The following is a 55,620-nucleotide window of genomic DNA, read 5'->3' as shown; positions in this document are numbered from 1 at the left end:
GGCAGCTGCAGGTAGGGATGGAAGCCGAAGCACAGCGGCACCGCCGCGTCGCCGGTGGCGGCGACGGTGGACCGCACCGCCAGCGTCCGGTTCGCCAGTCGCGCGGTCACCGTCAACAGATGCGGATACGGGAAGCTGGCCAGCAGTTGCGGATCGGCGCCGAAATCCACCTGCGCGGTCAGCTCGTCGGCGGTTTCGTCCGTTACCCGCCAGCCCGGATAGGCGGCCAGGACGCCGTGGATGGGCAACCCGTTGGGGTCGGCGCGCACCCCGTTCTCGCCCGGCGTCAGGTCCACCGTCGCGCCCTGGGCCGTATAGGTGGTCTCGCCCAACCGATTTGCCCACGGATACAGGATCGGGATCCCCATCGTCTTGCCGTCGGTGATGTAGGCGTCCAGGCCCCGGCGCTGGCCGAGCAGCTCCACGCCGGCGTCGCGCAGCGACGTGCCGATCATCCCCGCGCCGGGGACGAATTGGGCGACCAGCGGCGACGAAGCGTCGCGCAGGGTGACGACGTGCATGGCTACCTCCAGAGCGGATCGTGCTGAATGCGTTCGGGCGGAGCGCCTTTGGCGATCAGGGCGGACTTGGTGGCGGTGACCATCGCCGGCCCGCCGCAGATCAGGATTTGCCGGTCGCCCCAGCCGCCGTACTTGGTCACCACGTCGGGCAGCCGGCCGGTCTGGTGCACGTGCAGTCCCCGCGGCGGGGTGACGTCGGGATAGTCGGCGGCCCACGCCGGGTCGGCGCTGTACTCCGAGACCGGCGAGACCGACAGCCACGGATTGTGCGACGCGACCTGCCACAGCGTGGGCAGGTCGTAGAGTTCGCAGCGGTAGCGTGCGCCGAAGAACAGATGTATCCGCGGATTGACCGCGTACCGGGACAGGTCCATGATGAGCGCCCGCAGGGGCGCCAGACCCGTGCTGCCGGCGACCATCAGCACGTCGCCGCCCTCTCGATCGACGCCCAGGCCGCCGTGCGGGCTGGACAGCCGCCACCGGTCGCCGGGCCGGGTTTCGTTGACGATCGCCGTGCTGACCAGGCCGCCGGGCACCAGGCGCACGTGGAACTCGATGCCGCCGCCGGGATCGGCCGGAATGGCGGGGCTCAGATACCGCCAGCGGCGCGGGCATTGCGGCACATGGGCGTTGACGTATTGCCCGGGGTGGTAGTGCATCGGCTGATCGAGCTGAAGCCGAACGACCGCCAGATCCCGCGACACCCGCAGGTGCTCGATGACGGTGCCGTCCCACCAGGCGGGCCCCTCCTCGGCGTCCGCGGCGCCGCTCATCACCCCGGTGATCAGGTTCAACGACTGCCTGGCCGCGTCGTCGACGGCGCCGGTCCAGGCCGCACCCAGATGCGAGCGCAGCGTCGCCAACAACGCGCGACCCAGGGTTTCGTAATGGTGGGGCAGCACACCGTATTTGCGATGGTCCCGCCCGAGCTGGGCCAAAAACGTCACCGGCTCCTGCGCGCGCCGCGCGACCAGTTCGCCGTACACCCAGTGCAGGGCATGGCCGAAAGCTGCGCGCTGGGCGCTCATTTCGGGTGGGAAAAGATCGCGCACCGAGGCGTCGAGGGCGAACCAATGCGTGTAGAAGCGGTGCACGAGGTCACCGGAATCACCCTGGGAGCCTGAGCGGCCCGCGCCGTCGGGTTCGAAGGCGTCGCGCAGCACGCGCAGCGCTTGGACGTCCTCGAGGCTCACGGAGCCCGATTCTAGGCTCGACCTCCGTGTATTCAGCCTTGCCGGACGACGCTGGCGGACCCGGCGTTGACGATCTTGGGCGAACCCCAGTGGTAGACAACGACGTTGCCGGTTCCGGATGAGCTGACCGCGTCCGTGCTGTCAACCGCGACACGGTTGCCGCTGCCGGAGACCGTGACGCTGGTGCAGTGCCCGGTGAGGGTGATCGTGTTGTCTTTTCCGCTCACCGACAGATAGCCCGCGTGGCAGGGCAGCGTCTTCGTGGTGCGGGCGCCGCTGACCTGCAGCGTGCCGGACTCGGGAACCGCGGTCGACGCGCTGCCGCCGGCGAGGTCGGTGTGCAGGCCAACGGAGATAAGGCCCGCGAGCGCCAACCCGGCCGCGAGGGCGGCCGGCCACAAGCCCCTGCCCCGGCGCGGGGCTCCGGCGGGTTCGAGCTCGGCCTGGTCGGGGTGCTGCATCGTCTGCGTCATCGCTAGGGGGTACCCCGTAGGGCGTGTCCCTCAAAACTCGATAGAGTTGAGCGGAACAGACTCAAGATTGACGACGTTGAACAAGCAGACAAGCATTTTTGCCAGCTCCCTTTCGACCCGAATGGAGGCGTCGTGGACTCTTTCAACCCGACCACCAAGACCCAGGCCGCGCTGACGTCGGCGCTGCAGGCGGCCTCGGCCGCCGGGAACCCCGAGATCCGGCCCGCCCACCTGCTGATGGCGTTGCTGACCCAGGCGGACGGCATCGCCGCGCCGCTGCTTCAGGCCGTGGGCGTCGAGCCGGCCGCCATCCGCGCCGAAGCCGAGCGCCTGCTCGAGCGGCTGCCGCAGGCCAGCGGCGCCAGCTCGCAGCCGCAGCTCTCGCGCGAGTCGCTGGCCGCCATCACCACCGCCCAGCAACTGGCCACCGAGATGGACGACGAATACGTCTCCACCGAACACCTGATGGTCGGCCTGGCCACCGGCGACTCCGAGGTCGCCAAGCTGCTCACGGGGCACGGCGCGTCGCCGCAGGCCCTGCGGGAGGCGTTCGTCAAGGTCCGCGGCAGCGCCCGGGTCACCAGCGCCGACCCCGAGGCCACCTACCAGGCGCTGGAGAAGTACTCCACCGACCTGACCGCGCGCGCCCGCGAGGGCAAGCTCGACCCGGTCATCGGCCGCGACAACGAGATTCGCCGCGTCGTGCAGGTGCTGAGCCGGCGCACCAAGAACAACCCCGTGCTGATCGGCGAGCCCGGCGTCGGCAAGACCGCGATCGTGGAGGGCCTGGCCCAGCGCATCGTCGCCGGCGACGTGCCGGAGAGCCTGCGCGACAAGACCGTCATCAGCCTGGACCTCGGCTCGATGGTCGCGGGCGCGAAGTACCGCGGCGAGTTCGAGGAGCGCCTGAAGGCCGTCCTCGACGACATCAAGAACTCCGCCGGGCAGATCATCACCTTCATCGACGAGCTGCACACCATCGTCGGCGCCGGCGCGACCGGCGAGGGGGCGATGGACGCCGGCAACATGATCAAGCCGATGCTGGCCCGCGGCGAGCTGCGCCTGGTCGGCGCCACCACGCTCGACGAGTACCGCAAGTACATCGAGAAGGACGCCGCGCTGGAACGCCGCTTCCAGCAGGTGCTCGTCGGCGAGCCGTCGGTGGAGGACACCGTCGGCATCCTGCGCGGCCTGAAGGACCGCTACGAGGTGCACCACGGTGTGCGCATCACCGACTCGGCCTTGGTGGCCGCGGCGACGCTGTCCGACCGCTACATCACCGCGCGCTTCCTGCCGGACAAGGCCATCGACCTGGTCGACGAGGCCGCCAGCCGGCTGAAGATGGAGATCGACTCGCGGCCCGTCGAGATCGACGAGGTCGAGCGCCTGGTGCGCCGCCTCGAGATCGAGGAGATGGCGCTGGCCAAGGAGGAGGACGAGGCGTCCAAGGAGCGGCTGGAGAAGCTGCGCTCCGAGCTGGCCGACCAGAAGGAGAAGCTGGCCGAGCTCACCACCCGCTGGCAGAACGAGAAGAACGCGATCGACGTCGTGCGCGAGCTCAAGGAACAGCTCGAAGCGCTGCGCGGGGAGTCCGAGCGCGCCGAGCGCGACGGCGACCTGGCCAAGGCCGCCGAGCTGCGCTACGGCCGCATCCCCGAGGTCGAGAAGAAACTCGACGCCGCAGTGCCATTGGCCGCCGACAGCGGCCCAGCTCGGGAGAACGTGATGCTCAAGGAGGAGGTCGGCCCCGACGACATCGCCGACGTGGTGTCGGCGTGGACCGGCATCCCGGCCGGACGGATGCTCGAGGGCGAGACCGCGAAGCTGCTGCGCATGGAAGACGAGCTGGGCAAGCGCGTCATCGGGCAGCGCAAGGCGGTGACGGCCGTGTCCGACGCGGTGCGCCGCGCCCGCGCCGGTGTCGCCGACCCCAACCGGCCGACGGGATCGTTCATGTTCCTCGGCCCCACCGGCGTCGGTAAGACCGAGCTGGCCAAGGCGCTGGCCGACTTCCTGTTCGACGACGAGCGGGCGATGGTCCGCATCGACATGAGCGAGTACGGCGAGAAGCACTCGGTGGCCCGCCTGGTCGGCGCCCCTCCCGGCTACATCGGCTACGACCAGGGCGGTCAGCTGACCGAGGCGGTGCGGCGGCGTCCGTACACGGTGATCCTGTTCGACGAGATCGAGAAGGCGCACCCGGACGTGTTCGACGTGCTGCTGCAGGTGCTCGACGAGGGCCGCCTCACCGACGGGCAGGGCCGCACGCTCGACTTCCGCAACACCATCCTGATCCTGACGTCCAACCTGGGATCGGGCGGCACCGAGGAGCAGGTGATGGCCGCGGTGCGCTCGGCGTTCAAGCCGGAGTTCATCAACCGGCTCGACGACGTCATCATCTTCCACGGCCTGGAGCCCGGTGAGCTGGTGGCCATCGTCGACATCCAGTTGGCGCAGCTGCAGAAGCGGCTGGCGCAGCGCCGCCTCACCCTCGAGGTGTCGCTGCCGGCCAAGCAGTGGCTGGCGCATCGGGGATTCGACCCGGTCTACGGCGCGCGGCCGCTGCGCCGGCTGGTGCAGCAGGCCATCGGTGACCAGCTGGCCAAGCTGTTGTTGGCCGGCGACGTGCACGACGGCGACACCGTTCCGGTCAACGTCAGCCCGGACGGCGACTCCCTGATCCTGGGCTAAGCCGCCCCGCGAGCAGACGCAGAATCGCACCGGCGACGCGCCGTGCGTGCGATTCTGCGTCTGCTCGGCGCAAAGGCGCCTCGGCGCAAGGCGCACCAGGGGGCGCAGCAAACCTTGATTGGGTTGTGACCTGGTCGCCTTCTGTGTTCCGGGCCAATAGCAGATACCCTGTTTTGGATGGTCCCCCTCTGGTTCACGCTCTCCGCGCTGTGCTTTGTCGGCGCGGGGGTGCTGCTGTACGTCGACATCGATCGTCGGCGCGGGCGCAGCAGACGCCGTAAGTCGTGGGCGCGGTCGCACGGATTCGACTACGAGCGTGAATCGACCGACATCCTCAAGCGGTGGAAGCGCGGCGTGATGTCGACGGTGGGTGACGTGGCCGCCCAGAACGTGGTGCTGGGCCAGATCCGCGGCGAGGCGGTCTACATCTTCGACCTCGAGGAGGTCGCCACGGTGATCGCGCTGCACCGCAAGGTGGGCACCAACGTCGTGGTGGACCTGCGGCTCAAGGGGCTCAAAGAGCCACGGGAGAGCGACATTTGGCTGCTGGGCGCGATCGGGCCGCGGATGGTGTACTCCACCAACCTGGACGCCGCCCGCCGCGCGTGTGACCGCCGCATGGTCACCTTCGCCCACACCGCACCGGACTCCGCCGAGATCATGTGGAACGAGCAGAACTGGACGCTGGTCGCCATGCCGATCACCAGCACCCGCACCCAGTGGGACGAGGGCCTGCGCACCGTGCGGCAGTTCAACGACCTTCTCCGCGTGCTGCCGCCGCTGCCGGAGGAGACAACGCAGGAGGCCGGCACCCCGGCGGGACCGCGCAACGCGTCGCCGAGCCGCCCGTTGGCCCCGGCGGGCCGCGCCGAGTTGCCGCCCCGGCGCGCGCAGCAGGATGTGGCCGGCCTGCTCGGCCCCGACGTCGCGTCCGGCCGCCGCCAGGCCGAGCCGGTGCGCCGCGACCAGCCACGGCCGGAGGCGCGCCCCGATACCCTGCGCCGCCCCCCGCCGACCGCGCGCAACGGCCACCAGGCCAGCAACTATCAGCGCTGACGCCTCGCCTCGGGTAGCCCGGGGGCCGGTGGCGCCGCCGTCATTAAGATGTCGCTCATGCCTCGCCCCGTCGCCCTGATCTCCGGGCCGACCTCCGGGATCGGCGCCGGATACGCGCGACGCTTCGCCCGCGACGGCTACGACCTGGTGCTGGTCGCCCGCGACGCCGAACGGTTGACGAGACTCGCCGATGAGTTGAAAGACACCGTCGGCAATGTCGAGGTCCTTCCCGCCGACCTGGGCGACGCGGCTGACCGGCAACGGGTGTGCGATCGCCTCGCCGCCGGGGTCCGCGTGCTGGTGAACAACGCCGGCTTCGCCACCTCCGGCGACTTCTGGTCCACCGACCCCGCGCTGCTGCAGTCCCAGCTCGACGTCAACGTCACCGCGGTCATGCACCTCACCCGCGCGGCGCTGCCCGCCATGCTCGACGCCGGCGCCGGCACGGTCATCAACATCGCCAGCATCGCCGGCCTGGTGCCGGGGCGGGGCTCGACGTATTCGGCGTCCAAGGCGTGGGTGATCTCATTCAGCGAGGGCTTGTCCGTCGGCCTGCAGGGCACCGGGGTTTCGGTGCACGCCGTGTGTCCGGGCTACGTGCGCACCGAATTTCACGCCCGCGCCGGGATCGACATGTCCAAGTCGCCGTCGTTCATGTGGCTCGAGGTCGACGACGTGGTCAGCCAGAGCCTCGCCGATATCGCCCGCGGCAAGGTGATCAGCATTCCGGGCCTGCAGTACAAGGCGATCATCGCCGCCGAGCGGATGATCCCGCGGACCCTGATGCGGGCGGTCACCAAACGAGTCGGTGGTGGCCGTGGCCGAACCTGAGCGCGAGGAACTGGCCGAACTGGTGCGCCGCCTGGCGGTGGTGCACGGCCGGGTCACGCTGTCGTCCGGCAAGGAGGCCGACTACTACGTCGACCTGCGCCGGGCCACCCTGCACCACCGCGCGTCGGCATTGATCGGCAAGCTGATGCGGGACCTGACCAGCGACTGGGACTACGCGGTGGTCGGCGGCCTGACCCTGGGCGCCGACCCGGTGGCCACGGCCATCATGCACGCGCCGGGCCGCCCGATCGACGCGTTCGTCGTGCGCAAGTCCGCGAAAACCCATGGGCTGCAACGACTTATCGAAGGGTCCGAGGTCTCGGGCAGGCGGGTGCTGGTGGTCGAGGACACCAGCACCACCGGCAATTCGGCGCTCACCGCGGTGCGCGCCGTGCAGGAGGCCGGCGGCGACGTGCTGGGGGTGGCCACCGTCGTGGACCGCGCCACCGGCGCCGCCGAGGCCATCGAGGCGGAGGGGTTGCCGTACCGCAGCGTGCTGGGCCTGGCCGAGCTGGGGCTGAGCTAGTTGCCGGCTCGTATGCAACGACCGTCTCGCACGCCACAGCGGTCCCCGGCGTGGCCGATGCGTTCTGGTGAGACCCCGAGCCGCTGACCCATGCGCACCGTCCTTGCGATAGCCGCGTGCCTGACCCTCTGCCTCACCGGCTGCTCATCGAGCAACTCCGCCGTGCGGCCGTACGGCGCTCAGGGCGCGCGGCTCGGCGAATCGCTGGCGCTGCTGGGCTGGAACATGTCCGTGTCGAACCTGCGCTGGGACGGCGACTACGTGCTGGTGGACGTCGACGCGAGTCCGGCCTCGGCCAAGGACCCGCACGCCAAGCCCGAGGACATCCGCTTCGGCCTGTACGGCGCGCTGGCCCATCCCATGGAGGCCGACGGGCTGGGCAGCTGCGACAACGCGAAGACCGGTGTGCGTGACATTCCCGCGCCGCTGTCGGCGCCGCGCGACCGGCTCACCGGCACGGTTTGTCTGGGGCCGCTGAAGGATCGAAGTCAGGTCCGCGGCGTCTACAGCTACTCGCCGCGCGACCGGATCCCGAACAGCTCGTCGGCCTACCCGGTCGCCTTCCCGGTCGGCCTCCTGCCGACCAACCCCAACGACAGCGGCGGCCTGGCGGTCAAGACCGCCAGCCTGACGGCGTGGCGGGCCGACGGCAAGCCGGTGACCAAGGCGCAGCTGGGTGATCCGGGGGCGTTCACCGGCAACGGCTACATGCTGCTCGGGTTGGAAGCCACCGCCCTCGCGGCCCGCTATCGCGACGAGTCCGCCAAGCGCGGCGGCCCGATGATGCTGCTGGCCTCGCCGACGCTGCCCGCCCCGGGACTCAATCCCGCCTGCGCGACGTACGGGTCGTCGGTGCTGATCCTGCCCGACGCGTCCCTGGACGCGGTGCACGTCGACGCGTCGCTGTGCACCCAGGGCGAGATCAACGACGCGCTGCTCTACGCGACGCTGGCCATCGACGGCACGCACGCCGGGGTGTGGACGCAGCGATGAGCGGACCCGGGCCCACCGAATGGTCCGCGACCCCGCCCGCCGGCGTCGGGCCGTGGTCGGGCGAACCACCCGACGATCCGCGGTATGACCCAATCCTGTTGCGCGAGGGTGACACCCGCAATGTCGTCGACGCTTACCGGTACTGGACGCGGGAAGCGATCATCGCCGACATCGACGCGCGCCGGCATCCCCTGCACGTGGCGATCGAGAACTTCGGTCACGACGCCAACATCGGTTCGGTGGTGCGCACCGCCAACGCCTTCGCCGTGCATACCGTGCACATCGTGGGGCGACGACGGTGGAATCGCCGCGGCGCCATGGTCACCGACCGCTATCAGCGGTTGTGCCACCACGACAGCACCGCCGAGTTGCTCGCCTTCGCGGGCGACGCCGGTTTGACCGTGGTCGCCGTCGACAACGTCCCGGGCGCGGCGCGGCTCGAGGAGACCGCGCTGCCCCGCGAGTGCCTGCTGGTGTTCGGTCAAGAGGGGCCCGGCATCACCGACGACACCCGAACCGGCGCGACGCTGACGGTGTCGATCGCGCAGTTCGGCTCGACGCGCAGCATCAACGCGGGCGTCGCCGCCGGGATCGCGATGCACGCCTGGGTCGAGCAGCACGCCGACCTGTCCCGCGCCTGGTGACGGCCCGGCGCGGCGCGTTGAGTGTGAACTGGCGGCTTTGAGTGAGCGCTGACGGGGGCCGAGCCCGGCGTGTCGCCGCCGCCTGTGCACACCGAAAGCCCTGCGTTCACACTCGACGCCCTGACCGCACGCTCACACGCATGGGGCAGGATCGGCAGGTATGGATCAGCTATGGGCCAACCGGGCGGCCAGCTCCGAAGCCGCTGTCACACAACGACACCTGAGGCGGCTGTGGGGACTGCCCGCGACCCAGCTGGGCGTGGTGGCCTGGCCCGCACAGCGCAAGGACCGGTTGTTCGGGACCTGGCACTACTGGTGGCAGGCGCACCTGCTGGACTGCCTCGTCGACGCCGAGGCGCGTGACCCGCAGCCGCACCGGCACGCCGAGATCAACCGGCAGGTCCGCTCGCATCGGCTACGCAACAACTTCTCGTGGATCAACAACTACTACGACGACATGGCCTGGCTGGCGCTCGCGCTCGAACGCGCCGCCCGCATCGCCGGCGTCGAGCGCCGAAAAGCCTTGCCCAAGCTCGCCAACCAATTCCTCAGGGCGTGGGCGCCCGAGGACGGCGGCGGCATCCCCTGGCGCAAGCAGGACAAGTTCTTCAACGCCCCGGCCAACGGCCCCGCGGGCATCTTCCTCGCCCGGTACTCCGATCACCTGAAACGTGCCGAGCAGATCGCGAATTGGATCGAGGCGACGCTGATCGACCCGGAGACGCACCTGGTGTTCGACGGCATCAAGGCCGGTTCGCTGGTGCGCGCGCAGTACACCTACTGCCAGGGTGTGGTGCTGGGGCTGGAGACCGAGCTGGCCGCCCGCACCGGGGCGGAGGTCCGGGCGCGGCACGCCGCCCGCGTGCATCGGCTGGTGGCGGCCGTGCACGAGCACATGGCGCCCGCGGGCGTGCTGGCCGGCGCCGGCGGCGGCGACGGCGGCCTGTTCGCCGGCGTGACCGCCCGATACCTGGCGCTGGTGGCGACCGCGCTGCCCGGGGATTCGCCGGAGGACGTGGTGGCCCGCGACACCGCCCGCCGGATCGTGCTGGCCAGCGCGAAGTCGGCGTGGGACTACCGCCAGACGGTGGACGGGCTGCCGGTGTTCGGTCCGTTCTGGGACCGCGACGCCCAGGTACCCACCGCGGGTGGCAAACAGGCGGAGTTCGTCGAGGGCGCGGTGATGGCCTCCGAGGTTGCCGAACGGGACCTGTCGGTGCAGCTGTCCGGGTGGATGCTCATGGAGGCCGCCTGTAACGTCACCGCCGAATCGTCGCACGAGGACAGGAGCGCCCTGTGAAGAAAGTCCACCCCGACGCGGAGTCGGCGCTGCACGGCCTGCTGAAGGACGGCATCACCATCGCCGCCGGCGGCTTCGGCCTGTGCGGCATTCCGGAGAAGCTGATCCGGGCCCTGGTGGACAGCGGCATCAAGGACCTCACCATCGTCGGAAACAACGCCGGCGTAGACGATTTCGGCATGGGCCTGCTACTCAAGGGCAGGCAGGTGAAGAAGGTGATCGCCTCCTACGTCGGCGAGAACAAGGAGTTCGAGCGCCAGGTGCTCGCCGGCGAGCTGGACCTCGCGCTCACGCCGCAGGGCACGTTGGCGGAGAAGCTGCGCGCCGGCGGCGCGGGGATTCCCGGGTTCTATACGCGCACGGGCTACGGCACCAATCTCGCCGAGGGCAAGGACACCCGGGTCTTCGACGGCACGGAATACGTTCTGGAGGAAGGCATCCGGGCGGACGTGGCGCTCGTCAAGGCGTGGAAGGGCGACACGGCCGGCAACCTCATCTACCGCAAGACCGCGCGCAACTTCAACCCGATGATCGCCACCTGCGCCGCGGTGACGGTGGCCGAGGTCGAGGAGCTGGTCGAGGTCGGCGAGCTCGATCCGGACCTGGTCCACACCCCCGGCATCTACGTGGACCGCATCATCGTGGGAACCGGCTACGAGAAGCGCATCGAGTTCCGCACCACGAGCGGCGGCGCCGCCCTGAAGAACGACAGCCCCATTCGCGAGCTCATGGCCCAGCGCGCCGCCCGCGAATTGCGCGACGGCTACTACGTAAACCTGGGCATCGGCATCCCGACGTTGGTGGCCAACTTCATTCCCGACAACATCAACGTCACGCTGCAGTCGGAAAACGGCCTGCTCGGCATCGGGGCCTACCCGAGTGAGGACAGCGTGGACCCCGATCTCATCAACGCCGGTAAGCAGACCATCACGAGCCTGCCCGGGTCCAGCTTCTTCAGCAGCGCCGACTCGTTTGCGATGATCCGCGGCGGCCACATCGACCTGTCCATCCTCGGCGGGCTCGAGGTGGCCGAGAACGGCGACCTGGCCAACTGGATGGTGCCGGGCAAGATGGTCAAGGGACCCGGCGGCGCAATGGATCTCGTGTCGGGCGTCAAGCGGGTGATCGTCGTCATGGATCACACCGCGAAAGACGGCAGCCCGAAAATCCTCAAGCAATGCACGCTGCCCCTGACCGGCAAGGGCGTGGTCGACATGATCATCACCAACCTGTGCGTCTTCGACGTCGAGCCGGGGCAGGGCCTGGTGCTCACCGAACTGCACCCCGGGGTGACGGTCGAGGAAGTCCGCGCCAAGACCGGCTGCGATTTCGCCGTCGCGGTCTGACCCGCGCGGGGCCGCCTACTCGGAGGCCGGTTGCCGCTCGGGTTCGGGGGCGGCCGTCTCCGTCGCACGGCGCCGGCCCCGATAGCCGCGCCAGGCCGCGATGAACGCCGGGATCATCGACACGAACAGGATCGCCAGGATGATCTTTTCCAGGTTGTGGTGCACGAACGGCACGTTGCCCAGGAAGTAGCCCGCGAGGGTCGCGCCGCCGCCCCAGGCGATGCCGCCGACGATGTCGAACCCCAAGAACAGCGGATAGCGCATGTAGGACACCCCGGCGATCACGGGGACGAACGTCCGCACGAACGGCGCGAACCGGGCCAGGATGATCGCCCAGGGCCCGTACTTCTCGAAGAACGCGTGTGACTCGGTCACGTAGTGCTTCTTGAAGAACCGGGAATCTTCTTTCTTGAACAGCGCGGGCCCGATCCGCCGCCCGATGAAATACCCGGTCTGGTCGCCCAGCACCGCGACCGTGGCGACGCAGGGCGCCAGCACCCAGATGCTGACCGGTGGATGCGGATGCGCGGCCAGCAGGCCACCGGTGAACAGCAGCGACTCGCCGGGCAACAGCGGAAACAGCAGCCCGGTCTCGATGAAGACGATGACCAGAATCCCGGGCAGCACCGCCGACCCGAAGACGCCGTCGGCGCCCAACCAGTACAACGGGTCGAGGATGGCGGGCAGGGCCGTCACGGCGGTGCTCATGATCCATCAACATACCGGCCCGGGGTGAGCCGCCCGCCGACCTGGACGATACTGAGTGGACCAGGCAGAAGGGAGTTGCCATGCCCATCGCCACGCCCGAGGTCTACGCCGAGATGCTGCGCCGCGCCAAGGAGCACTCGTACGCCTTCCCCGCGATCAACTGCACCTCATCGGAGACGGTGAACGCGACCCTCAAGGGCTTCGCCGACGCGGGCAGCGACGGAATCATCCAATTCTCCACCGGCGGTGCCGAATTCGCGTCCGGCCTGGGGGTCAAGGACATGGTTGCCGGTGCGGTGGCCCTGGCCGAGTTCACCCGGTCCATCGCGGCCAGGTACCCGATCAACGTCGCGCTCCACACCGACCATTGCCCCAAGGACAAGCTGGACACCTACGTCCGCCCGCTGCTGGCGATCTCGGCGGAGCGGGTGAGCGGAGGCGGCGAGCCGTTGTTCGGATCACACATGTGGGACGGTTCGGCGGTGCCGATCGACGAGAACCTGGCGATCGCACAGCAACTGCTCACGGAGGCGTCGGCCGCCAAGATCATCCTCGAGATCGAGATCGGCGTGGTGGGCGGGGAAGAGGACGGCGTCGCCAACGAGATCAACGACAAGCTCTACACCACGCCGGAGGACTTCGAGAAGACCATCGACGCGCTGGGCCACGGCGAGCACGGCACGTATCTGCTGGCCGCCACGTTCGGCAACGTCCACGGCGTCTACAAGCCCGGCAACGTCAAGCTGCGCCCCGACATCCTGGCCCAGGGCCAGAAGGTGGCGGCCGCCAAGCTCGGCCTGTCGGCGGACGCCAAGCCGTTCGACTTCGTCTTCCACGGCGGCTCGGGTTCGGAGAAGTCGGAGATCGAGGAGGCGCTGCGCTACGGCGTGGTCAAGATGAACGTCGACACCGACACGCAGTACGCATTCACCCGCCCGATCGCCGGCCACATGTTCAACAACTACGACGGCGTGCTCAAGGTCGACGGCGACGTCGGCGCCAAGAAGGCCTACGACCCCCGCAGCTACCTCAAGAAGGCCGAGGCGTCGATGTCCGAGCGGGTGGTGCAGGCGTGCACCGACCTGCACTGCGCCGGAAAGTCGATCACCTAACCCCGTCGAGCGTCGACTTCTGGGGCTGGAAACCGCCGCCCCATTTCGCACAACAACTCCACGTTCGGCGGGCAGGGGCGGGCTAGCCGCTGGCGGACTGGCAGATCTTCCACTGGTCGTCGCGGTACTGCAGATCCAGGCTGCGGGTGGAGCGCACCTGCGGGTCGTAGGCCATGAACGTGGTGACGTTGGCCTCGGCGTGCTGGCCGTTGACGACGACCTGGTCGATGCTGGCGATCACCGGATACTGCTTGGCCGCCGAGACGCGCCGGTACGTTTCGTCCCACGCGCGTTCGTCGTAATCCGCGTAGCCGTCGCGGGTGGTGCCGCAGGTGATGGTGCGCAGCGTGGTCAGATCGCCCCGCTGAATCGCGACGTCGAAGTTGCCGATGGTGTGCCGGACCTGGTCTTCCTGCGAAACGCCGTTGTGCTTGCCGCGGGTGAGCAACACCGTGCCCAGGATCGCGATCGCCGCCAGCGCCAGCACGATCACGACGATCGCCAGTATCCAGCCCCAGTTGAATTGCCTGGACGTGCGTAGCTTGGCGCCGAGCCGGGGTGGGATGGATTGCGGGACAGCGGCTTTGGGTGGGCCGCCGAACTGCGCGGTGCCGTCCGGTCCCGGCGCCGTGGCGAAGACCTCGGTGGCGGGTTCCGGGGTGGTGGAGATGATCGTGGTTTCTTTGGCGTCGAAGCCCGGCGCGGTGAAGCGACGTTCGCGCTGGGGTGCGTCGGGCACTTCCTGGGGACCGCTGTGCGGATCGGGTTTGTTGATCACCACGGTCTCGGTCTCGGCGTCGTTGGGGACCAGGGGCACGCTCTCGGTGGCGTCGTCGGTCTCAAAGCCGGTTTCGGTGCCGGTTTCACGGCCGGATTCGGCCCCCCACTCGTCGTTCGGTTCGCTGCGGGACTCGCGTGGGTCGAACCCGGGCCGTTTCGGCGCGCCGCCGCGGTCGGGCTCGGATGGGTTGGGCATGAGTACTACTGTCCTCCCGCTGTCGAGTGGGGTAGTTGCAGAGCTTAGCGACCGAGGCCCGGGCCCGGGGCGATGGCCGAGGTGCGTCCTGCGGGCAAAACGGGCGAGCTGCAGAATAGAGCCATGACGCCGATGAAGGATCTTCTGGGGCCCGACCCGATCCTGCTGCCCGAAGACCCCGACACCGAGGCGGAACTGCTGGCCGGTGAGAAGCCGGGCATCGTCGCCGCCGCGCATCCGACGGCCTCGGTGGCCTGGGCGGCGCTTGCCGAGCAGGCCCTGGCCGACGACCAGGCCATCACCGCGTACGCGTACGCGCGCACCGGCTATCACCGCGGCCTGGACCAGCTGCGCAGAAACGGCTGGAAGGGCTTCGGCCCCGTCCCGTATTCGCACGAGCCGAACCGCGGCTTCCTGCGATGTGTGGCCGCGCTGGCGCGCGCCGCCGACACGATCGGCGAAACCGACGAGTACGCGCGGTGCCTGGACCTGCTCGACGATTGCGACCCCGAGGCGCGCAAGGCGCTTGGGCTGTAACGCTTTAAAAGCTTTCCGAGCAATCGGTGTCGTCGGGGCAGTCGATCTGGACCGTGGCGTGCTCCAGCCCGCGGGCCGATAACACCGCCCGCGCGTCATGCAGAACCTGGGCGGGGTCCCCGGTGCTGGTCAGGTGGGCCGTGCACATGTCTTTGCCGGGCGACAGCGTCCACACGTGCAGGTCGTGCACCCCGGTCACACCGTCCACGGCGCCGAGCGCGCGGCGCAGCTCCTCGACGTCGATGTGGGTCGGCGACGATTCGGAAAGGATCCGCAGCGCGTCGCGCGCGAGCGCGATCGCCCGGGGCAGCACCCACAGCGCGACCAGCACGGCGACCACGACGTCGGCGTAGGGCCAGTGCGTCGTCACGGTGACCACGCCGGCGATCAGCACGCCCAGGCTGCCCACGGTGTCGGCGATGACCTCCATGTAGGCGCCTCTGACCGCCAGGCTCCCCGAGGAGTGGGATCGCAGCAGCAGCGCGACGGCGAAGTTGGCGGCCAGCCCGGCCAGCGCGACGACGATCATCGGCGCGCCGGGGATGGCGGGCGCCTCGCTGAGCCGCTGGACGGCCTCGTAGAGGATGAACGTCGCCACCCCGATCAGCAGCCCCGCGTTGGCGACGGCGGTGAATACCTCGGCGCGATGCCAGCCGTACGTGCGCGCCGGTGACGAGCTGCCGCGCCGGGCCAGCGTGACGGCGGCCAGCCCCATGAAGACGGCGACGACGTCGGTCAGCATGTGGCCGGCGTCGGCCAGCAGCGCGATCGAGTTGATCAGCAACGAGGTGGCCAGCTCCACGACGAAGAAGGCGGCCAGAATGGCGGCGGCCATGACCATGCGCGGGATCAGCCGAGAGTCGTCCGTCCCGGTCGGGGTGTGGTTGTGGCCGGCGCCCATGCCCCGGAATATATGCGTGACGACGCATATATGGCAAGGGTCAGAACCAGCGGCTCCAGAAGCGGGTCAGGCCGTTGCCCCAGCTCACCAACACCTCCGGCACACCGGACAGGTCGAACAACGACAACACGACCCCGAAGAACCAGTGGTTGAGCACCGGCGCCAGGAGCAGAAACAGCAGGATGACGAAGCCCCACTGCTTGGCCGGCGCCAGCGCGTGCTGTGTCTGGGGGCTCAGATGCGGTTCCAGGGCGTCGTAGCCGTCCAGCCCCGGGATGGGCAGCAGGTTCAGCACGACCGCGGTGAGCTGAAGGAAGCCCAGGAACGCCACTGCGGCCCACAGCACCACGTGCGTCGGGTCGAAGAACAACCGGGTCAGCGCCAGCAGCAGCGCCGCCAGCACGAGGTTGACCGCGGGGCCGGCCAGGCTGACCATCGTGCGACGGGCCGGCGTCATGAACCACGTCCGCACGTAGACCGCCGCCCCGGGCAGGCCGATGCCGCCCAGCGCGACGATCACCAACGGCAGCACGAGCGACAGCGCCGGATGCGTGTAGCGGCGCGGGTCCAGCGTCAGGTACCCGCGCACGGCCGCATCGTGGTCGCCGAATCGCCACGCGGTCAGCGCGTGCCCGAATTCGTGTAGGCACAGCGACACCAGCCAGCCGGCGATCACGAAGATGAACACCCCGACATAGGCCAGCGGCCGCGCGGTGTACCCGGCCTGCCAGGCCAGCGCGCCGCCGACCGCCGTCAACCCGAGCAGCGCCAAAAAGATCGGGCTGGGCCGTACCGATTCGCGTTGCGGGGCGGGGAAGCTCACCCGACGAAACTATCGGACCAGCAGCCAGCCCTCGATGTTGCGGTAGAACGCCGAGCGGCGGCCGGGGCGGGGCGCGGGGACCCCGTCGCGCGCCACGACGACGCCCGTGCTGCCGAGTTGGGCCGCGCGGCCGGTGACCCACCGGCGCCAGCCGCCCTTGAGCGTGGCCCGCAGGCCGGGCATGGCGAGCGTCGGCTCGACGTACACGGCGGCGGCGTCGCCGTCGAACAACGTGGTGTCGTCGACGACCGCCTCGCCGTGGATGACCGGCTCACCATCCGGCGGCAGCCAGGCCGCGCGCCCGACGATCACCGAGCCGGTCTCGTCGCGGATCAGGGTCACCCGCTGCGCGGAACCGCGGACGGCCCGGCGCGCCGCCCGACGCCCGGTGGGCAGGCGATAGATCCGCGTGGCCCGGGTGCGCCGGCGCGCCACGTAGGCCACCTCGACGTCGAGCCGCTCCGCGCGCAGCAGCCGGGTCAGCACGGCGGCCAGGTCGGCATCGGCGCCCACCACGATCAGCCGCCGGGAGGCGCCTATCGCGGCGTCGATATCGGGCTCGCCGGCGACCCGGTGGACGCGCACGCTCCGCAACGGGCCGTGGGTTCGGCCTTGGGCGAACAGCAGAACCGTGGCGGCCCGATCGTCTTGCGTCACAAGCTATCCAATCAAGATCGCCCAATCTTTTTGACTTCCAACGGCTCTGGTCCGATCAATGGGCCATAACGACACAGTCACAACATGGTGTCGGACTGCGAAAGTTGTTGCCGCGCCGCCAGGAAACAACCGGATACTTTACTCCTGCCAAACAGCCGTTGTTGCGCGGAATCCCGCCAACGAGTGGTTGAGAGAACGGAGAACGACCATTCGCCGACTCACCGCCATCTTCTCAGCCTCGCGCCCCGCGCCGTTCGCGTGTGGCGCCGGCCCTACCCGCCTCCGTTGCTGACGACGTACCTCTGCCGCGTTGGCGCCGTGCTGCTTTCGGCCATCCTGCTGTGCCTCGGATCGGCGAGGGCCTCGGCCGACGAATCGATCGTGATCGACTTGGTGCGCCACGGGCAGTCGGTGGCCAACGCGGAGAAACTGATCGACACGGCGGTGCCCGGGGCTTCGCTCACCGCGCTCGGCCAACAACAGGCGCAAAACGTCGCCAACGTGCTTGTGACGAAGGGCCCGGTGGCCGCGATCTTCGCGTCGCAGTTGGTCAGGACGCAGCAGACCGCGGCGCCCTTGGCCGCCGCGTTGGGAACCAACGTGCAGGTGCTGCCCGGGCTCAATGAGATCGACGCCGGCGTTTTCAACGGCATGCCGCAGATCAGCCTCGCCGGGCTGGCATACCTGCTGGCCCCCGTCGCGTGGCTGCTCGGGCTGCGCATCGTCCCGATGCTGGCTCCCGGCTCCGCCGACCCGAACGGGTACGAGTTCCACAAGCGTTTCAACGGCGCGCTGCAAACGGTCTACGGCAACGCCGCGACCAACGTCGGCCGCTTCAACGACATGCTCGGAACGATGTACGACAGCGCGCTGGCCAACCCGGTCCGCGCGTCCGACGGCAGGATCAGAGAGGTCGCGTTCTCCAGCGAATTCGACATCGGTATCGGGACGATGACGAGCGTCAGAAACCCCGAACAGTTGCTCCTGCTTTTCGACCCGCTGCCCAACACCGGCATCGTCGAGATCCAGGGCAATCCCCACGATGGCTGGACGCTGGTCAGCTGGAACGGCAAACCGGCGTGGTCCGGTTGGGCGGCCAAACGGCCCAACCGCGACACGAACGGCCTCTGCCTGATGCTGGACGCGCCGACCCGCAACGGCGTGTGCGCGGCGAAGCCGGCGTCGACGGCAAGCCCCTGACCACCGCACACCGGCGCGTCGCGCGACACGAGCCGGGATCAACGGGCCTTGCGGCAAGGCCGTCGTTACCCGACGTTTAGGATCGCCACGTGAGCGCGGCAAGCAAAGACGCGTGGAGCAACGCGCACGGTCCCGACGCGGCTAACCGAGGCGCCGTCCCCCGACGGCACTACCAGCCCGCCGGCGATGCCGAAAACCGTTGCAGCGGTGCAAGATCTGGCGTCTTGCCAGCAGAACCACAGTAAGCAGGCGGGAGCAAACTCATGCCGGCAATCGTCCTCATCGGCGCCCAGTGGGGTGACGAGGGCAAAGGTAAGGCCACCGACCTGCTCGGCGGGCGGGTTCAGTGGGTGGTGCGCTACCAGGGGGGCAACAACGCCGGGCACACCGTCGTCCTGCCGAGCGGGGAGAACTTCGCCCTGCACCTGATCCCGTCGGGGGTGCTCACGCCCGGCGTCACCAACGTCATCGGCAACGGCGTGGTGATCGACCCCGCGGTGCTGCTCGACGAGCTCAAAGGCCTCGAAGACCGCGGTGTCGACACCTCCAGGCTGCTGATCTCTGCCGACGCGCACCTGCTGTTGCCCTACCACGTGGCCATCGACAAGGTCACCGAGCGCTACATGGGCAACAAGAAGATCGGCACCACCGGCCGCGGCATCGGGCCCTGCTACCAGGACAAGATCGCCCGGATCGGAATCCGCGTCGCCGACGTGCTCGACCGGGAGGTGTTGACGCACAAGGTCGAGGCCGCGCTGGAACTGAAGAACCAGATCTTGGTCAAGATCTACAACCGCAAGGCGCTCGACCCGCACCAGGTGGTCGAGGCCCTGCTGGAGCAGGCGCAGGGTTTCGCCCACCGCATCGCCGATACCCGGCTGCTGCTCAACACCGCGCTGGAGTCCGGCGAAACCGTGTTGCTGGAGGGCTCGCAAGGCACCCTGCTCGACGTCGACCACGGCACGTATCCCTATGTGACGTCGTCGAATCCGACGGCGGGCGGGGCGGCGGTCGGTTCGGGGATCGGGCCCACCCGGATCACCACGGTGCTGGGAATCCTCAAGGCCTACACGACCCGCGTGGGCTCCGGCCCATTCCCCACCGAGCTGTTCGACGAGAACGGCGAATACCTGTCCAAGACCGGGGGCGAATTCGGCGTCACCACCGGCCGGCGCCGGCGATGCGGCTGGTTCGACGCCGTCATCGCCCGCTACGCCACCCGGGTCAACGGCATCACCGACTACTTTTTGACCAAGCTCGACGTGCTGTCCAGCCTCGAGACCGTTCCGGTGTGTGTCGGCTACCGGATCGACGGGGCCCGCATTCACGAGATGCCGATGACCCAAAGCGATCTCGGCCGCGCGGAGCCGATCTACGAGGAGCTGCCCGGCTGGTGGGAGGACATCTCGCACGCCCGGGAGTTCGACGACCTGCCGGCCAAGGCGCGCGACTACGTGCTTCGCCTCGAAGAGCTTGCGGGAGCTCATGTTTCGTGCATCGGGGTGGGCCCCGGCCGCGAACAGACGATTGTGCGCCGCGACGTCCTGGCGGCCCGCCCGTGACGGATGCGGAAGCCAACCCGATTGACCTCGATCCCGAATACGAACACCACGGCGGCTTCCCGGAGTACGGCCCGGCCAGCCCCGGCCCCGGCTTCGCCCGGTTCGTCGCCTCGATGCGCCGGCTGCAGGACCTCGCCGTGTCGGCCGACCCGGGTGACGATGTCTGGGATGACGCCGCGGATCGAGTCGCGGCGCTGACCGAGCTGCTGGGGCCGTTTGAGGCCGAGGTCGAGGGCCAGGCGCCCGCGGGCCGCACCCCCGACCTGCCCGGCATGGGCAGCCTGCTGCTGCCGCCGTGGGTCCTGACGCGGTACGACCCCGAGGGTGTCGAAATGACCGGTCACTTCAGCCGGTTCCACGTCGGCGGCAACCACGCGGTGCACGGCGGGGTGCTGCCGCTGCTGTTCGACCACATGTTCGGCATGATCTCCCATGCCGCCAACCGGCCCATCAGCCGCACGGCGTTCCTGCACGTCGACTACCGCAAGGTCACCCCGATCGACGTCCCGTTGCTGGTGCGTGGCCGGGTCACCGGCACCGAGGGCCGCAAGGCGTTCGTCTCCGCCGAATTGGTCGACGGCGACCAGACCGTGTTGGCCGAGGGCAACGGTCTGATGGTGCGGCTGCTTCCCGGCCAGCCCTGAATCAGCCCTAGTCAAGCGCGAGCACGGCCTCGCACCCTTCGCCCCGACCTATCCTTGAGCCGTGACTGACGGCGAGACGGACGGACGAGACGACGAAACGACGGCGCTCGTCGTGCCCCCGCAAGCCCCCGCCGACGCACGCCCGACGGTGCTGCTGCTGGGATCGGACGAGATCAGCCGGGAGCTGGCGATCGCCCTGGGACGCCTCGGGGCCCGCGTGATCGCCGCCGACCGGCACCCCCACGCCCCCGCGCACGGGGTCGCCGACCAGGCGCTGGTGTTCGACATGTCCGACGCCGACGAGCTGGCGCAGACGATCGGGCGGCTGCACCCCGACCTCGTCGTCACCACCACCGACGCGGTCGCCACCAGGGCCCTCGACGGGCTCGACGGCAACCGCAGCCGGCTGGTGCCCAGCGCCCGCGCCGTGCGGCTCACCGCCGACCGCGAAGGGCTGCGCCGGCTGGCCGCCGACGAGCTGGGGCTGCCCACCGCGCCGTTCTGGTTCGTCGGGTCGCTGGCCGAACTCGAGGCGGTCGGCGCGCACGCGGGGTATCCGTTGCTGGTCAAGCCGGCGGCCGGGCCGACCGGGCAGCGACAGTCGGTGGCGGCACGTCGCGAGGACATCGCTCCCGCCTGGCATCGCGCGGTGGGCGACCAGCCCGCCGCCCGGGTGCTGGCCGAAACCGTGGTCGAGGTCGAGTTCTACGTGACCCTCCTGGCGGTGCGCAGCGAAGGCCCGTCGGGGCCGGCGATCGAATTCTGCTCACCCATCGGGCATCGCGGATCCGCCGGACAGGTCCTGGAATCCTGGCAGCCCCAGAAGATGAGCGCGGCCGCGACGGACGCCGCGAGGTCGATCGCCGCGCGGATCGTCAAGGCGCTGGGCGGGCGCGGCGTGTTCGGGGTCGAATTGATGGTCAACGGCGACGAGGTGTACTTCGCCGACGTCACGTCGCACCCGGCCGACAGCGCCTGGGTGACCCTGCGCAGCCAGCGCCTTTCGGCGTTCGAGCTGCAGGCCCGCACCATCCTGGGACTGCCGGTGGACACCATGATGGTGTCGCCGGCCGCCGCCCGCGTCGCGGCCCCGGCCGATTCCCGTGACCCCGCCGCGTTGGTCGGCGCGCTGAGCGTGCCGGAGAGCGACCTGCGCGTCTCCGGGCGCGGGTTCCGGGCCTTGGCGACGGCGCCGGAGGTGACGGCCGCACGCGAGCGCGCCGGTCAGGCCGCGGAAAGGCTGGCCGCCCCGGGCTCAGGCGGCTGAGCCCCGAGATGCGCGCGGCGGCGGTCTCGATACGATCGCAGGTCAGGTATCGCCGCGGGCAGGGGGCAATCTCGCCGGGGTGGCTGACGATGCGTACGAAGGACGAGGGAATACGAGCATGAGCACAGAGCGCGGACACTCCTACGCGGGCGACATCTCGCCGCTGGAGGCATGGAAACTGCTCAGCGACAATCCGGACGCCGTGCTGGTCGACGTGCGCACCGACGCCGAATGGCGATTCGTCGGGGTGCCCGATCTGTCCAGCCTCGGCCGCGAGGTGCTGTTCCTCGAATGGAATTCGTCCGACGGCAGGCCCAACGCGAATTTCGCCGACCAGCTGCGCGAGCAGGTGCTCGCCGCCGCCGACGCGGACCGCCCGGTGCTGTTCCTGTGCCGCTCGGGAAACCGATCCATCGGCGCCGCCGAGGTGGCGACCGAGCTGGGCATCACCCCGGCCTACAACATCCTGGACGGCTTCGAAGGCCAGCTCGACGCCAACGGACACCGCGGCGAGTCGGGGTGGCGGGCGATCGGATTGCCTTGGAAGCAAGGTTGATCCAGGCATGACGCCCGCCGACCACGGCTCGGTCCGCACACCCACACCGCTGCCCGAAGACGTCAGCCAGGCGACCATCGGCGTACGTGGTGGGCTGCTGCGTTCGGGGTTCGACGAGACCGCCGAGGCGCTGTACCTGACGTCGGGCTACGTCTACGAGTCCGCGGCGGTCGCCGAGCAGTCGTTCACCGGTGAGGTCGACCGCTTCGTCTACTCGCGGTACGGCAACCCGACCGTGACGATGTTCGAGGAGCGGCTGCGCCTGCTCGAGGGGGCACCGGCGGCGTTCGCCACCGCCAGCGGCATGGCGGCGGTGTTCACGTCGCTGGGGGCGCTGCTGGGCGCGGGGGACCGGTTGGTCGCGTCGCGCAGCCTGTTCGGGTCGTGTTTCGTGGTGTGCAACGAGATCCTGCCGCGCTGGGGTGTCGAAACCGTCTTCGTCGACGGCGACGACCTGGCCCAGTGGGAGCAGGCGTTGTCGGTACCCACCACGGCGGTGTTCTTCGAGACACCGTCGAATCCGATGCAGTCGCTGGTGGACATCGCCGCGGTGACCGAGCTCGCCCACGCCGCGGGCGCAAAGGTGGTGTTGGACAACGTTTTCGCCACACCGCTGCTGCAGCAGGGCGTCCCGCTCGGTGTCGACGTGGTGGTGTACTCGGGCACCAAGCACATCGACGGCCAGGGCCGGGTGCTGGGCGGGGCCATCCTCGGCGACAAGGAGTACATCGACGGCCCGGTGCAGAAACTGATGCGGCACACCGGCCCGGCGATGAGCGCGTTCAACGCCTGGGTGTTGCTGAAAGGCCTTGAGACGATGGCTATCCGGGTCGAGCACAGCAATTCCTCGGCGTACCGGATCGCCGAATTCCTCGAGACCCATCCGGCGGTGAGTTGGGTCCGTTACCCCTATCTGTCCTCACACCCGCAATACGACCTGGCCAAGCGCCAGATGTCGGGCGGCGGGACGGTGATCACCTTCGCGCTCGACTGCCCGGAAAGTGCGGCCAAACGGCGGGCCTTCGAGGTGCTGGACAAGTTGACGCTGATCGACATCTCCAACAATCTCGGCGACGCCAAATCCCTTGTCACACACCCCGCGACCACCACTCACCGCGCGATGGGCCCGGAGGGCCGCGCGGCGATCGGGCTCGGTGACGGCGTGGTGCGCATCTCCGTCGGGCTGGAAGGCACCGAGGACCTGATCGCCGACATCGATCGGGCCTTGAGCTAACCGGCCGCCTTCTGCTCGGCCGTCTCGGCGCGTTCGGCCGCCGCGAGCGTTCCTTCCGCGGCCTGCTGCTCCACCCAGTTCACCAGCGGGCGGGCGTAGATCATCTGGCTGGTGATGGCCATCTGGCCGCGGGTGCGGCCCAGGAACGAGATCCCCCAGGCGAACATGGCGGCGAGTCGGTTCCGGTGGCCGATGAGGTAGTACAGGTGCAGCACCAGCCAGGCCAGCCAGGCGAAGAATCCGGCAAATTCGACCTTGCCGACCTGCGCGACCGCGCTGTAGCGGGAGATGAGCGCCATGCTGCCCTTGTTCACGTACCGGAACGGCGTGCGCTCGGCCGGATTGTCGTCGCCCTTGACCGCGTGCTTGATGACGGTGGCGGCGTACTTCGCTCCCTGGATCGCGCCCTGCGCCATCCCGGGGACGCCGGGCACCGACATCAGGTCACCGACGACGAACACGTACGGGTGGCCCTTGACGGTGAGGTCGGGCTCGACGATCACCCTTCCGGCGCGGTCGGTTTCGGTTCCGTCGGACTGTTCGGCGAGCATCGCGCCCAGCGAGCTGGCCTGCACGCCGGCCGCCCACACCTTGCACGCGCACTCGATGCGGCGCTCGCCGCCGTCCTTCTCCTTGACCGTGATGCCCATGTAGTCGACCGCGGTCACCATCGCGTTGAGCTGGACCTCGACATCCATCTTCTCCAGCCGCCGTTGCGCCTTGAGGCCCAGCTTGGTACCCATCGGCGGCAACACCGCGGGCGCCGCGTCGAGCAGGATGACGCGGCATTCGCTGGGGGTGATCGTCCGGAACGCGCCGGCCAGGGTCCGCTCGGCCAGCTGAACGATCTCGCCCGCCAGCTCGACACCGGTGGGCCCGGCCCCGACCACCACGAAGGTCAGCCGGCGTTGGCGTTCGGCCGGGTCGATGGCGACCTCGGCGGCCTCGAATGCGCCGAGAATGCGGCCGCGCAGTTCCAGGGCGTCGTCGATGCTCTTCATCCCGGGCGCGAACGCGGCGTACTCGTCGTGGCCGAAGTAGGACTGCTGTGCGCCGGCGGCCACGATCAGGCTGTCGTAGGGCGTCACCGTCTCCATGCCCATCAGGTGGGATGTGACCGTCTTGGCGGTGAGGTCGATGGCCGAGACTTCCCCCCACAGCACCCGGACGTTTTTCTGGCGGCGCAGGATCAGCCTGGTGGTCGGCGCGATGTCGCCCTCGGACAGGATGCCCGTGGCCACCTGGTACAGCAGCGGCTGGAAGAGGTGCGTGGTCGTTTTCGAGATCACGGTGACCTCGACTTCACTTCCCCTGGGGGCGCGTTTGAGCGCCTTGGCCGCCGTCAGTCCGCCGAAACCGCTTCCGATGATGACCACACGATGGCGCGACATGCCTCCACCGTACGACGCCGCGCCCAGGAAAGGCGAGGCCGATCTGCAGACCGATGCGCAACGCATCAGGGCCACCAGGGCAGCAGAAGGAGCGGAGGAGTCGAAAACGCCTGTGACCAAGTCAGTCTCAGCGCCGTACGCTCCGCGAAGCCCGAAAGGGCGTGTGTGGTAAAGGATCCCGGCCGGGGCCGCGGCGCGCATCAGGGCATGCTGCGGCCCCGGCCGATCACCGTGCGCTCCTCGCTACGCGAGGCGTGATGTGAGTGGAGGGCCCCGAATTGAGCTCGGGGCCCGTTCGGTCTGCCGCTATCCGGTGCAGGTCAAACCGGGTCCACAATCGATAACGATCGGAACCGTGCACGCCGAGGTCATTGGCGCTGCGAAAGCCAGCACCACGGCGACGACGATTTTGCTAGTACGACGTGACATGAGAAACCCCTACGTCTGGGAGACGACATTCTGAGGCCCGATGTCCGCGAGCTTACGGCGTCAATCGCTCGCAGATAAGCGATTTCGCGAATATTTCCGACCAATTCGTCAAACGGATGACCGATGAACCCCGCTGTGATGCGACCGCTTGGCCGAGAACAAAATTCAGCAAAATCCGGTGGCCCGGTGAATGGGAATTATCCTGCGCGGGGCCCATGTCGCGGCTATATTGGATCGCTATTTACCCGCCGCTCGCCGACGCGGCTGCGCAAATTGGATATGAATTCAAATACGTCCCGAGCTCGCGCCGCCCGACGCGCGGCGAAACCATCGGGATGGCAATTTGTTTCAGCGACGGGTAAGAGGGCATCGCGGCCGTTAGAACGGCCACCCGCTGGCGTCGCTCTTGTACTTGGCGTTGAGGTCGCTGCAGAAGTCGGCGGCGGTGCCGGCGAGCAGGATGTAATAGGTCTCGCCGCGGCGGCTCTCGTAGGACGTCGGCGTGGTCCAGCCGTTGTTGCACATGGCCGTTTCGCCGCCGGCCGCTGTCCGTCGCCAGTTGGTCTTCACGCAGCCGACCAGGGTGTCGAGGCTCGGCGTCGCGCTCTTGGCCGCGACCAGCATCGCTCCTCCCCACTGCCCGTCGTTGCGTCGGTAGGCGCGCGCCCCGAACCCCGCCCCCGATCCGGAATTGTCGGTCTGGCATGCCAACGCCCGGCGCAGCAGCGAGAAGGGCGCCGCGAGTCGCTGGTTGGCGGCGCCCGCGGCGGACGTGATGAACTGCGCCGCGTCCGAGCCGTCGACCTCCTGCACGACGTTAGGATTGCCAAAGCTAAAGAGCTGCTGCGCGATTCCCTGCGCCGCGGCGGAGCCCCCGCCGATGATCGGCCCACTGCCGCTGGACGTCATCGGGGGCAGCCCCGCGGCCGGGTCGGCGCCCGCCGCCGGCAGACCGGCAACGGCCCCCAGGGCCAACAGCGCGACCATGCCGCGGACTCGGCGTGCGGTGATCCCCATGCCCCTCATTTCAGCACGTGCGCGTAGTCGGCGCGGCGGTCGTCGGCGATCAATCCGCCCAGCACGTGGCGGATCTGCAACGCGATGTATTCGTCGACGGTGTAGATCGGCCCGAAGTGCCAATGCTTCAGCGCCCAGCCGTGCGCGAGCAGCATGATGTCGAACACGGTGAGGTCGACATCGACCCCGCGGAAGACGCCCTCGGCGATGCCGGCCTCGATCACCGCGCGCAGCGGTGCGGCCGTGGCGATTTCGAGGTCCTTGATCTGGGTGCGCCCGGGCGCTCCGAGGGTTCGGCTCTCCCGGTAGGTCAGCACCACGCCGTCGAGGTTCTCGTCGACGATCTGGATGTAGCGGCGGATCCCCGCGGTCAACTGGTCCACGACGTCATCGCCGGCGGCGTCGATGACCGGCGAAAGCTGATCGCGGAACACGTCGAGGATGCGCACGATCGTGGCGAGCAGCAGGTCCTCCTTGCCGCCGAAGTACTTGTAGAGCAGGCCGACGCTGACCTCGGCCTCGGCGGCCAGATCCTGCATGGACATCTGGTGAAACCCGGTCCTGCCCATGACCTTGACCGCGGCATCGAGCACCTGGCGGCGCCGCGAGCTGACGCGGGCGGCGCGCACCGCCTCCTCGGCGGGAAGGGCGCTGTAGTCGGCGATGTCGGTGGCCATCGGCTGCCCCTAGAGGCCCAGGTCCTTGGCGATGATCGTCTTCATGATCTCGTTGGTGCCGCCGTAGATGGTTTGGATGCGGGCGTCGACGAACGCGCGCGCCACGCTGTATTCGCGCATGTAGCCGTACCCCCCGTGCAGCTGCAGGCAGCGGTCGGCGGTGCGCACCTGGAGGTCGGTCGTCCACCATTTCAGCCGGGCGGCGCGGGCCGCCGTCAGCTCACCCTCGAGGTGCTGGGCAAGGCAGTCGTCGAGATACGTTCGGGCGATGTCGATTTCGGTTGCCAGCTCGGCGAGCACGAATTGGCTGTGCTGGAAGCTCGCGATCGGTGATCCGAAGGCCTTGCGGTCACGGACGTAGTCGAGGGTTCCGGCCAGGATCGCTTCCGCGGCGGCCACCGCCCCCACGCCGAGCGCGAGCCGCTCCTGGGGCAGGTTCTTCATCAACTGATAGAAGCCGCGGCCCTCTGATTCGAGCAGGTTTTCTTTCGGCACCCGCATATCGGTGAAGGTGAGCTCGCTGGTGTCCTGGGCGTGCAGGCCGATCTTCTCCAGGTTGCGGCCGCGGGAGAAGCCCGGGGTGTCGGCGTCGACCACCAGAAGTGACAGTCCCTGATGGCGATCCGGCGAGGTGCGCGCGGCGATGACGAACAGGTCCCCGACCTGACCGTTGGAGATGAACGTCTTGGCGCCGTTGACGACGTAGTCGTCGCCGTCTCGCACCGCGGTCGTGCGGATCCCGGCCAGGTCGCTGCCGGTTCCGGGCTCGGTCATCCCGATGCCGAGCACCGTCTCGCCGGTGACCACCCCGGGCAGCCAGCGCTGTTGCTGCTCGGGGGTCGTCAAATCGGTGAGATAGGGCAGCACCACGTCGTTTTGCAGCGTGAAGGCGATGGCCTCGGCGGCCGCCCCGGCGCGCTGCAACTCGTCGATCACGATCGCGTTGTAGCGGAAGTCGTCCACGCCGGGGCCGCCGAGATGCTCGGGCACCGAAAAGCCCAGCAGCCCAAGCTTGCCCGCCTCGGTGAACAGCGAGCGGTCCCACTGGCCGTCGCGTTCCCAGCTCTCGTGGTTGGGCGCGACCGCCTGCTGCACGAAATCGCGTACCAGTTCCCGGAACTGGTGATGCTCGTGCGTGTAGGTCAGGCGGCTCATCAGCGGAAGGCGTCGCTGCCGGTGAACGCCTGGCCGAGGACGAGCTGGTGCATCTCCGGTGTGCCCTCATAGGTCAGCACCGATTCCAGGTTGACCATGTGCCGGATCACGGGGTATTCCAGCGATATCCCGTTGCCGCCCAGGATCGTTCGGGCGGTCCGGCAGATCTCGATCGCCTCCCGGGTGTTGTTGAGCTTGCCGAAGCTGACCTGTTCGGGACGCAGGCCCACGCTGTCCTTGAGGCGGCCGAGGTGCAGCGACAGCAGTTGGCCCTTGTGCAGCTCGACGGCCATATCGACGAGTTTCGCCTGGGTCAACTGGAATCCGGCGATCGGGCGGCCGAACTGGGTGCGCTGCGTGGCGTAGTCGAGGGCGGCCTGCCAGGCCGAGCGCGCCGCCCCCATGGAGCCCCAGATGATTCCGTAGCGGGCCTCGGACAGACACGACAGTGGCCCGCGCAGCCCCTTGGCCTCGGGCAGCATCGCCTCGGCGGGCAACCGCACGTCGTCGAGCACCAGCTCGCTGGTGATCGAGGCCCGCAGCGACAGCTTGTGGTGAATGGTGTTGGCGGTGAAGCCCGCGGTGCGGGTGGGCACGATGAATCCGCGTATGCCGTCGTCGGTGTTGGCCCACACGACCGCGACGTCGGCGACCGAGCCGTTGGTGATCCACAGCTTGCGACCGTTGAGCACCCAATCCGAACCATCCCGTCGCGCACGGGTTTTCATCGCGGCGGGGTCGGATCCGACGTCGGGCTCGGTCAGCCCGAAGCAGCCGAGCAGCTCGCCGGTGGCCATGCCCGGCAGCCATTCCTGCTTCTGCTCCTCGGACCCGAAATTCCAGATCGCGAACATCGCCAGCGACCCCTGCACCGAGACCATCGACCGAAGGCCGGAGTCGGCGGCCTCGAGCTCCACGCAGGCCAGCCCGTAATGCACGGCGGAGGCCCCACCGCAGCCGTACCCGTGCAGGTGCATGCCCAGCAGGCCCAGCTGACCGAACCCCTTGGCGAGTTCGCGGACGGGCAGGTCGCCGATCTCGAACCACTCCGCGACGTGGGGCAGGACGTGCTCGGCGCAGAAGTCCCGGACGGTGTCGCGCACTGCGCGCTCGTCGTCGGACAGGGAGGCGTCCAGGCCCAGGGGGTCGTAGCGGTCGAAGGCGGGTGGCGTCTTGGTGCTCATAGACGTCAGCCTGCCACTAGCCGGCCATCGTCAAACCGCCGCTGACGCTGATCACCTGTCCGGTGATGAACGACGCCGCGTCCGACGCGAAGAACAGCACCGGCGCGGCGACCTCGTCGGGCCGGGCCAGCCGCCGAAACGGGATCGCCTTGACCAGCGCCTCCTTCAGTTTCTCGGGCTGCGCGTGAAACAGCGGCGTGTCGGTCGGTCCCGGGCACACGCAGTTGACCGTGATCTGGTGACGCGCCATCTCGCGGGCCAGCGACTTGGTCAGCGCGATCACCCCGCCCTTGGCGCCGGCGTAGATGCTCTCGCCCGCGCTGCCCACTCGGCCGGCGTCGCTGGCCAGGTTGACCACGCGCCCGCCGCCGTGCGTCTCGATCATCCCCGGCAGGAACGCCGAGCACACATGCACGGGTCCGAGGTAGTTGATCGCGACCACCTTCTGCGCGAATTCCGCTGTGGCGTTGAGGAATTGGTCGGTGCGGTCCCATCCGGCGGCGTTGACGACGACGTTGGGCACGCCGAGGTCGGCGTGGATGCGATCGCGCAGCGCGTTGACTTGCGCCGGGTCGGCCACGTCCACCGGCAGCGCGGTGATCTTCTCGGGGTGTTCGTCGGCGGTGGCCGAGGCCGCCGCCTGGTCGAGGTCGGCGGCGACGACGCGGTCGCCCCGGGCGGCGAGACCCAGCGCGATCGCCCTGCCGATGCCGGAGCCGGCGCCGGTCACCACCGCGAGGCCTGGTGAATGAGTATTCATTGCTGACGAATCTAGGTTCACCGCGGCCGTCGGGTCAAGGATCTTCGGCCCTGCCCGGTAGTCTCGCTGCATGCTTAGGCTCCGATGGCTGGGCTGGCTCGCCGTCGACGTCGTCGGCGTGCTGGTGTTCTGCGCCCTGGGGCGCCGCAGCCACGACGAAGGGCTCAACGTCACCGGCGTCGCCGCGACGGCGTGGCCGTTTCTCACCGGCACCGCCATCGGGTGGCTGGCCGCGCGCGGCTGGCGGCGGCCCACCGCCGTGGCGCCGACCGGGGTCGTGGTCTGGTTGTCGACCGTGGTCGTCGGCATGGTGCTGCGCAAGGCGACGTCTGCGGGCGTGGCCGCCAGTTTCGTCGTGGTGGCGACGACGGTCACCGCGCTGTTGTTGCTGGGCTGGCGAGTGGCCGTCGGGCTGACCCTGCGGCGCCGCTCCGACGTCTGAGCGCGCGATGGCACCGACGGCCGACGTGGAGGTGACCGCGACGTTCGGCGCCGCCGCGCGGGCCGTGGCCACCGACAAGGGCCTGCTGAATGATCCGTTCGCCGAGCCGTTGCTGTGCGCCGTCGGGATCGAGTACCTCACCCGGGCGGTCAAGGACCACACCTTCGCGGCCGACGACGGCGACGACCCGGCGATGACGGCGCTGATGGATGCGCTGGCGGCGCACACCCGTTTCGTGGACGAATTCCTTGCCGACGCGGGCAGGGCGGGCATCCGCCAGGTGGTGATCCTGGCGTCGGGACTGGACACCCGGCCCTATCGGCTGTGGTGGCCCCGGGGGACGACGGTCTACGAGATCGATCGGCCGCAGGTGCTCGACTTCAAGTCCGACGTGCTGCGCGGGCTGGACGCCACCCTGGCCACCAACCGGTGCGCGGTCGGCATCGACCTGCGCCACGATTGGCCGGCGGCCTTGCGGCGGGTGGGTTTTGACGCCGCCCAGCCCACGGTGTGGGTCGCCGAGCAGTTGCTCGTCGGGTACCTGCCACCCCACGAGCAGAGCCGGTTGCTGCACGGGGTCACCGCGGCGAGCGCCCCGGGCAGCCGGTTGGCCGCCGATCACATGCCCACCTGGAATCCGTTGCAGCTGGGGGCCGAGCGCGCCTTCGTGGACGGCTGGCGGCGGCGCGGCCTCGACGTCGACCTGGCCAGCCTGACTTATCCGGGCGAATACCACTATGTCCCTGAGTATCTGGCGACCCACGGCTGGGAGACACGCGGGCGCGACATCGCCGACTTGCTGCGCACCATGGGGCTGGGCAGGCGGCGGCGTACCGGGCGCGGCGACGCGGAGTTCATCCCGGAATACGTCACCGCGACACGCGTTTGAGCTTTCGATGATGCCGGAATCCATTGCCCCAGACGGCCGGCTGCGATTCGTCTCGGCCACCCACGATGATCCGCTGGCCCAACCGCTGCTGGCCGAGTTGGCCGTCGAGTACGCGGAGCGCTACGGCGGCACCCCGAGCACGCATCTGTCCTGGCTGCCCGTGCCCGAGGCCGAGCTGGCGCCACCGGACGGCGGGTTGCTGATCGGGGTCCTGCGCGGCGTGCCCGTGACCGGCGGCGCGTTTCGCCGCTACGACGCCCACACCGCCGAACTCAAGCGGATCTGGACCGACGCCGCCCACCGGCGCCGCGGCTATGCGCGCGCGTTGCTCGCCGCGCTGGAGGCCGAGACGCTGGCCCGCGGGTACCGGCGGCTCTACTTGATCACCGGCAACCGGCAGCCCGAGGCCGAGGCGCTCTACGACGCGACGGGCTATACCCGGGTGGCCCCCGACCCGCTGCCGTCCTGGGGGCCGTTCATCCCGATCGCCTTCGAGAAGTGGCTGACGTGACCACCCCGTCGCCGACGCTCAGACCGGAGCTATCGAGTTAGCCACCGTCACAACGGATCTCAGGGCATAGGGGGCTTTCAATTTTGATAGCGCATGCGCTAGCGCGTTTGGGGTTCACACATCGGATCCCGTGACGGGACCAGTGGGGTTGGTGTGGCGATGATCTGGCCCGAGGTCATCAACCGCCGGCCAGCGAGATGGCCCGAGCCGTCGCCTCGCGAATCGGCCCGCGCCACACGTCGCCGTGCCCCGGCAGCAACACCTCGGTGTCGAGCAGGGCCAACGCATCCAGGCTGCGCAGCGAATTCTGCTGGCTGTGGCTGAACACCTCCGGCAACAGCTGCGGCCCGTCGTGCTTGAGCAGGGGGTGGCCGGTGATCAGCGCGTCGCCGCTGACCAGCACCCCGTCGACCACATACGAGCAATGCCCGCTGGTGTGCCCCGGGGTGAAAACGGCCATCGGGTGGCCCGGCAGCCCGGCGGCCACGTCGGCGGTCAGCGGCCGGGTCGACGGGATGCCGTCGCGGATCAGGCCGCCGCTGCGCACCACGTGCAGCCCCCACGCGGCCCAGCGGGGCCGCCAAATGCGCAGGGCCACATCGAAAACCGAGGCCTGCTCCAGGTATTCGCGCTTGGCGTGACCCACCTCTTCGGCGTGGCAATACACGTCGGTGCCGTAGTCGTTGGCGAACCAGATCGCCGACCCCAGGTGGTCGATGTGGGCGTGGGTGAGCAGGATGGCACGCACGTCGCCGGCGTCGTGGCCCAGCTCCCGCAGCGACGCCAGCACGTCGTGGCGGTCCCCGGGATAGCCGGCGTCGATCAGCATCACGCCGGTGCCGTCGGCGACGATCGTCCAGTTGACGGCCTCGCCCCGCGCGAGGTGCACCGTGTCGGTGACTTGAACAAGAGTTGGCGCCGGTCCCATGCCCGCGAGTGTAGAAGCGTCGTTGCCCCGAGCGATCGCGAGCGCGGCGTAGCCGGGCGCGGCGGGTCGCGACCGTCAGGCCCGAGCGATCGCGAGCGCGGCGTAGCCGGGCGCGGCGGGTCGCGACCATCTGCACAGGAGTAGAAAGAACGAGTGGCTGAACTGAAACTCGGATACAAAGCGTCCGCCGAACAATTTGCCCCGCGCGAGCTCGTCGAGCTTGCCGTCGCCGCCGAAGGTCACGGCATGGACAGCGCAACGGTCAGTGACCATTTCCAGCCGTGGCGGCACGAGGGCGGGCACGCGCCGTTCTCGCTGGCCTGGATGACCGCGGTCGGCGAACGCACCAAGCGGATCACGCTGGGCACTTCCGTGCTCACCCCGACCTTCCGCTACAACCCGGCCGTCATCGCGCAGGCCTTCGCCACCATGGCCTGCCTGTACCCGGACCGCATCTTTCTCGGGGTCGGCACCGGCGAGGCGCTGAACGAGATCGCCACCGGATACGAGGGTGACTGGCCGGAGTTCAAGGAGCGGTTCGCCCGGCTGCGCGAGTCGGTGCGGTTGATGCGCGAGCTGTGGTGCGGCGACCGCGTCGACTTCGACGGCGAGTACTACCGGCTCAAGGGCGCCTCGATCTACGACGTGCCCGAGGGCGGGGTCCCCATCTACGTCGCGGCCGGGGGCCCGGCGGTCGCCAAATACGCCGGACGGGCCGGCGACGGCTTCATCTGCACCTCCGGCAAGGGCGAGGAGCTGTACAAGGACAAGCTGATCCCTGCGGTCAAGGAGGGTGCGGCGATCAACGACCGCAACGTCGACGACATCGACAGGATGATCGAGATCAAGATCTCGTATGATCCCGATCCCGAACTGGCGCTGGAGAACACCCGATTCTGGGCGCCGCTGTCGCTGACCGCAGAGCAGAAGCACAGCATCGACGACCCGATCGAAATGGAGAAGGCCGCCGACGCGCTGCCGATCGAGCAGGTCGCCAAGCGCTGGATCGTGGCCTCGGATCCCGACGAGGCGGTCGAAAAGGTCGGCCAGTACGTGAAGTGGGGCCTCAACCACCTGGTGTTCCACGCCCCCGGTCACGACCAGCGCCGGTTCCTGGACCTCTTCGAGAAGGACCTGGCGCCGCGGCTGCGGCGGCTGGCCTGAGGGGCGGGCGAGTGGTCTCGGGCGCCGCAACGGCAATCTACATCGCCGCGCCCGAGCCGGAGACCGGAAAGTCGACGATCGCGCTGGGGCTGCTGCACCGGCTGACCGCGACGGTCGCGAAAGTCGGTGTGTTCCGGCCCATTACACGCTCCGACAGCGGCGATCGCCAGCCCGGCGAAGCCGGGCGCAGCGGGTCGCCGCAGGCCGTGGAAGATCGGGATTACATCCTGGAACTGCTGCTGTCGCGCACCACGGCGGGCCTGTCCTACGAGCAGTGCGTCGGCGTCACGTACCAGCAGCTGCACGCGGACGGTGACGCGGCGATCGCCGCCATCGTCGACGCCTACCACGCCGTCGCCGAGCAGTGCGACGTGGTGGTGATCGTCGGCAGCGATTATTCCGAACTGGGACAGGCGATCCGGCCCGCGGAGCTGTCCACCAACGCGCGCATCGCGGTCAACCTCGGCGCGCCGCTGCTGCTGACGGTCAGCGGCAAGGGTCGGAGCGCCGGTGAGGTGGCCGACGTCGTCAAGGTCTGCCTGGCCGAGCTCGACGCCCAGCACGCGCACACCGCGGCGGTGGTGGCCAACCGCTGCGAACCGGCCGAGTTGGACGCCATCCGAAAGAGATTGGACGAGGCGCTGCGCCCGTCGTCCCTGCGCAGCTATGTGCTGCCCGACGAACCGCTGCTGTCGGCGCCGACGGTGGCCGAACTTCAGAGCGCGGTGAGCGGGACGCCGGTCAGCGGCGAAGAGTCGCTGCGGGAGCGCGAGGTCACCGAGGTGATGGTCGCCGGGATGACCGCCGACCACGTCCTGGAACGGCTGCGCGACGGCATGGCGGTCATCACCCCCGGCGACCGCTCCGACGTGGTGCTCGCCGTCGCCAGCGCGCATGCCGCGGAGGGCTTTCCGTCCCTGTCGTGCATCGTCCTCAACGGCGGTTTCGAGTTGCACCCGTCCATCGCGGCCCTGGTCGCCGGGCTGCGACTGCGGCTGCCCATCGTCGCCACGAGGCTGGGCACCTACGACACCGCCAGCGCGGCGGCCTCCGCCCGGGGCAGGGTCACGGCGACGTCGCAGCGCAAGATCGACACCGCGCTCGAGTTGATGGACGGCCACGTCGACATCACCGATCTGCTGGCGCAGCTTGCCATTCCGATCCCCACGGTGACCACCCCGCAGATGTTCATCCATCAGCTGACGCTGCAGGCGCGTTCGGATCGCAAGCACATCGTGCTGCCCGAAGGCGACGACGACCGTATCCTGCGGTCCGCCGGGCGGGTGCTGCAGCGCCGCGTCGCCGACGTGACCATCCTGGGCGACGAGGCCCAAATCCGCCAGCGCTCGGGCGAACTCGGGGTGGATCTGGCCGACGTAACGGTGATCGATCCGCGTGCCAGCCAGTTGCGTGACGAGTTCGCCAACCAGTACGCGCAGTTGCGCAAGGCGAAGGGCGTCACCGTCGAACAGGCCCGCGAGATCATGCGCGACACGACGTATTTCGGCACCATGATGGTGCACAACGGCATGGTCGACGGCATGGTGTCCGGTGCCGCGCACACCACCGCGCACACGGTGCGACCCGCATTCGAGATCATCAAGACCGTCCCGGACGTCTCCACGGTGTCCAGCATCTTCTTGATGTGCCTGCCCGATCGTGTCCTGGCCTACGGCGACTGCGCGATCATCCCCAACCCGACGCCGGAGCAGCTGGCCGACATCGCGATCTCGTCGGCGCGCACCGCCGCGCAGTTCGGCATCGAGCCCCGGGTTGCGATGCTGTCCTACTCGACCGGTGACTCCGGCACCGGGGCCGACGTCGACAAGGTCAGGGCGGCAACACAATTGGTGCGAGAGCGGAATCCCGGCCTGCCGGTCGAGGGCCCCATCCAGTACGACGCTGCGATCGAACCGTCGGTCGCGGCCACCAAACTGCGCGACTCGCCCGTGGCCGGGCGCGCCACGGTGCTGATCTTCCCCGACCTCAACACCGGTAACAACACCTACAAGGCGGTGCAGCGCAGCGCCGGCGCGCTGGCCATCGGCCCCGTGTTGCAGGGCCTGCGCAAGCCGGTGAACGACCTGTCGCGGGGCGCTCTGGTGGAAGACATCGTGAACACCGTTGCCATCACCGCGATTCAGGCGCAGGGCGGCCCCCATGGGAAGTAGCAGCGCGCGCCTCGTGCTGGTGATCAACTCCGGCTCGTCGTCTCTGAAGTTTCAACTGGTCGATCCCGATTCGGGCGCTGCCCGCTCGACCGGCCTCGTGGAGCGCATCGGAGAGGCGGGGTCGCCGGTTCCCGACCACGAGGCCGCGCTGCGCCGCGCGTTCGACGCGCTGGCCGACGAAGGCATCGACCTGAAGACATCCGGCGTCGTCGCGGTGGGCCATCGAGTAGTGCACGGCGGCAATACCTTCTACGAGCCGACACCGCTCGGCGACGCGGTGATCGCGAGGCTCAACGATCTGTCGGACCTGGCGCCGCTGCACAATCCGTCCGCGCTCACGGGAATCGAGGTCGCGCGGAAGTTGCTGCCCGACATACCGCACATCGCGGTCTTCGACACCGGCTTCTTCCACGACCTGCCGCCCGCGGCGGCGACCTACGCCATCGACCGCGAACTGGCGCAGCGGTATCAGATCCGCCGGTACGGGTTCCACGGCACCTCGCACCGCTACGTCAGCGAGCAGGCCGCCGCCTTCCTGGACCGATCGGTCGGCGACCTGAAACAGATTGTGCTGCATCTGGGTAACGGCTGCTCCGCCTCGGCGATCGCCGGCACCCGGCCGCTCGACACCTCGATGGGTCTCACCCCGCTGGAGGGGCTGGTGATGGGCACCCGCAGCGGTGACATCGATCCCAGCGTGGTCAGCTACCTGTGCCACACGGCGCAGATGGGCGTCGACGACATCGAGACGATGCTCAACCAGCGGTCCGGGGTGTGGGGTCTGTCCGGCGAGCGGGACTTTCGCCGGCTGCGGGCAATGATCGAATCCGGCGACGAGTCAGCGCAATTGGCGTATAGCGTGTTCACGCACCGGCTACGCAAATACGTCGGCGCCTACCTGGCGGTGCTGGGGCACACCGACGTCGTCAGCTTCACCGCCGGGATCGGCGAGAACGACGCGGCGGTGCGGCGGGACGCGGTCGCGGGCATGGAGGAGCTGGGCATCGTGCTCGACGAGCGGCGCAACCTCGGCGGGGGCAAGGGTGCACGACAGATCTCCGCCGACGATTCACCGATCACCGTGCTGGTGATCCCGACCAACGAGGAGCTGGCCATCGCCCGCGACTGCGTGAACGTGCTAGGCGGATAAGAATCCCAGCCTCTTTCGTCCCGTGCCGACCGAGGGTGTGGGATCGGTTTTGACGGTTTGCGCCAGCAGCTCGAAGTAGATGTCACGAAAATCGGTGGTGTACTTCAGGTCTCCGTTGTCGAGGTCGGTGAGGCTGGACTCCTCGCCGTAGAAGCCGCCCTTCACGGGCGTACCCGCGATGAAAACGGGCCCCGCCGTACCGTGATCAGTGCCTTGTGACGCATTGGCACGCACTCGACGCCCGAACTCCGAATACGCCATCAGGACCACGTCTCGTCCGGCCATCTCCTGAATGAACGCGGCCACCGCCTCGTCGAATGTCTGCAGTAACCGTTGCTGGGTCCCACGTTCGCCGGCATGGGTGTCGAAGCCGCCCAACTGCACCGTATACACCCGCGTCGGGACGCGGGCCTTGATGGCCTGGGCAACCATGCTCAGCTGAGTGGCCAGTGAATTGCGTTCCGTGATAGCAGGTTTGACCGACGCGAAGGTTGTGTTGGCGGTGTGCGTCGCACGGTAGGCCTTGCACACCGCGGCCATCGCGGGAGTGTCATCGGGGTCGTCGTTACCCAGCGCGGTCATGATCCCGTCGAATCCCTCCGCCTCGGCCGGCGCCCCGTTCGGCGAAAGCGCTGCCGCTGTGCACTTTGCGCCGACGGCCAGCGGTGGCAGGACCGCCCCGATGTTGACCGCACGCAACGGGTCATCGCCGGTGGCGTCGAGCCAGCGGCCGATCCAGCCGGTCGAAACCGGCTCGGCGGGTGACGCCGTCTGCCAGATGTCCATGGAGCGAAAGTGGCTGTGGTCGGGCTTCGGGTAGCCGGCGCCGCGCACAACGGCGAGGTGCCGCTGGTTCCACAGACCGGCCATGTTCTTCAGAGCCGGATTGAGGCCCAGCTGCGCGTCGAGGTGCAAGACATCGCCGGGGGAATAGGCGAGTTCGGGACGGGCGTCGTGGTAGGCGTTGTCCGCGTAGGGGATCAGGGTGTTGATCCCGTCGTTGCCGCCGTAGAGCGTGGCGATCACCAGGACGCCGCTTCCTTCGGCCAGCGGCCGGTCGGAGGCGGCGCGCATCAGGTCGGGCCAACTGACCGCCACCGTTCCCGACAGCAACCCCGCCGCCCCCACACCCGCGCTGGCGATCAGGAATCTGCGACGGTTCATCTCGGCCATGGCTGCTGATCCCCTACGACGTCAAGTATTCGGGAGTGTTGACGGCGGCCGCGACCAACTGCGGCGGTTGGCGCACCAGCGGTCGCAGCGCCTGGGCGGTGCGGTCCGACCAGGCGCCGACGCCGATCAGGTAGCCGACCGCATCGATGCGGTCACCGGCGGGGGTTCCCTCGACGCTGGAGAGGTCGCCGGCGTGTGCCAGCTCTGCCGCCGCGCGCAGCCTGGCCCCAGCACTGGCGGTGGAAAGCCACACCTGGCCGCTGGGCCAGCCGCCGACGCTGGGCGGGTAGAACGGTCGTTGACCCAGCGTGCGCAACGTCGCGTCGATCATCTTGAGACGCTTGGGATTGTCGACCGGCACGCGCAGCGCCCGGATCACGCCGATGAGCCACTCGGTAGGGGTATTGACGACCGCGGCACGGCTGCCGGTGAACGCGGTGTCGGTCAGGATCGCGCGGGTCAGCGCGCGCAGGTCGCGGTTGGGGCCGTAGGCGCCGACCAGCCGGTCGAGCACCTGGGGTGGCGCTGGATCGTCGGACGCCAATTGCTGCCACAGACGTCCCGCGATGTATTCCGCCGATCTGGGTTGCGCCAGCACAATGTCGCAGAACCCGGCGGCGTCGAAGTTGCGGGTTTGCCCGAACAGCGTCTTGGCGGTCCCGTCATGACGTTTGCGGGCCATCGAGGTGCTACCCCCGACGCCGATCACCCATCCCGTCAGGGCCCGCGCGCCGTTGCGCACGTCGCTTTCGGTGTAGCCGTTGCCGTGTCCCAAGGCGAACAGCTCCATGAATTCGCGGGCAAGGTTTTCGTTGGGTGCCCTGGCGGTGCTGCTTTGCGCGTCGAGCCAGCGCAGCATCGCGGCGTCGGTCAGCATCCCGTAGGCCAGGGTGCGGAAATCCCCCAACGATCCGGTGCGCAATTTGTGATTCTGCGCGGCCATGTATGCCGCTACCCGCACCTTCTGCGCCGAGGTGGCGAAGTGGTTGTGCCACAGCAGGGTTAGCTTCTCGTGGAGCGGCTGTCGCACGGCGACCATGCGCCGCACCCACCAATTCGACAGCACGCCCAGCTGTTCCGACACCTGCTGGTTGTACTGCTTGTGGGCGGCCGGGGTGGCGCGCTTACCGGGCGGGCTGGGCGTCGGCAGGGTGGGCATCGGGGTGGCAACCGCGCCGGGGTCGACGTCGGGATCGCCGCCCAGCAGCGCGTCCACGTAGCCGGACCAGTCCCGCGCTACGGCCGCGTCGACCTCGGGCCCTGTCACCCCGAACCCGGCCCGGCGCAGCATGCGGGCCGTACTGACCCACGCCGTGGACTGGCCTGCCATGTGTCAACTGTGCGGCATATACCTATGTTCTCGCTGTGAATCCGGGCTGTGAATAGCCGGATGCATGGCTCGCGGTCGACGTGCGATGGTGCGCGGCATGAGGGAAGTGCCGTTCATCGGCAGCGAGGCGCTGGCGTCGGGAAGGCTGAATCGCCACCAGCTGCGGGCGGTCTACCGGCCGGTGTTTCCCAACGTCTACGTGCCGGCGCACGCGGAGCTGCCGCTTGAGCTGCGCATCCGCGCGGCCTGGCTGTGGTCGGGGCGGTCGGCGATCGTCGGGGGAGCGGCCGCGGCGGCGCTGCACGGCGCCGCGTGGATCCCCGACAATGTCCCCGTCGAGCTGATACACACCAACACTCGTCCGCCCGATGGTGTGCTGACGCGCCGGGACACGTTGTGCGCCGGGGAAACCCAGGTTTGCGATGGGCTCGCCGTCACCACGCCGGAGCGAACCGCCTTCGACATCGGCCGGCGGGGGGCGGTGCGGTCGGCCGTGGTGCGCCTGGACGCGCTCGCCCGCGCAACGGGTTTCAAGGTCGACGACGTGCTGCGTGTCGCGGCGGCACACTCTCGCTCGCCGGGGCTGCGGCGATTGGAGGCGGCGCTCGACCTGGTCGACCCGGGCGCGCAGTCACCGAGGGAGAGCTACCTGCGGCTGCTTCTCATCGACGCGGGCCTGCCCCGGCCGCAGACCCAGATTCCGGTGTTGGGCACCGATGGCCTGCCGTTCGCCTACCTCGACCTGGGCTGGGCGGAATCGCTGGTGGCCGTCGAATACGACGGCGATCACCATCGCGCCGACCGGCGGCAATTCGTCAAAGACATTCAGCGCATGGAGATGCTCGAGGAGAGGGGCTGGGTCGTCGTCCGCGTCGTCGCGGAGGACCGCCCGGCCAGTATCATCCGCCGGGTGCGAGAGGCGCTGGCGAAATCGACTGTGAATCTTGGGCTTTGCGTGTGAGCCCACGGCGAGGTTTGTCGGCGTGTCGTCGCCCAGTGTTCACGCCGAAAGCCCAGGTTTCACACTCAACGCCCAGGTTTCACACTCGACACCGTAAGGCGTGCAACAGTTCAGAACGTGCTGGTGGGCCGCACCCGGTTGGCCATGTCGACCAGCTCGTAGCGGTGCCGCTGCGTGGGTGCGACGCGGGCCAGATTGCGCAGCGCCGCCTCGACGCCCAGCCGCAGCCCGTGCTCGGTGAACGGGAAGCCCAGGATGTGATTGGTGCTGGCCTTGTTGTCCTCCAGCCAGTCCATCGCGCAGCCCAGCACCAGCGCGCGGATCTGCAGCACGCGGGGCTCGGTGGGCGGCAGCGCCTCCACCCGCCGCGCCGCGTCCCTAATGTCCTCTTCGGTGATCTCGCTCTTGGTCCGGCCGGACAACAGCGTGACCGCGCTGGTCAGGCGCGCGGTGGTGAAGTGGCGCGACGTGGCCGGCACCTCGTCCAGCGTGCGCACCGCCGCGGCCCGATCACCTTCGGCGGACAGCGATCTGGCCAACCCGAACGCCGCCGAGATCACGCCGTCGTTGGTCTTCCACACCGTCTCGTAGTACTTGTGCTCGTCGGCGTCGCCGGCCAGCTCGGCGGTGGCGGCCAACGCCAGCTTGGGCGCCAGCTCGCCCGGGAAGGTATCCAGCACCTCGGTGAAATGCGTTGTGGCCGAATCGTAATCGCCGGTGAGCAACTCGGCGACGGCTCTGTACCACACCAGCCGCCATTGCCAGCCGACCCGCGCGGCCAGGTCGTCGAGCTTGCGGGTGGCCTTGGCGACGTCGCCGAGATCCAGCAGCGCGCGCACCTCCATCATCGGCAGCTCGACCGACTCGGACAGCTCGGCACCGTCGGCGTCCAGGGTCCCGTGCCGGGCGGCGCGCAACGAGTCCAAGGTTTGCACCGGCTGCGACAACACCGTCGCCTGTAGCACCGACGCGGCGACGTCGGCCGGATCGACCAGCGGCACTTGCAGCGCGGTGACGATTTCGCGGGCCGTCAGCTTCTCCGAATGGACCTGCCCGTCCAGGTAGACGTCGGTGTGCGCGACCAGCAGGTCCACCCCGAACGTCGAGCGGCTGGGCGAAAAGATCGTCGACAGGCCGGGCCGGGGCACCCCGCTGTCGTGGGCGACGACCTCGCGCAGCACGCCGATCAACTGCGCGGACATCTCCTCGGTGTTGGCGAACCGCCGGCGCGGGTCGGGATCGGTGGCGCGGCGCAGCAACCGGTGGAACGAGTCGTAGGTGCTCAGCACCGGGTCGTGCTCGGGCAGGCCGTCGACGTAGCGGCCGTTGCGGGTGCGCAGGTTGAGCGTGAGCGCCGCCAGCGTGCGCCCCACCGTGTAGATGTCGGTGGCGACCGTCGGGCCGGTCCGCACGATCTCCGGAGCCTGGAAACCCGGTGTGCCATAAAGGTATCCGAACGAATTGATCCGCGACACCGCGCCCAGGTCGATCAGCTTGAGCTGCTCCTCGGTGAGCATGATGTTCTCCGGCTTCAGGTCGTTGTAGACCAGGCCGATGGAGTGCAGGTAGCTCAGCGCGGGCAGGATTTCCAGCAGGTAGGCGATGGCCTCGGCGACGGGAAGCTTCTCGCCCTTCCCGTGCTTGAGCGACTGCCCGCCGACGTACTCCATGACGATGTAGCCGACCGGATTGCCGTGCTGGTCCTTGTGTTCGACGAAGTTGAAGATCTGCACGATCTGCGGGTGGACGACCTCGGCCAGAAACTGCCGTTCGGCCATCGCGATCGCCTGCGCCTCCGCATCGCCGGAGTGGACCAGGCCTTTGAGCACGACCGGCCGGTCGTTGACGTTTTTGTCGACGGCCAGATACACCCAGCCCAGCCCGCCGTGCGCGATGCAACCTTTGACCTCGTACTGGCCGGCGACGATGTCCCCCGGATTGAGTTGCGGCAGAAACGAATACGGGCTGCCGCAGGCCGGGCACCAACCCTCCGACGTGCCCTTGCTCTTCTTGCTGGACCGGCCCACCGGCTTTCCGCAGTTCCAGCAGAAGCGCTTGGACTCGGGGACCACCGGGTTGGTCATCAGCGCTTCGCGCGGGTCGATGTCGCGTCCCCGCGGAATCTCGACGAGCCCACCGCCGAGCTGTCGGACCGCCGGCAGCGACCGCGTCGCCACCGTCATGCGGTCGCCGGTGTCGGTGTCCAGGGTGCCCAGCGAGATGTGCGGGAAGTCGTCGTCGTCATCGTCGAAGTCGGGCCGAAACAGCGCCTGCGTGGCCTGCAGCCGCCCCGTCGAGGCGCCGGTCTGGACGTCCGCCGGCTGGGTGCCGGGGTTCACGTCGTCCACGTCTCCGGAGCCGGGTTCCGGCTGCTCGGACTGCTTATCCGGCTCGGCCATCAGTCCAGATACCTCGGTGTGGGCGGGGCCGGCGCGGGGCCCAGCACGGTCAACCACTTGCGGTACAACGTGTTCCACGTGCCGTCGCGGCGGATCCTTTCCAGGGTCCCGTTGACGAACCGCACCAGGGGGGTGTTGTTCAGGTTGATGCCGATGCCGTAGGGCTGGGTGGCCATGTTGGGCCCGACGATGTGCAGGTAGGGGTCCTCTTCGACCAGCCCGGCCAGGATCGAGTCGTCGGTGCTGACGGCGTCGATCTCGCGCTGCTGCATCGCGACCAGGCAGTCGGCCCAGTTGACCACCGACACCACCACCGGCGGCGGGTCGATCTGCCGGATGCGATGCAGCGAGGTGGTGCCCTTGGCCACGCAGACGCGTTTCCCGGACAGGTCGCTCACCTTGACGATCGACGAGTCGCGCGGGGTGAGGATGCGCTGGTTGGCGTCGAGGTAGACGGTGGAGAAGTTGACCAGCTTGCGCCGGTCGCAGGTGATCGTCATGGTCTTGACCACGATGTCGACCTCGCCGCGTTGCAGGGCGGTGACGCGCTCGTCCGACGACAGGATCCGGTACTCGACGTGGGACGGGGCGCCGAAGATGTCGCGGGCGATCTCGCCGGCCATGTCGACGTCGAAGCCGGTGATCTCGCCGGTGATCGGGTCGCGGAAGCTGAACAGGTTGCTGCCGATGTCGAGCCCGACGATCAGCCTGCCCCGCGCGCGGATGTCGGCGACGGCGGCGTCGGCCTCGGCCTTGGTGGGGAAGGGCCGCAGGCTGGCCGTCAGGTCGCAGTCCTGATGGGGGCCGTCGGGCGGCAGCGGCGGCTGCGGCGGCAGTTGCTCCATGCCGACCGGGGTGGGCGGCGGCAGCGTCGGGACGCTGGCCACGTGCAGCGATTCTGTGTGCCCGCAGCCCGCCGCCGCGACCGCTACCGCCACCGTGGCGGCCACGGTGCGCGCCCGGCGCAGCAGGGGCAGGCGGGTCATTATCGATACTCTTTCAGCCGCGGCCACAGGCCCAGCGCCACCGCGATGGCCGCCCCGAGGCTGAGCACCACGCCGCCCACCTGGGCGCCGGACAGCCCGCTGCGCGCGTTGATCACGTCGTTGCGCAGGTGGATGCGGCCCTGGTCCATGGCCTTGACCAGCTCGTCTTCCAGTTTGTCGAACGCCGGGGTGGAATCCTCCTCGCTGCTGCCCAGCGCGACCTGGGTGGCGGCGCGGTAGTTCCCCACCGAGATGTACGAGGTGATCCGGTCGTTGGCCTGCCGCCAGCGCAGCAGCAGCTGGTCGGCGCCTTCCAGGTCGGGTTTGTCCACGGCGTCGCTGCGGGACATGTACTGGTCGAGCTGGCGGTGCATCGAATCGATGCGCTGATAGAACGACTGCTTGCGCTTCTCTTCGTCCCCGCGGCGGATCAGCGACAGCGTCTCGTCGGCGCGCGCCTGCTGGGCGGTGATCGCGACGTTGGTGACGGTCTTGAGGGACTCCGCGGCGGTGTCCTTCGCGCTACGACTGGCCGTCGTAGAGATGGTTAGCGCAGTCCCGACCCATACCACCATGACGAGAATAGCGAGCGCGCCCACGACCAGGCCGGGGTTGATGCGGCGCCGGGTCCGCCGGGCCAGCCAGCGATGGGAGAACGCGCCGAAGACCACGGTGGCGCCGACGACCATGATCACCGGCGCCGGGATCTGGGTCGACGCGGTGGTTTCCACGTCCACCCGCTCCGAGGTGGCGCGGTAAAGCCGCGCCGCGTCGGGCAGGATCGTCGACTGCATCAGCCCCGATGCCTCCGACAGGTACGACGAGCCGACCGGGTTGCCCGCCCGGTTGTTGGTTCGCGCGATTTCGATCAGGCCGGTGTAGACGGCCAGCTGGGCGTTGATCCGGCCCAGGAGCTGCACCTGCGGCTCGTCGGTGAGCCCGCTGGACGCCCTGGTCACGGCCACGGCCGCGTCGGTGATGGCCTGCTCGTAGCGCTGCCGCACCGGCGGCGGTTCGGCTTCGGCGATGAACGCGGTGGCCGCCGCGGCGTCGGCCACCGACAGGGTGGTGTAGAGCCGGCCGGCGGCGAACGACAGCGGCTCGGTGTGGTTGAGCACCGTGGTGAGCACCTGTTGCCGGTGGTTGATGGTGGTCGAGGTGGCGAAGGCGCTGATCCCGCCGAGGGCCGCCAGGACGATGCCGATGGTCAGGATGCGGCCCGGCGTCGTCGAGATGAACCACCAGCGTGGGTGGGCTGGTTCGGCCGGTGACCGCGATCCCTGCGGCTCGGTCGACGGGTGCGCCAGCTCAACCGTCACGTCTGATCAGCCCTCATCTCTTGGCCACTGGATTTCGCTGCACGGACCTCTATAAGCGAAGTCTAAGAGCATGTTCGGGTGGATGGGTGGAGGCCGACGCAATTGCCGACGCGCCGAAGACCGCCGAGAACCAAGTCTGCCTATCCTTGATCCGTGCAGGGCGACGGCGACGGCTGGGTGATCTCGGAGCGCGGCGCCCATTATTGGGGCCGGTACGGCGCCGCCGGTCTGCTGCTGCGCGCCCCGCGGCCCGACGGCACGCCCGCGGTGCTGCTGCAACACCGCGCGGTGTGGAGCCATCAGGGCGGGACGTGGGGGCTGCCGGGCGGGGCCCGGGACAGCCACGAAACGCCCGAGCAGACGGCGGTCCGCGAAGCGAACGAGGAGGCCGGGCTGCTCGCCGAGCGGCTCAACGTGCGCGCGACGCTGGTCACCGCCGAGGTCGCCGGGATCGGCGGCACCCGGTGGAGCTACACCACCGTCGTCGCCGACGCCGACGAGTTGCTGCACACCGTGCCCAACCGGGAGAGCGCGGAGATGCGCTGGGTCGCCGAGGACGAGGTGGCCGACCTGCCGCTGCACCCGGGCTTCGCGGCCAGCTGGCAACGGCTGCGCACCGCGCCGGCGCTGTTGCCGCTGGGCCACGGCGACGAACGCCGGCAGTATCTGCCCCGCACGATCGAGGTCGAGGACGGCGTTTTCGTGTGGTGCATGCCCGGTGACGCCGACCAAGCGCCGTCGCAGCTGAGCCGCCGGATCAGCTCGCTGCTGCCAGCGCCGAACTGAGCCGCCGCGCCGCCGCCCGCGGGTCGGGGGCCGCGGTGATCGCGCGCACCACCACGACGCGGCGCGCCCCGGAGTCGATCACCTCGGGCAGCCGCTGCGCGTCGACGCCGCCGATCGCGAACCACGGCTTGCCGGTCCCGAGCTCGGCGGCGGCGCGGACCAGTCCCAGGCCCGGGGCCTCGCGGTCCGGCTTCGTGGGCGTCGGCCAGCAGGGGCCGACGCAGAAGTAGTCCGCTTCGCTGGTTGCCGCCGCGGTGGCCTGCGCGACGCTGTGGCTGGACAGCCCGAGCAGCACGTCCGGCCCGACGATGTCGCGGGCGACGTCCAGCGGCAGGTCGCCCTGCCCGAGGTGCAGCACGTCGGCGCCGGCCGCGCGGGCGATGTCGGCGCGGTCGTTGACCGCGAACAGGGCGCCGTGCCTACGGGCGGCGTCGGCCAGGATCTGGCACGCGGCCAGCTCCTCGCGCGCCTCCAGCGGCCCGAACCGCTGCTCGCCGACGGATCCCTTGTCGCGCAGCTGGATGATGTCCACCCCGCCGGCCAGCGCGGCGTCGGCGAACTCGGCCAGATCGCCGCGCTCGCGGCGCGCGTCGGTGCACAGGTACAGCCGGGCGGTGGCCAGAGCGGAGGGTCGGCTATCCACGGGACGCTGCACACCGAGACGCTAGCGCGCTAGCGTGGAGCGCGAAGAACCACCAGACACGGGAGTCCCGGGAGCGGGGCTGAGAGTGGGCACAGCCGCGAGGACCTGCCCTTACCGTCACACCTGATCCGGATCATGCCGGCGAAGGGAGGCTCGACAATGACCGGGATGCCCTCGGGCCCACCGCCGGGGTCGCTCGCCGTCATCGGCGGCGGCGTCATCGGGCTGGCGGTGGCGCGCCGCGCCGCGCAGGCCGGCTGGTCGGTGCGGGTGCACCGCAGCGGGGAGCGGGGCGCATCCTGGGTCGCCGGCGGCATGCTGGCGCCGCACAGCGAAGGCTGGCCCGGTGAAGAGCGGTTGTTGCGGCTGGGCCTGGAATCCCTGCGGCTGTGGCGCGAGGGCGGTTTCCTCGACGGCCTGCCGGCGGGGGTGGTCACCGCCCGCGAGTCGCTGGTGGTGGCCGTCGACCGCGCCGACGCCGCCGACCTGCGCACGGTCGCGGACTGGTTGTCCGCGCAGGGGCATCCCGTGGTCTGGGAGTCGGCCGCCCGCGACGTGGAACCCCTACTGGCGCAGGGTATCCGGCACGGCTTTCGGGCGCCCACCGAGCTGGCCGTCGACAACCGGGCGGTGCTCGACGCGCTGGAGACGGAGTGCGAGCGCCTCGGGGTGCGGTGGGCGTCGCCGGTGCACGACCTGTCGGCGGTCGAGGCCGACGCGGTGGTGATCGCCAACGGCATCGACGCACCGGCGTTGTGGCCGGGCCTGCCGGTGCGCCCGGTCAAGGGCGAAGTGTTGCGGCTGCGGTGGAGGAAGGGCTGTATGCCGTTGCCGCGGCGGGTCATTCGCGCCCGCGTCCACGGGCGGCAGGTCTACCTGGTGCCGCGCGCGGACGGGGTCGTGGTCGGCGCCACCCAATACGAACACGGGCGCGACACCGCCCCGGTCGTCTCGGGGGTGCGTGACCTCCTCGACGACGCCTGCGCGGTGCTGCCGGCCCTGGGCGAATACGAGCTGGCCGAGTGCGGCGCCGGGCTGCGCCCGATGACACCCGACAATCTGCCGTTGGTGCATCGCCTGGACGCGCGCACGCTGGTCGCCGCGGGCCACGGCCGGTCGGGGTTCCTGCTGGCACCCTGGACGGCAGAACAGATCGTTTCCGAATTGGCCCCGGTAGCAGCGGCGCAATGATGGTCCGCGTTGCGACGATGCAGAGCGAAGCGATGAGGAGGAGCGGCGCAATGATGGTCCGCGTTGCGACGATGCAGAGCGAAGCGATGAGGAGGAGCGGCGCAATGATCGTACTGGTCAACGAGAAAGAGGTCGACGTCGACCCGCACACCACGGTGTCCGCGCTGCTCGACTCCCTGGGCTTCGGCGAGCGCGGCATCGCCGTGGCGATGGACGACGCCGTGCTGCCGCGATCACGCTGGGCGACAGAGCTTTCGGAGCTTCCCGGCGCCCCCGTGCGGCTCGAGGTGGTGACGGCGGTGCAGGGTGGCTGACTCGAAACTGACGATCGCGGACCGCAGCTTCGCCTCGCGGCTCATCATGGGGACCGGGGGAGCGAGCAACCTGGCGGTGCTGGAAGAGGCGCTGGTCGCGTCGGGCACGGAACTGACCACCGTCGCGATCCGCCGGGTGGACGCCGAGGGTGGCACCGGATTGCTCGATCTGCTCAACCGGCTGGGCATCACGCCGCTGCCCAACACCGCGGGATGCCGCGGCGCCGCCGAGGCGGTGCTCACCGCGCAGCTGGCGCGCGAGGCGTTGAACACCAACTGGATCAAGCTCGAAGTGATCGCCGACGACCGCACTCTGCTGCCCGATGCGATCGAATTGGTGCGGGCCGCAGAGCAATTGGTCGACGACGGGTTCGTCGTCCTGCCCTACACCAACGATGACCCCGTGCTGGCGCGCCGGCTCGAGGACGCCGGATGCGCGGCGGTCATGCCGTTGGGCTCGCCGATCGGGACCGGGCTGGGCATCACCAATCCGCACAACATCGAGATGATCGTCGCCGGGGCCCATGTTCCGGTGGTGCTCGACGCCGGCATCGGCACCGCCAGCGACGCCGCGCTGGCCATGGAATTGGGTTGCGACGCCGTGCTGTTGGCTTCCGCGGTGACCCGCGCCGCCGATCCCGCCGCGATGGCCGCCGCGATGTCGGCCGCCGTCACCGCCGGCTATCTGGCCCGGCGGGCCGGGCGGATCCCGAAGCGGTTCTGGGCGCAGGCCTCGAGCCCTGGCACGGCGACGATGCGGGCCGCTGAGGAGCCGGGCAATTGAGCCTGAGCCGATGAAACGCTATGTCGCGCTGGGCAGTTCGATGGCCGCCGGGCCGGGCATCCGGCCGCGCGCCGCGGGAGCCCCGCGGTGGTCGGGCCGCTCCGCGCGCAACTATGCGCACCTGATCGCCGGGCGATACGACTACGACCTGGTCGACGTGACCTTCTCCGGTGCGACCACCGCGAACGTCCTCGCCGAGCGTCAACGCGGCGCGCCGCCGCAAATCGACGCGCTGGACGGCTCGGAGAGTCTGGTCACCGTCACCATCGGCGGCAACGACGTCGGCTACGTACCGCTGTTGATGGCGGCCTCGCTGCCGCGCCCGCTGCGTCGCATGCCGCTGCTGGGCGACCGCATCCGCGAACTGCTCGACACCGACGCGCGAAATCAGGCCCTTGACGCGGTGTTCGAATCGCTGTGTGCTGTCGGCCGCGCGGTGCGTCAGCGATCCGCCGGCGCGCGGATCTTTTTCGTCGACTACCTGACGATGCTGCCGCCCGCGGGCGCGCCGGCTCCACCGTTGTCGCCCGCCGACGCCGACCTGGGCCGGCACGTCGCCGACACGCTGGAAAGGATGACGGCCGACGCCGCCGCGGCGACCGGCTGCGGAATCATCCACGCCGCCGCGGCCAGCCGCGAGCACCACGCCTGGTCGGCCGAGCCCTGGACGACGCTGCCGGCGCGTTACGGTGTTCCGCTACCGGGTCGCCCCGCACCGTTGCACCCGAACCCCGCCGGGATGTGCGCGGTAGCGGATTTGATTGCGGCTCAACTGTAAACGTCAGCCGTTCGTGCGCCACCACTGGTAGAGCGCGTTGACGTCGGCGTTGGCCGCGGTCAGGTGACCCAGCACGTTCTTGGCGTCGGTGGTCCAGGTCAACGTCGCGTAGTTCTTGTAAGTGCCGCAGGCGATCTGGCCGCCGGTCTGGCCGTTCTGCTTCCACGTTCCCGGTGACTGCCCGGCGTCCCCGCACGCCGCCAGGGACACGTCCTTGATGGTGGAACTGAAGGCCGAGCCCAGGTTCGTGCTGTTGGAGAACAGCGCGTAGACACCGGAACCGGGCCCGCCCGCGTCGGGGCTCTGCCCGCACAGGAGTTCGGCGAGTTCACCGGTTTCGGTGAGCTCTTGCGGCTTGCAGTTGTTCAGGCCGTAGCCCTTCGACAGCGAAGCGGCCAGCGTGTTCATGTCCGTCGCGCTACCGGTATTGGGTTCGGCGACCGCGGTGGCGCTGCCCGCGAGAACCAAACCGCCTGTGAAAGCTGCGGCCGACATAGCTCGCAGCGCGGTGATCAGATGTGACATGTTGACTCCCTGCGGTTGTTGGTGGTTAGTGCAAAAACCCCTTGCCCCCCAAGAAGATTGTCAACCGTTGGCGCGCCACCACTGGTAGAGCGCATTGACGTCGGTGTTGGACGCGCGCAGGTAGCTCAGCGTGTTTTTGGCGTCCGTCGTCCAGATGATCTCGGCGGCGTTTTGGTACGTGCCGCACGCCGCCTGCCCGGCGCTGGCGCCCGAACCGTCCTTGTGCCAGCTGGACGGCGACTGGTTGGCGTCCCCGCACGGCCTCAGGACGTCCTCCTTGATGGTCGCCCGAAACGCGGTGGCCAGGTTGTCGGCGCTGGTGAACAGGACGTACTTGGCCTGTGCCGGTCCTTTCGGGTCGGGGCTCTGTCCGCACGCCAATACGGCCAACTGCCTGCCCCGGTCGATGTTCTGGGCGGTGCAGTTGTTCAGGCCGTAGCCCTTCGACAGCGTGGCCGCCAGTGTGTTGATGTCCGACGGGTTGCCGGTGCCGGCCGGGTCCGCGGCCGCCGCGACGCTGCCCGCTAACGCGAACAAGCCCGTGAACGCCGTCGCCATCGCCGCCTTCAGCGCGTTGCTGAAATCAGACATGAATGGCTCCTTAACGGCCGTTGCTAACACGGATAGTAGGGCTATGTCGTGGTAATGCAACACGTTCCGGCGGCAATTGTCTGTCTGGGCATCGTTTCCGGTTATCGGCGGCAAAGGCCCAGGGCAACGGTGGCGGCGCGCATTTCGCCGCGACGGATGTCGAATGACGTTGAGGCCGGGCGTTAATCGGGCCTTCGCGCCGATATGGCGGAGCCGTCGATGCGGCGCCGCAACCGTAGCCCGGATCAGATTTTTTCATTGCTAGTGCCGACGCGGGGATGAGCGGGTATGGTTAGCACCGCTTTACGCCAGCTAACTTCTCTTGACTGGAGAATCCATGACACAACCGCCGCCCCCGCCGCCTCCCGGGTACCCGCCGCAGCAGCCGGCCGCCCAAGCGCCGAATAACTATCTGGTGTGGTCGATTTTGGTGACGCTGTTCTGCTGTCTTCCGTTCGGGATCGTGGCGATCGTCAAATCCAGCCAGGTCAACGGGTTGTGGGCGCAGGGTCGCTACGCCGAGGCGCAGGCATCGGCCGAGAGCGCCAAGAAATGGGCGATCTGGTCGGCGGCCATCGGTGTCGTCGTCGGCATCATCTACGTCATCTTGATGTCGGTCGGCGCGCTGAACACGGACACCAACGCGGCGCTTGCCGCGATGTACTAAAGCGAGGGTCTCGAGATGGTGACCCGCCGGGGGGCGGCGCACGTGGGCCTGGGTGCACCACTGGTGGTGGCCGCATCCGCGACGTTGATGTGCGCCGCCATCTGGGCGGGTGACCCGACCACCCCGAACGGCCCGCTGCCGGTATGCCCCACCAAGGCGTTGTTGGGGATCGACTGTCCCGGATGCGGCAGCCTGCGCATGCTGTATTCCCTCATGCACGGCAACGTGTTGGCGGCCGCCAGGTACAACGCTCTGGGCCTGGCGGCGGTCGTGCTTTTGGTGTGGGCGTACCTGGCCTGGACCTACGGGCACGTGGTGGGGCGGCGGGTCCGCAGTTGGCAACACCGCCGCTGGGCCGCCCTCGTGACACTGTCATTGGTCCTGGCATGGTTCGTGGTGCGCAACATCCCCTTTGCGCCCTTCACGGCGCTGTATGTCTGATCCCGACGTGTCCTGATCCCGCCCGCTTGGCCCGCGGTCTAACCTGGGGCGCGATGGTGAAAAAACTCACGACGTTGCCGGCGGCACTCGCCGTGATCGCCCTGACCGCATTCTCAACCGGTTGCTCGCAGCGGTCCGGCTCGGAGCAGACGATGGGCGCGGCCGAGTTCGCGTCCGCGTTGCGCGGCAAGGTGACGACCGATGCGATGATGGCCCACCTGTCCAAGCTGCAAGACATTGCCAATGCCAGCAACGGCACCCGGGCGGTGGGGACCCCAGGTTACGACGCCAGCGTCGACTACGTGGTGAAAACCCTGCGCGACAAGGGGTTTGACGTGCAAACGCCCGAGTTTTCGGCGCGGGTGTTCCACGCCGAGAAGCCGGAGATGACCGTCGCCGGCAAGTCGGTGGAGGCGCGCGCGCTGGACTTCAGTCTGGGGACCGCGCCGGGCGGGGTGAGCGGGCCACTGGTCGCCGCACCGGTGAACAGCTTGGGGTGCGCGGTCTCCGACTACGGCGATCTCCCGGTGCGGGGCGCGGTGGTGCTCGTCGATCGCGGCACCTGCCCGTTCGCGCAGAAGGAGGACGTCGCGGCGCAGCGCGGGGCCGTGGCGATGATCATCGCCGACAATGTCGACGAGGAGCAGATGGGCGGTACGCTCGGCCCGACCACCGAGGTGAAGATCCCGGTGCTCAGCGTGACGAAATCCACCGGGGTGCAGTTGCGCGCCCAGCCGGGGCCCACCACCATCAAGCTCGATGCCAGCGCGCAAAGCTTCAAGGCCCGCAATGTGATCGCGCAGACCAAAACCGGTTCGGACTCCAACGTGGTGATGGCGGGGGCGCACCTGGACAGCGTCCCCGAGGGCCCGGGGATCAACGACAATGGATCGGGAGTGGCCGCGGTGCTGGAAACCGCTGTGCAGCTGGGCAGTTCGCCCGCCGTGCACAACAGGCTGCGATTCGGCTTCTGGGGTGCGGAAGAACTCGGGCTCATCGGGTCGCGGAACTACGTCGAGTCGCTGGACTTGGCCGCGCTCAAAAACATTGCGCTGTACCTCAACTTCGACATGCTGGCGTCGCCGAACCCCGGCTATTTCACCTACGACGGGGACCAATCGCTGCCCATGGACGCCCGCGGCCGCCCGGTGGTCCCCGAAGGTTCGGCCGGCATCGAGCGCACGCTGGCCGCCTACCTGAAGTCGGCCGGCAAGACCGCACAGGACACCTCCTTTGACGGTCGGTCCGACTACGACGGATTCACCCTGGCGGGCATCCCCGCCGGCGGCCTGTTCTCGGGCGCCGAGGGGAAGATGTCCGCGGACCAGGCGAAGCTGTGGGGCGGGACGGCCGACCAACCGTTCGACCCCAACTACCACCAAAAGGGCGACACCCTCGATCACATCGACCGCACCGCGCTGGGAATCAACGGCGGCGGGGTCGCATACGCGGTCGGGCTCTACGCTCAAGACCTCAGCGGACACAACGGTGTCCCCGCCATGGAGGACCGCACCCGGCACGTCCTCACCAAGTCATGAGTTCCCGCCTGTGCGCAACGCTGTTGCTGATCACGGTGCTGGTGGCCGGGTGCTCGCCGGCGCGGCCCGGCTCGCCCACCGCGACACCCGATCTCGGGCACGGCCTGGCCAAGAAGATCACCGTCGACGGCATGGTCACCCACCTGCGCGCCCTGCAGGACATCGCCAACGCCCACGGCGGCAACCGTGCCGATGGCACGCCGGGCTTCGACGCCAGCGTGGATTACGTGGCCAAGGCGTTGCGCGACAAGGGGTTTGACGTACAGACGCCGCAATTCGATCGGCTGTACACCGTGTCTATGGGTAAGCCGTCACTGATCGTCGCGGGCCGCACCTATCCCGTCGACCAGGCCTCGCTGCTGGTCCAGACACCGCCCGGCGGCCTGACGGGGCAACCGATCCGGCCGTCCCAGCCGTCGGGTTGTGCGGCCCACGACTACCCGGCCGCGGTGCCCAAGGGCGCGATCGCCGTCGTCGACGACACCCGCTGCTCGGTGGTCGACAAACAGAACAGCGCGCTGGCCAAGGGGGCGAGCGCGCTGATCGTGCTGAGCGCCCCCAACGGGCGCGGAGCTCCGCCCACGTTGTTCAGCCCCGGTTATTTCAAGCAACTGACCGTGCCGGTCGCCGTCGTCAACCCCAACGGTGCCGCCGCACTGACCGGTGCGACCGCGCCGATCCGCCTGGTGCTGGATGCCGTCAACACCAAGATCACGTCCCGAAATGTCGTGGCACAGACCAAGTCCGGGTCGCCCCACGAGGTCGTCGTGGTGGGTGCGCAGCTCGACGGTTCGCGCGCCGGACCCGGCATCAACGACGACGGCTCCGGGGTGGCCGCGGTGCTGGAGGCGGCGCGCCAGCTGGGCCCGCTGGCCCCGGTGAACAACGCGGTGCGGTTCGTGTTCTGGGGCGCCGAATCCGAGGGGCTCAACGGGGTCATGGATTACGTGTTCGGCATGGGCCGTGATCAGCTCAACGACATCGCGCTCTATCTGAATTTCACCGCGCTGGGGTCGCCCAACGCCGGCTTCTTCACCGACGACGGCGACCAATCCGGCCCGCCCGGGCCCGGTGTCTTCGCCGCGGATGTCCCCGAAGGCTCGGCGGGCATCGAGCGCACCCTGGCCGGCTATCTGAACCTGGCCGGCAAGCGCCCCGCGGACATGCCGCTGAATTCCCGGGCCGACTATCACCCCTTCATGGTCGCGGGCGTGCCGATCGGGGGCCTGACGACCGGTTCCTCGCAGCTGAAAACCACCGTGCAGGCACGGTTGTGGGGCGGCCAGGCCGGCGTGCCGTTCGATCCGAACTTCCAGAGCCCGCGCGACACCATCGACAACATCAACCGGGAAGCCTTGGGGATCATGGGTTCTGGCGTCGGGTTCGCGGTCGGCAGCTACGCCGAGTCGATCGGCGGGGTCAACGGTGTGCCCTCACACGACAAGAGGCATCGCACCCGGATGCCGTAGTGGCGGTTTCCCGTCGGAACCACGCAGACCCCGAGAGTGTGCTGGCACGCATCGAATTCCTCTATGCTGCAAAGTGTTTGATCGGCAGCAGTACCACGAACCGAGT

The 55,620-nt window shown here is 69.1% G+C and carries 55 protein-coding genes and 1 riboswitch (1 of these 56 only partly in view); of the genes, 32 read left to right on the top strand and 23 right to left on the bottom strand.

Translation table 11 applies throughout. The features are described from left to right. The 3 genes in view from JF781_RS17185 to JF781_RS17175 are tightly spaced (at most 32 nt apart) and all read right to left on the bottom strand, a layout consistent with a single transcriptional unit that may run on beyond the window. Positions 1–521, bottom strand: the 5' portion of a protein-coding gene (locus JF781_RS17185; RefSeq protein WP_225328271.1) for an aldose 1-epimerase. It extends 391 nt beyond the left edge of the window; only the first 521 of its 912 coding nucleotides appear in the window; its start codon is at positions 519–521; the stop codon falls past the left edge of the window. Positions 522–523: 2 nt separating this feature from the next. Continuing rightward, a complete protein-coding gene (locus JF781_RS17180; protein ID WP_225328270.1) occupies positions 524–1,714 on the bottom strand; it encodes an FAD-binding oxidoreductase in 1,191 nt (396 codons plus the stop codon). 32 nt (positions 1,715–1,746) lie between these two features. Continuing rightward, positions 1,747–2,187 carry a DUF3060 domain-containing protein gene (locus tag JF781_RS17175; RefSeq protein ID WP_225328269.1) on the bottom strand — a complete coding sequence of 147 codons (441 nt, stop codon included), beginning with the start codon at positions 2,185–2,187 and terminating at the stop codon, positions 1,747–1,749. A gap of 132 nt (positions 2,188–2,319) precedes the next feature. On the opposite strand from JF781_RS17175, the gene clpB reads away from it, so the two are divergent. The 8 genes from clpB to JF781_RS28550 all read left to right on the top strand — a co-directional run bounded on the left by clpB (position 2,320) and on the right by JF781_RS28550 (position 11,574). Continuing rightward, the gene (gene clpB / locus JF781_RS17170; protein ID WP_225328268.1) at positions 2,320–4,878 is read left to right on the top strand and encodes an ATP-dependent chaperone ClpB; all 2,559 of its coding nucleotides are present in this window, start codon (positions 2,320–2,322) and stop codon (positions 4,876–4,878) included. A 177-nt stretch (positions 4,879–5,055) separates the two neighbouring features. Beyond that, entirely contained in the window at positions 5,056–5,934 is an 879-nt protein-coding gene (ttfA, locus tag JF781_RS17165; protein ID WP_225328267.1) for a trehalose monomycolate transport factor TtfA, read from the top strand. Between the two features lie 57 nt (positions 5,935–5,991). Further along, positions 5,992–6,765, top strand: a complete 774-nt coding sequence (locus tag JF781_RS17160; RefSeq protein ID WP_225328266.1) for an SDR family oxidoreductase — start codon at positions 5,992–5,994, stop codon at positions 6,763–6,765. Beyond that, the gene (pyrE, locus tag JF781_RS17155) at positions 6,752–7,291 is read left to right on the top strand and encodes an orotate phosphoribosyltransferase (RefSeq protein ID WP_225328265.1); all 540 of its coding nucleotides are present in this window, start codon (positions 6,752–6,754) and stop codon (positions 7,289–7,291) included. Before JF781_RS17160 ends, pyrE begins: the two co-directional genes overlap by 14 nt. Positions 7,292–7,381: 90 nt before the next feature. Then, a complete protein-coding gene (locus JF781_RS17150) occupies positions 7,382–8,284 on the top strand; it encodes a hypothetical protein (protein WP_225328264.1) in 903 nt (300 codons plus the stop codon). After that, on the top strand, positions 8,281–8,928 hold the full coding sequence (locus JF781_RS17145; protein WP_225328263.1) for an RNA methyltransferase: 648 nt from the start codon (positions 8,281–8,283) through the stop codon (positions 8,926–8,928). Before JF781_RS17150 ends, JF781_RS17145 begins: the two co-directional genes overlap by 4 nt. Before the next feature lie 160 nt (positions 8,929–9,088). Continuing rightward, positions 9,089–10,228 carry a glycoside hydrolase family 76 protein gene (locus JF781_RS17140; protein ID WP_225328262.1) on the top strand — a complete coding sequence of 380 codons (1,140 nt, stop codon included), beginning with the start codon at positions 9,089–9,091 and terminating at the stop codon, positions 10,226–10,228. Beyond that, positions 10,225–11,574, top strand: a complete 1,350-nt coding sequence (locus tag JF781_RS28550) for a 3-oxoacid CoA-transferase (RefSeq protein WP_308011554.1) — start codon at positions 10,225–10,227, stop codon at positions 11,572–11,574. Before JF781_RS17140 ends, JF781_RS28550 begins: the two co-directional genes overlap by 4 nt. 15 nt (positions 11,575–11,589) lie before the next feature. Here JF781_RS28550 and JF781_RS17125 read toward each other — a convergent pair whose 3' ends face one another. After that, positions 11,590–12,282, bottom strand: a complete 693-nt coding sequence (locus tag JF781_RS17125; RefSeq protein ID WP_225328261.1) for a DedA family protein — start codon at positions 12,280–12,282, stop codon at positions 11,590–11,592. An 80-nt stretch (positions 12,283–12,362) separates the two neighbouring features. Here JF781_RS17125 and fbaA point away from each other — a divergent pair, with 80 nt between their 5' ends. Next, positions 12,363–13,394, top strand: a complete 1,032-nt coding sequence (gene fbaA, locus JF781_RS17120; RefSeq protein ID WP_225328260.1) for a class II fructose-bisphosphate aldolase — start codon at positions 12,363–12,365, stop codon at positions 13,392–13,394. 82 nt (positions 13,395–13,476) lie between these two features. On the opposite strand, the gene JF781_RS17115 is transcribed toward fbaA, so the two are convergent. Continuing rightward, positions 13,477–14,370 (bottom strand): hypothetical protein, encoded by an 894-nt coding sequence (locus tag JF781_RS17115; protein WP_225328259.1) that lies wholly within the window; start codon positions 14,368–14,370, stop codon positions 13,477–13,479. A gap of 123 nt (positions 14,371–14,493) precedes the next feature. Here JF781_RS17115 and JF781_RS17110 point away from each other — a divergent pair, with 123 nt between their 5' ends. After that, positions 14,494–14,907 carry a DUF3151 domain-containing protein gene (locus tag JF781_RS17110; RefSeq protein WP_225328258.1) on the top strand — a complete coding sequence of 138 codons (414 nt, stop codon included), beginning with the start codon at positions 14,494–14,496 and terminating at the stop codon, positions 14,905–14,907. 4 nt (positions 14,908–14,911) lie between these two features. On the opposite strand, the gene JF781_RS17105 is transcribed toward JF781_RS17110, so the two are convergent. Genes JF781_RS17105 through JF781_RS17095 form a run of 3 tightly spaced genes read right to left on the bottom strand, consistent with a single transcriptional unit; the run spans position 14,912 to position 17,288 of the window. Continuing rightward, a complete protein-coding gene (locus JF781_RS17105) occupies positions 14,912–15,808 on the bottom strand; it encodes a cation diffusion facilitator family transporter (protein ID WP_225328257.1) in 897 nt (298 codons plus the stop codon). A gap of 40 nt (positions 15,809–15,848) precedes the next feature. Further along, positions 15,849–16,631: a site-2 protease family protein gene (locus tag JF781_RS17100; RefSeq protein WP_225328256.1), complete on the bottom strand. Its 783-nt coding sequence runs from the start codon at positions 16,629–16,631 to the stop codon at positions 15,849–15,851. 9 nt (positions 16,632–16,640) lie between these two features. Further along, the gene (locus JF781_RS17095) at positions 16,641–17,288 is read right to left on the bottom strand and encodes a peptidase M50 (RefSeq protein ID WP_374109712.1); all 648 of its coding nucleotides are present in this window, start codon (positions 17,286–17,288) and stop codon (positions 16,641–16,643) included. Between the two features lie 285 nt (positions 17,289–17,573). Here JF781_RS17095 and JF781_RS17090 point away from each other — a divergent pair, with 285 nt between their 5' ends. The 6 genes from JF781_RS17090 to JF781_RS17065 all read left to right on the top strand — a co-directional run bounded on the left by JF781_RS17090 (position 17,574) and on the right by JF781_RS17065 (position 23,751). After that, positions 17,574–18,488 (top strand): histidine phosphatase family protein, encoded by a 915-nt coding sequence (locus tag JF781_RS17090; protein ID WP_225328255.1) that lies wholly within the window; start codon positions 17,574–17,576, stop codon positions 18,486–18,488. Between the two features lie 263 nt (positions 18,489–18,751). Continuing rightward, a complete protein-coding gene (locus JF781_RS17085; RefSeq protein WP_225328254.1) occupies positions 18,752–20,050 on the top strand; it encodes an adenylosuccinate synthase in 1,299 nt (432 codons plus the stop codon). Next, positions 20,047–20,694 (top strand): PaaI family thioesterase, encoded by a 648-nt coding sequence (locus JF781_RS17080; RefSeq protein ID WP_225328253.1) that lies wholly within the window; start codon positions 20,047–20,049, stop codon positions 20,692–20,694. The genes JF781_RS17085 and JF781_RS17080 overlap by 4 nt, the downstream gene beginning before the upstream one ends. Positions 20,695–20,755: 61 nt before the next feature. Continuing rightward, positions 20,756–21,961 (top strand): formate-dependent phosphoribosylglycinamide formyltransferase, encoded by a 1,206-nt coding sequence (gene purT, locus JF781_RS17075; RefSeq protein WP_225328252.1) that lies wholly within the window; start codon positions 20,756–20,758, stop codon positions 21,959–21,961. A 118-nt stretch (positions 21,962–22,079) separates the two neighbouring features. Continuing rightward, positions 22,080–22,517: a rhodanese-like domain-containing protein gene (locus tag JF781_RS17070; RefSeq protein ID WP_225328251.1), complete on the top strand. Its 438-nt coding sequence runs from the start codon at positions 22,080–22,082 to the stop codon at positions 22,515–22,517. A gap of 7 nt (positions 22,518–22,524) precedes the next feature. After that, a complete protein-coding gene (locus tag JF781_RS17065; RefSeq protein WP_225328250.1) occupies positions 22,525–23,751 on the top strand; it encodes an O-succinylhomoserine sulfhydrylase in 1,227 nt (408 codons plus the stop codon). Here the strand turns inward: JF781_RS17065 and JF781_RS17060 are convergent. From JF781_RS17060 to JF781_RS17035, 6 genes are all read right to left on the bottom strand, one after another. Continuing rightward, on the bottom strand, positions 23,748–25,142 hold the full coding sequence (locus JF781_RS17060; RefSeq protein ID WP_225328249.1) for an NAD(P)/FAD-dependent oxidoreductase: 1,395 nt from the start codon (positions 25,140–25,142) through the stop codon (positions 23,748–23,750). The two genes, JF781_RS17065 and JF781_RS17060, sit on opposite strands and share 4 nt — an antisense overlap. An 807-nt stretch (positions 25,143–25,949) precedes the next feature. Next, complete coding sequence (locus JF781_RS17055) at positions 25,950–26,588, bottom strand: hypothetical protein (protein ID WP_225328248.1); 639 nt, start codon at positions 26,586–26,588, stop codon at positions 25,950–25,952. A gap of 5 nt (positions 26,589–26,593) precedes the next feature. After that, complete coding sequence (locus tag JF781_RS17050; RefSeq protein ID WP_225328247.1) at positions 26,594–27,265, bottom strand: TetR/AcrR family transcriptional regulator; 672 nt, start codon at positions 27,263–27,265, stop codon at positions 26,594–26,596. 9 nt (positions 27,266–27,274) lie between these two features. Beyond that, positions 27,275–28,420, bottom strand: a complete 1,146-nt coding sequence (locus JF781_RS17045; RefSeq protein ID WP_225328246.1) for an acyl-CoA dehydrogenase family protein — start codon at positions 28,418–28,420, stop codon at positions 27,275–27,277. Next, on the bottom strand, positions 28,420–29,604 hold the full coding sequence (locus JF781_RS17040; protein WP_225328245.1) for an acyl-CoA dehydrogenase: 1,185 nt from the start codon (positions 29,602–29,604) through the stop codon (positions 28,420–28,422). The genes JF781_RS17045 and JF781_RS17040 overlap by 1 nt, the downstream gene beginning before the upstream one ends. A gap of 16 nt (positions 29,605–29,620) precedes the next feature. Beyond that, a complete protein-coding gene (locus JF781_RS17035; protein ID WP_225328244.1) occupies positions 29,621–30,364 on the bottom strand; it encodes an SDR family NAD(P)-dependent oxidoreductase in 744 nt (247 codons plus the stop codon). A gap of 70 nt (positions 30,365–30,434) precedes the next feature. Between JF781_RS17035 and JF781_RS17030 the strand changes: the two genes are divergently transcribed. From JF781_RS17030 to JF781_RS17020, 3 genes are read left to right on the top strand one after another with little or no spacing between them, the layout of a single operon-like run. Next, positions 30,435–30,806: a DUF3054 domain-containing protein gene (locus tag JF781_RS17030; protein WP_225328243.1), complete on the top strand. Its 372-nt coding sequence runs from the start codon at positions 30,435–30,437 to the stop codon at positions 30,804–30,806. Between the two features lie 7 nt (positions 30,807–30,813). Continuing rightward, on the top strand, positions 30,814–31,695 hold the full coding sequence (locus JF781_RS17025; protein WP_225328242.1) for an SAM-dependent methyltransferase: 882 nt from the start codon (positions 30,814–30,816) through the stop codon (positions 31,693–31,695). Between the two features lie 7 nt (positions 31,696–31,702). Further along, positions 31,703–32,206: a GNAT family N-acetyltransferase gene (locus tag JF781_RS17020; RefSeq protein WP_225328241.1), complete on the top strand. Its 504-nt coding sequence runs from the start codon at positions 31,703–31,705 to the stop codon at positions 32,204–32,206. A gap of 178 nt (positions 32,207–32,384) precedes the next feature. Here JF781_RS17020 and JF781_RS17015 read toward each other — a convergent pair whose 3' ends face one another. Beyond that, positions 32,385–33,134, bottom strand: a complete 750-nt coding sequence (locus JF781_RS17015; protein WP_225328240.1) for an MBL fold metallo-hydrolase — start codon at positions 33,132–33,134, stop codon at positions 32,385–32,387. A 153-nt stretch (positions 33,135–33,287) separates the two neighbouring features. On the opposite strand from JF781_RS17015, the gene fgd reads away from it, so the two are divergent. Genes fgd through JF781_RS16995 form a run of 3 tightly spaced genes read left to right on the top strand, consistent with a single transcriptional unit; the run spans position 33,288 to position 37,619 of the window. Then, positions 33,288–34,298, top strand: coding sequence for a glucose-6-phosphate dehydrogenase (coenzyme-F420) (gene fgd / locus JF781_RS17005; RefSeq protein WP_225328239.1), 1,011 nt, complete (start codon positions 33,288–33,290; stop codon positions 34,296–34,298). Between the two features lie 11 nt (positions 34,299–34,309). Then, complete coding sequence (gene pta, locus JF781_RS17000; protein WP_225328238.1) at positions 34,310–36,469, top strand: phosphate acetyltransferase; 2,160 nt, start codon at positions 34,310–34,312, stop codon at positions 36,467–36,469. Then, positions 36,459–37,619 (top strand): acetate kinase, encoded by a 1,161-nt coding sequence (locus JF781_RS16995; RefSeq protein WP_225328237.1) that lies wholly within the window; start codon positions 36,459–36,461, stop codon positions 37,617–37,619. The genes pta and JF781_RS16995 overlap by 11 nt, the downstream gene beginning before the upstream one ends. Here JF781_RS16995 and JF781_RS16990 read toward each other — a convergent pair. Beyond that, complete coding sequence (locus JF781_RS16990) at positions 37,608–38,792, bottom strand: DUF1501 domain-containing protein (RefSeq protein ID WP_225328236.1); 1,185 nt, start codon at positions 38,790–38,792, stop codon at positions 37,608–37,610. The two genes, JF781_RS16995 and JF781_RS16990, sit on opposite strands and share 12 nt — an antisense overlap. A gap of 13 nt (positions 38,793–38,805) precedes the next feature. Then, the gene (locus JF781_RS16985) at positions 38,806–40,122 is read right to left on the bottom strand and encodes a DUF1800 domain-containing protein (RefSeq protein WP_225328235.1); all 1,317 of its coding nucleotides are present in this window, start codon (positions 40,120–40,122) and stop codon (positions 38,806–38,808) included. Positions 40,123–40,219: 97 nt separating this feature from the next. Between JF781_RS16985 and JF781_RS16980 the strand changes: the two genes are divergently transcribed. Further along, the gene (locus tag JF781_RS16980) at positions 40,220–41,083 is read left to right on the top strand and encodes an endonuclease domain-containing protein (RefSeq protein WP_225328234.1); all 864 of its coding nucleotides are present in this window, start codon (positions 40,220–40,222) and stop codon (positions 41,081–41,083) included. Positions 41,084–41,193: 110 nt separating this feature from the next. Here JF781_RS16980 and JF781_RS16975 read toward each other — a convergent pair whose 3' ends face one another. Genes JF781_RS16975 through glnX form a run of 3 tightly spaced genes read right to left on the bottom strand, consistent with a single transcriptional unit; the run spans position 41,194 to position 45,787 of the window. Continuing rightward, positions 41,194–43,482 (bottom strand): serine/threonine-protein kinase PknG, encoded by a 2,289-nt coding sequence (locus JF781_RS16975; protein ID WP_225328233.1) that lies wholly within the window; start codon positions 43,480–43,482, stop codon positions 41,194–41,196. After that, positions 43,482–44,468 (bottom strand): glutamate ABC transporter substrate-binding protein, encoded by a 987-nt coding sequence (locus tag JF781_RS16970; RefSeq protein WP_225328232.1) that lies wholly within the window; start codon positions 44,466–44,468, stop codon positions 43,482–43,484. The genes JF781_RS16975 and JF781_RS16970 overlap by 1 nt, the downstream gene beginning before the upstream one ends. Beyond that, positions 44,468–45,787, bottom strand: coding sequence for a protein kinase G-activating protein GlnX (gene glnX, locus JF781_RS16965; protein WP_225328231.1), 1,320 nt, complete (start codon positions 45,785–45,787; stop codon positions 44,468–44,470). Before glnX ends, JF781_RS16970 begins: the two co-directional genes overlap by 1 nt. A gap of 153 nt (positions 45,788–45,940) precedes the next feature. On the opposite strand from glnX, the gene JF781_RS16960 reads away from it, so the two are divergent. Further along, the gene (locus JF781_RS16960) at positions 45,941–46,573 is read left to right on the top strand and encodes an NUDIX hydrolase (RefSeq protein WP_225328230.1); all 633 of its coding nucleotides are present in this window, start codon (positions 45,941–45,943) and stop codon (positions 46,571–46,573) included. Here JF781_RS16960 and thiE read toward each other — a convergent pair. Next, positions 46,545–47,216 (bottom strand): thiamine phosphate synthase, encoded by a 672-nt coding sequence (gene thiE / locus JF781_RS16955; protein WP_374109713.1) that lies wholly within the window; start codon positions 47,214–47,216, stop codon positions 46,545–46,547. The genes JF781_RS16960 and thiE overlap by 29 nt on opposite strands. Positions 47,217–47,264: 48 nt before the next feature. Beyond that, positions 47,265–47,383, top strand: a riboswitch (TPP riboswitch). 1 nt (position 47,384) lies between these two features. Here thiE and thiO point away from each other — a divergent pair. The 4 genes from thiO (at position 47,385) to JF781_RS16935 (ending at position 50,283) form a co-directional block, all read left to right on the top strand. Further along, positions 47,385–48,407, top strand: coding sequence for a glycine oxidase ThiO (thiO, locus tag JF781_RS16950; protein WP_225328295.1), 1,023 nt, complete (start codon positions 47,385–47,387; stop codon positions 48,405–48,407). A gap of 104 nt (positions 48,408–48,511) precedes the next feature. Further along, on the top strand, positions 48,512–48,721 hold the full coding sequence (gene thiS, locus JF781_RS16945; RefSeq protein ID WP_225328228.1) for a sulfur carrier protein ThiS: 210 nt from the start codon (positions 48,512–48,514) through the stop codon (positions 48,719–48,721). Continuing rightward, complete coding sequence (locus JF781_RS16940; protein WP_225328227.1) at positions 48,714–49,505, top strand: thiazole synthase; 792 nt, start codon at positions 48,714–48,716, stop codon at positions 49,503–49,505. Before thiS ends, JF781_RS16940 begins: the two co-directional genes overlap by 8 nt. Positions 49,506–49,515: 10 nt before the next feature. Next, positions 49,516–50,283, top strand: coding sequence for an SGNH/GDSL hydrolase family protein (locus tag JF781_RS16935; RefSeq protein ID WP_225328226.1), 768 nt, complete (start codon positions 49,516–49,518; stop codon positions 50,281–50,283). Between the two features lie 3 nt (positions 50,284–50,286). Here the strand turns inward: JF781_RS16935 and JF781_RS16930 are convergent, their stop codons facing one another. After that, positions 50,287–50,808, bottom strand: a complete 522-nt coding sequence (locus tag JF781_RS16930) for a serine/threonine protein kinase (RefSeq protein WP_225328225.1) — start codon at positions 50,806–50,808, stop codon at positions 50,287–50,289. Positions 50,809–50,868: 60 nt separating this feature from the next. Further along, entirely contained in the window at positions 50,869–51,399 is a 531-nt protein-coding gene (locus JF781_RS16925; RefSeq protein WP_225328224.1) for a serine/threonine protein kinase, read from the bottom strand. Between the two features lie 337 nt (positions 51,400–51,736). Here JF781_RS16925 and JF781_RS16920 point away from each other — a divergent pair, with 337 nt between their 5' ends. From JF781_RS16920 to JF781_RS16905, 4 genes are read left to right on the top strand one after another with little or no spacing between them, the layout of a single operon-like run. Continuing rightward, positions 51,737–52,066 carry a CD225/dispanin family protein gene (locus tag JF781_RS16920; protein ID WP_225328223.1) on the top strand — a complete coding sequence of 110 codons (330 nt, stop codon included), beginning with the start codon at positions 51,737–51,739 and terminating at the stop codon, positions 52,064–52,066. A gap of 15 nt (positions 52,067–52,081) precedes the next feature. Next, positions 52,082–52,507, top strand: a complete 426-nt coding sequence (locus JF781_RS16915; protein WP_225328222.1) for a DUF2752 domain-containing protein — start codon at positions 52,082–52,084, stop codon at positions 52,505–52,507. Between the two features lie 53 nt (positions 52,508–52,560). Further along, positions 52,561–54,045: a M28 family metallopeptidase gene (locus tag JF781_RS16910; RefSeq protein WP_225328221.1), complete on the top strand. Its 1,485-nt coding sequence runs from the start codon at positions 52,561–52,563 to the stop codon at positions 54,043–54,045. Further along, entirely contained in the window at positions 54,042–55,514 is a 1,473-nt protein-coding gene (locus JF781_RS16905) for a M28 family peptidase (RefSeq protein ID WP_225328220.1), read from the top strand. The genes JF781_RS16910 and JF781_RS16905 overlap by 4 nt, the downstream gene beginning before the upstream one ends. Positions 55,515–55,620 lie beyond the last annotated feature (106 nt).

The sequence above is a fragment of the Mycobacterium sp. WUMAC-067 genome (assembly GCF_020217485.1).
In the GTDB taxonomy this organism is placed as follows: Bacteria; Actinomycetota; Actinomycetes; order Mycobacteriales; family Mycobacteriaceae; genus Mycobacterium.
This window is presented reverse-complemented; position numbering and strand designations above follow the sequence as displayed.

Bases quoted from the DNA above. Each gene is read 5' to 3' on its own strand.
- fbaA (WP_225328260.1), top strand. From the start codon at position 12,363: ATGCCCATCGCCACGCCCGAGGTCTACGCCGAGATGCTGCGCCGCGCC.
- JF781_RS16935 (WP_225328226.1), top strand. From the start codon at position 49,516: ATGAAACGCTATGTCGCGCTGGGCAGTTCGATGGCCGCCGGGCCGGGC.
- JF781_RS16990 (WP_225328236.1), bottom strand. From the start codon at position 38,792: ATGGCCGAGATGAACCGTCGCAGATTCCTGATCGCCAGCGCGGGTGTG.
- JF781_RS16970 (WP_225328232.1), bottom strand. From the start codon at position 44,468: ATGACCCGCCTGCCCCTGCTGCGCCGGGCGCGCACCGTGGCCGCCACG.
- JF781_RS17025 (WP_225328242.1), top strand. From the start codon at position 30,814: ATGGCACCGACGGCCGACGTGGAGGTGACCGCGACGTTCGGCGCCGCC.
- JF781_RS17070 (WP_225328251.1), top strand. From the start codon at position 22,080: ATGAGCACAGAGCGCGGACACTCCTACGCGGGCGACATCTCGCCGCTG.
- JF781_RS17145 (WP_225328263.1), top strand. From the start codon at position 8,281: ATGAGCGGACCCGGGCCCACCGAATGGTCCGCGACCCCGCCCGCCGGC.
- JF781_RS17085 (WP_225328254.1), top strand. From the start codon at position 18,752: ATGCCGGCAATCGTCCTCATCGGCGCCCAGTGGGGTGACGAGGGCAAA.
- JF781_RS17140 (WP_225328262.1), top strand. From the start codon at position 9,089: ATGGATCAGCTATGGGCCAACCGGGCGGCCAGCTCCGAAGCCGCTGTC.
- JF781_RS17175 (WP_225328269.1), bottom strand. From the start codon at position 2,187: ATGACGCAGACGATGCAGCACCCCGACCAGGCCGAGCTCGAACCCGCC.
- JF781_RS17045 (WP_225328246.1), bottom strand. From the start codon at position 28,420: ATGAGCCGCCTGACCTACACGCACGAGCATCACCAGTTCCGGGAACTG.
- JF781_RS17030 (WP_225328243.1), top strand. From the start codon at position 30,435: ATGCTTAGGCTCCGATGGCTGGGCTGGCTCGCCGTCGACGTCGTCGGC.
- JF781_RS17040 (WP_225328245.1), bottom strand. From the start codon at position 29,604: ATGAGCACCAAGACGCCACCCGCCTTCGACCGCTACGACCCCCTGGGC.
- JF781_RS16980 (WP_225328234.1), top strand. From the start codon at position 40,220: ATGAGGGAAGTGCCGTTCATCGGCAGCGAGGCGCTGGCGTCGGGAAGG.
- JF781_RS16910 (WP_225328221.1), top strand. From the start codon at position 52,561: ATGGTGAAAAAACTCACGACGTTGCCGGCGGCACTCGCCGTGATCGCC.
- JF781_RS17060 (WP_225328249.1), bottom strand. From the start codon at position 25,142: ATGTCGCGCCATCGTGTGGTCATCATCGGAAGCGGTTTCGGCGGACTG.
- JF781_RS17160 (WP_225328266.1), top strand. From the start codon at position 5,992: ATGCCTCGCCCCGTCGCCCTGATCTCCGGGCCGACCTCCGGGATCGGC.
- JF781_RS17115 (WP_225328259.1), bottom strand. From the start codon at position 14,370: ATGCCCAACCCATCCGAGCCCGACCGCGGCGGCGCGCCGAAACGGCCC.
- JF781_RS17020 (WP_225328241.1), top strand. From the start codon at position 31,703: ATGATGCCGGAATCCATTGCCCCAGACGGCCGGCTGCGATTCGTCTCG.
- JF781_RS16930 (WP_225328225.1), bottom strand. From the start codon at position 50,808: ATGTCACATCTGATCACCGCGCTGCGAGCTATGTCGGCCGCAGCTTTC.
- JF781_RS16925 (WP_225328224.1), bottom strand. From the start codon at position 51,399: ATGTCTGATTTCAGCAACGCGCTGAAGGCGGCGATGGCGACGGCGTTC.
- JF781_RS16975 (WP_225328233.1), bottom strand. From the start codon at position 43,482: ATGGCCGAGCCGGATAAGCAGTCCGAGCAGCCGGAACCCGGCTCCGGA.
- thiS (WP_225328228.1), top strand. From the start codon at position 48,512: ATGATCGTACTGGTCAACGAGAAAGAGGTCGACGTCGACCCGCACACC.
- JF781_RS16985 (WP_225328235.1), bottom strand. From the start codon at position 40,122: ATGGCAGGCCAGTCCACGGCGTGGGTCAGTACGGCCCGCATGCTGCGC.
- JF781_RS16995 (WP_225328237.1), top strand. From the start codon at position 36,459: ATGGGAAGTAGCAGCGCGCGCCTCGTGCTGGTGATCAACTCCGGCTCG.
- JF781_RS17035 (WP_225328244.1), bottom strand. From the start codon at position 30,364: ATGAATACTCATTCACCAGGCCTCGCGGTGGTGACCGGCGCCGGCTCC.
- JF781_RS17150 (WP_225328264.1), top strand. From the start codon at position 7,382: ATGCGCACCGTCCTTGCGATAGCCGCGTGCCTGACCCTCTGCCTCACC.
- JF781_RS17050 (WP_225328247.1), bottom strand. From the start codon at position 27,265: ATGGCCACCGACATCGCCGACTACAGCGCCCTTCCCGCCGAGGAGGCG.
- JF781_RS17105 (WP_225328257.1), bottom strand. From the start codon at position 15,808: ATGGGCGCCGGCCACAACCACACCCCGACCGGGACGGACGACTCTCGG.
- JF781_RS17065 (WP_225328250.1), top strand. From the start codon at position 22,525: ATGACGCCCGCCGACCACGGCTCGGTCCGCACACCCACACCGCTGCCC.
- JF781_RS16915 (WP_225328222.1), top strand. From the start codon at position 52,082: ATGGTGACCCGCCGGGGGGCGGCGCACGTGGGCCTGGGTGCACCACTG.
- JF781_RS17055 (WP_225328248.1), bottom strand. From the start codon at position 26,588: ATGGGGATCACCGCACGCCGAGTCCGCGGCATGGTCGCGCTGTTGGCC.
- JF781_RS17110 (WP_225328258.1), top strand. From the start codon at position 14,494: ATGACGCCGATGAAGGATCTTCTGGGGCCCGACCCGATCCTGCTGCCC.
- JF781_RS16920 (WP_225328223.1), top strand. From the start codon at position 51,737: ATGACACAACCGCCGCCCCCGCCGCCTCCCGGGTACCCGCCGCAGCAG.
- JF781_RS17015 (WP_225328240.1), bottom strand. From the start codon at position 33,134: ATGGGACCGGCGCCAACTCTTGTTCAAGTCACCGACACGGTGCACCTC.
- ttfA (WP_225328267.1), top strand. From the start codon at position 5,056: ATGGTCCCCCTCTGGTTCACGCTCTCCGCGCTGTGCTTTGTCGGCGCG.
- thiO (WP_225328295.1), top strand. From the start codon at position 47,385: ATGCCCTCGGGCCCACCGCCGGGGTCGCTCGCCGTCATCGGCGGCGGC.
- JF781_RS17125 (WP_225328261.1), bottom strand. From the start codon at position 12,282: ATGAGCACCGCCGTGACGGCCCTGCCCGCCATCCTCGACCCGTTGTAC.
- JF781_RS16905 (WP_225328220.1), top strand. From the start codon at position 54,042: ATGAGTTCCCGCCTGTGCGCAACGCTGTTGCTGATCACGGTGCTGGTG.